Origin of the sequence: Burkholderia sp. BCC0419 (assembly GCF_902830285.1) — a bacterium.
In the GTDB taxonomy this organism is placed as follows: domain Bacteria; phylum Pseudomonadota; class Gammaproteobacteria; order Burkholderiales; family Burkholderiaceae; genus Burkholderia.
This window is the reverse complement of record NZ_CADESR010000010.1, coordinates 546-56,240: the sequence shown is the minus strand read 5'-3', so window position 1 is coordinate 56,240 and position 55,695 is coordinate 546. Positions and strand designations below refer to the sequence as shown.

Below are 55,695 nucleotides of genomic sequence, written 5' to 3'. Positions count from 1 at the left end.
CCGGCCGCCGAAGTCGTGCAGGCTGCGCGCGATCAGCTCCTTGCCGGTGCCGGTCTCGCCGGTGATCAGCACCGACACCGACGTATCGGCGAGGCGCAGGATCTTCTTGCGCACGTCGGCCATCGCGGGCGACTTGCCGAGCACGAACGCCTCGATGCCCTGCCAGTTGTTCAGCGCCGCGCGCAGCCCCTGCACCTCGAGCGTCAGGCGGCGCTTCTCGACCGCGCGCGCCACGCGGCCGGCGATCAGGTCCGACGAGAACGGCTTCTCGATGAAGTCGTACGCGCCGACCTGCATCGCGCCGACGGCCGTCGAGATGTCCGCGTGGCCGCTGATCAGCACGACCGGGATCTGCGCATCGATGGCCATCACGCGGTCGAGCAGCTGCAGCCCGTCGATGCCCGGCATCCGCACGTCCGACACGATCACCACCGGCGCGCCGGGCGCGACGTGGGCGAGCGCATCGGCGGCCGACGCGAACGCGTCGACCGGGAACCCGGCGAGCGCGACGGCCTGCTCGACGCCGATCCGGACGTTTTCATCGTCCTCGACGACCAGCACCCGAATCTCATCTTCCATGCTCTGTCCTTTGTTGCGGCGTCGCCGCCGCGAATTCGATGGTGAACTGCGCGCCGCCTTCATCGCGGTTCGTCGCGGTGATCCTCGCGCCGAACGCCTCGACGATGCGCGACGTGATCGCGAGGCCGAGCCCGAGGCCCTGGCCGCGCGGCTTGGTCGTGACGAACGGCTCGAACAGGTGCGGCAGCACGTCGGGCGCGATGCCGGCGCCGCTGTCGGCCACCGTGAAGCGCACGCGGCCGGCGTCGTCCACGTCGTCCACTTCGGCCGTCTCGATGACGATGCGGCGCACCGGCGCGTCGTGCACCGCGTCGAGCGCGTTGCCGAGCAGGTTCACGATCACCTGCTGCAACTGGCTCGATTCCGCCGATACCGTCGTGCCGGGCGCGATGTTCACGTCGAGCCGCACGCCTTCGTCGCGAATGCGCGCATCGTAGATGAGCCGCGCATGCGCGACGGCCTCGTTCAGCGACACCGCGACGCGCTCGACGTCGGGCTTGCGCGCGAAGGTCTTCAACTCGCCGGTGAGCACGGCCATGCCGTCGACCAGCTTGCCGACCCGTTCGAGATTCGCGAGCGCCGGCGCCGGCTGGCCGCGCTCGAAGAACGTGCGCGCGTTGTCGCACAGCGTGCGGATCGCGACGAGCGGCTGGTTCAGCTCGTGCGTGAGGCCGGCGGCCATCTGCCCGAGCACCGCGAGCTTGCCCGCGTGCACGACTTCCTGCTGCGACGCGCGCAGCCGCTGTTCGGTGCGTTCGCGCTCGACGATCTCGCGCTGCATCCGCTCGTTCGCGGCCGTCAGCGCGGCCGTGCGCTGCGCGACCGTCAGTTCGAGCCGGTCGTTCGCGCGGCGCAGCGCGTCCTGCGCGCTCAGCCGCGCGAGGATCGCCCGGCGGCGCTGGATCGCATAGCCGACCAGCAGCGCGACGATCAGGAACGCGCCGGTGACGAACACGAACGCCGTCTGCTGCTGGCGCCGCGCGCCCGCGATGTCGAGCAGCACCATCAGCGAATCGCCGGCTTGCGGCGCGGGGCGCGACATCACGAGATAGCGCGTGGTGCGGCCGGCGTGGCGCGGATCGGGGAAGGTGCTGAACCAGGCGGCCGAACTGCGGTCGCCGATGCGGCGATAGGTCAGCGCGTCGACGGTGCGGCCCGCGTACTGGCGCGACGCCTGGATGTCGCGTTGCTGCTGCGCGGTGATCGGGCGCAGCGCGGTGAATTTCCACGCGGGCTCGGTCGAGATCACCACCACGCCGTTGCTGTCGACGACCAGCGCGGCGACGCCCGGCGCACGCCACGCCGATTCGAGCGGGTCGACGCTGATCTTCACGGCGGCGACGCCGACCGGCGCGCCGTCGCTGCGCACCGCGCTCGCGAAGTAGACGCCCGGCACGCCGGTGTTGGTGCCGATGCCGAAGAAGCGGCCGCTGCCGCGCGCGAGCGCGTCCTTGAAGTACGGCCGGTACGACACGTTGGTGCCGACGAAGCTGATCGTCTCGTTCCAGTTGCTCGCGGCGATCACGTCGCCTTGCAGATCGATCACGTCGACCGCGCCGCTGCCCGCGTCGCGATTCACGGCTTCGAGGTAGGTGTTCACCGCATGCACGAGCTCGGGCGCATCGTTCGGCGCGGCTTTCAGCATCGCACGCACGCCGTCCTGCCGCGCGACCAGGCCGGGCAGGATCTCGAAGCGGCCGAGTTCGCTTTTCAGGCTCGACGCATACAGGTCGAGCCGGTGCGCGCCGGCTTCCTCGAGCGCGTCGATCGCGCGTTCCCACGCGAAATCGACGGCCGCGCCGGCCACGCCGACATACAGCACCGCGGCCGATGCCCAGCCCCACCACGGGATTCCCTTGAAGCTCTTCTGCACGTTCGCCCTCATCGAAGCCCGCAACCGCCGGCCGTCCGCAACCGGCTCTCCGCAACGACGCGCGCCGCGCGCCGGCAGGGCCGGCGGCGGCGCGTGCGAAGCAGCCGGCGCGACGGTGCGCGCGACCGCGCGTTATCCGAAGTGCGCGACCAGGATCAGCGTGACCGTGACGACGATCGCGCCGCCGATGCGCGTGGCGATCTGCGCGAACGGCATCAGCTGCATCCGGTTCGCGGCGGTCAGGATCGCGACGTCGCCGGTGCCGCCTTGCCCACTGTGGCAGGCGTTCACGATTGCGGTGTCGATAGGGTACATCTTCAGCAGGCGGCCGACCACGAAACCGGTGCCCATCAGTGTCGCGACGGTCGACACGATCGTGACGACGTTGACGATCGTGAACGCGGCGGTCAGCTTGTCCCACGGCGTCATCGCGACGCCGATCGCGAACAGCAGCGGATACGTGACGGCGGTCGAGAAGAACTTGTAGACCACGAACGCGCCTTCCTGCAGCGGCGGCGACACCGCGCGCGCGAGCTTCACCAGCACCGCGAGGAACAGCATCGCGACCGGCGCGGGCAGGCCGAACAGCTTGTGCGCCATCAGGCCGACGAGGTACAGCGTGATCGCGGTGATGCCGGCGCCCGCGATGTGCGTGACGTCGACGTGGCCGCGGATTTCCTCGTTTTCAGGCGTCATGTCGCCGCTTTCGCCGACTTGCAGGCGACCGTTGCCGGTCAGGTGCGGCAGGCGCTTGCCGAGCATGTCGAGCGCGCCCGACAGGATGATCGCGGTCAGGCTGCCGAGCATCACCGACGGCAGCACCATCGCGAACATCTCGCCCTGCGGCAGGTGCATCAGTTCCGAATAGCCGATCGACAGCGGAATCGCGCCTTCGCCGACGCCGCCCGCCATGATCGGCACGACGATGTACAGCAGCGTGTGGCGCGCGCCGAGACCGAGCGCGGTGCCGACCGCCGTGCCGACGATCGCGGCCGCGATCGAACCGACGGCGAGCGGGACGAAGATCTTCACGAAGCCCTGGATCAGCACGCGGCGATCCATGCTCAGGATGCTGCCGACGATGATCGACGCGATGAACAGGTACAGGAAGTTGGTCGACTTCGTGAATTCGACCGTCAGGTTCAGCACCGGCTTCGGCAGCACGTGGTAGTACGTGAGCGCCGACGGCACGAAGGTCGCGAAGATCGCGGCCGCGCCGATGTTGCGCAAGAGCGGCAGGCGCTTGCCGAGTTCCGCGCAGGTGAAGCCGAAGAACGCGAGCACGGCGATCGCCATCGAGATTTCGCCGGGCACCTTGCCCGTCACGACGAAGCCGACGATCAGCCCGAACAGGATCACGTAGACCGGCAGCGGGATGATGCCGATGCGGATTTCCATCAGCTTCCACCAGCCTGCCGGCCAGAAGCGTTCGCGCGTGGCGGGACCGGCTGCGGCAATCGGCTCCGGATGGGACGGGGTTTGGATAGAGGTCTGCAAGACGTGTCTCCTGATGTTTGGAATGCCTGCATTGCTTCGCGGCATCGTGTGCCGTCTATTACGCAACCCCCGTGCCAGAATTCCAGCCCGCCGGAATATTTTCAATGCATTGATTCATAAGGGATTTGTTTCGTCTGCGGAAAGAGTTTTCCAGGTGTGATGGCCGAGATTTCGGAATCGGCGCGGCGGCCAGGCCGAGATTTCGGCCTGATGGCGGCCCGGGCAGCCGGCCGGGCCCGACGCCCGCCATATCGCCGCGCGCGATTTTCTTCGCACAATCGCTTCGTAGACCGCCCTCCCGCCGCTCTCTATCATCGGCTGATCCTTTTCCGATGCGATGACGACCGTCCGGAGAACGCCCGCGCGTTCGCCGCGGCGCCGCTCATCCGTCGATACCGTCTTTGGACAGGAGAGTGGTTTCCATGCTGCATCCCGTTTTTTCCGCCCGCTTTTCCGCCGGCCGTGTGGCCCGCCTGGCCCGCCTGCTGACGGCCGCGCTGCTCGGCGTCGTGCTGCTGAACGGCGCACGCGCCGACACCGCGCCGCTGAAGGTCGGCATCTCGACCAGCCCGCAGATCGAGGCGCTGAAGATCGCCGCGAAGGAGGCCAAGGAGCAGGGCCTCGACGTGAAGATCGTCGAATTCACCGACTGGAATACGCCGAACGCGGCGCTCGCGAACAAGGACATCGACGTCAACTACTTCCAGCACATCCCGTTTCTCGAGAACGCGAAGAAGCAGGGCGGCTACAACTTCATCTCGATCGCGCCCGGCACGATCATGAAGATCGGCCTCTATTCGAAGAAGGTGAAAAGCTTCGCCGAGCTGAAGGACGGCGCGCGCGTCGCGATCGCGAACGATCCGGTGAACGGCGGGCGCGGGCTGTTGCTGCTGCAGCGCGCGGGACTCATCACGCTGAAGCCGGGCACCGACTACCGAGCGACGACGCATGACATCGTCGCCAACCCGAAGCACCTGAAGATCATCCCGCTCGAAGCGTCGCAACTCGCGCGTTCGCTCGACGACGTCGATCTCGCGCAGGGCTACCCGAGCTTCATCAAGCTCGCCGGCACGACCGATCCGAACAGCGCGCTGCTGTTCGACGGCACCGAGAACAAGAACTTCGCGATCCAGTGGGTCGTGCGGCCCGAGAGCGCGAACGATCCGCGCATCCGCAAGTTCATCTCGATCTACCAGCACTCGCCGGCCGTGCGTAAAGCGCTCGACAACGCGTTCGGCTCGCTGTACGCGATCGCATGGTGACGGAGCCAGACATGACGACGGCGAACCGCAAGAAAATCCTGCTCAACGCGTTCAACATGAACTGCGTCGGGCACATCAACCACGGGCTGTGGACGCATCCGCGCGACCGCTCCGCGCACTACACCGATCTCGACTACTGGGCCGATCTCGCCAGGACGCTCGAACGCGGCAAGTTCGACGGGATCTTTCTCGCGGACATCGTCGGCGTGTACGACGTGTTCGGCGGCGGGCCTGACGCCGCGCTGCGCGAATCGGTGCAGGTGCCCGTCAACGACCCGCTGCTGCTCGTGCCGGCGATGGCGCAGGTCACGCGGCATCTCGGCTTCGGCGTGACCGCGAACCTGACCTACGAGCCGCCGTACCTGTTCGCGCGCCGCATGTCGACGCTCGATCATCTGACGAAAGGGCGGGTGGGCTGGAACATCGTCACCGGCTACCTCGACAGTGCCGCGCGCGGGATGGGCCTCGCGCAGCAGATCGGCCACGACGACCGCTACGAGCGCGCGGACGACTACATGGACGTCGTCTACAAGCTGTGGGAACAGAGCTGGGACGACGATGCGGTGATCCGCGACGCGCAGGCGCGCGTGTTCGCACAGCCGGGCAAGGTGCGGCGCGTGAAGCACGACGGGCCGTTCTATTCGATCGATGCGATTCATCTGAGCGAACCGTCGCTGCAACGCACGCCGGTGCTGTACCAGGCCGGCTCGTCCGCGCGCGGCGTCGAGTTCGCGGGTCGTCACGCGGAATGCGTGTTCGTGAACGGGCAGAGCAAGGCCGCGGCGCGCGCGGCGGTGCTCGACATCCGCGCGGCCGCCGCGCGGCAGGGCCGCGACCCCGCGTCGATCAAGATCTTTGCCGGCGTGAGCGTCGTGACCGCCGAGACCGAATTGCTCGCCCGCGAAAAGTTCGACGAATACCGGCGCTATGCGAGCCCGGAAGCCGGCCTTGCGCATTTCGCGAGCTCGACCGGCATCGACTTCGCGAAGTACGGCCTCGACGAGCCGATCTCGTACGTGAAGACCGATTCGATCCAGTCGGCCGTCGACGCGATCTCGCGCAAGAGCACGACCGGCACGTGGACCGTGCGCCGCATGCTCGAACAGATGTCGCTCGGCGGACGCTATGCGCCGATCGTCGGTTCGCCGTCGCAGGTCGCGGACGAACTGCAGTCGTGGATCGACGAGACCGGCATCGACGGCTTCAACCTGACGCGCACCGTGATGCCCGAGTCGTTCGAGGATTTCGTCGACTGGGTCGTGCCCGAGCTGCAGAACCGCGGCGTCTACAAGGAAGACTACGATCCCGCGCCGACGCTGCGCGAGAAGCTGTTCGGTGCAGGCCCGCGCCTGCCCGTCTGGCACACCGGCGCGCAGCACCGGCCGGCTGCCGTATCCGAACCCGCGCATCCCGCGCATGCCTGAACGTGACGGAGCGAAGCGATGACGCAATTGTTCGATACGCTGGGTTTCATCGAGACATCGGCCGTGCGTGCCGGCGCCGGGGTCGGTGCCGCGGCGCATGAGGAAGCCGTGACGCCGGCCGACGGCGCGGCCGTGTCGCTGGAGCAGGTCGGCAAGGTGTTCGCGACGCCGCGCGGCCACGCCGCCGCGCTGCGCGACGTGACGCTCGACGTGCGGCGCGGCGAGGTGTTCGGGATCATCGGCCGCAGCGGCGCCGGGAAGTCGACGCTGCTGCGGCTCGTGAACGGCCTCGAACGGCCGAGCTCGGGCCGCGTGCGCGTGCAGGGCGTCGACGTCGGCGCGCTCGACGAGGAAGGCCTCGTCGCGTTGCGGCGCCGCACCGGCATGGTGTTCCAGCATTTCAACCTGCTGTCCGCGAAGACGGTGTTCGAGAACGTCGCGCTGCCGCTGAAGATCGCCGGCGTGCCGAAGGCCGAGCGCGTGCGCAAGGTCGAGGCGCTGCTCGACCTCGTCGGGCTCGCCGCGAAGCGCGATGCGTATCCGGCGAGCCTGTCGGGCGGGCAGAAGCAGCGCGTCGGCATTGCGCGGGCGCTGGTGCACGATCCCGAGGTGCTGCTGTGCGACGAAGCGACGTCGGCGCTCGATCCGGAGACCACGCAATCGATCCTCGCGCTGCTCGCCGACATCAACCACCGCCTCGGACTGACGATCGTGCTGATCACGCACGAGATGGAAGTGATCCGCGCGGTGTGCGACACGGTCGCGGTGATCGAACAGGGCGAAGTCGTCGAAACGGGCCCCGTGTGGCGCGTGTTCGGCGATCCGCGTCATGGCGCGACGCGCGCGCTGTTGAGCACGCTTCAGCACGACCTGCCGGCCGAGCTGGCCGCGCGCGTGCGGCCGCTGCCCGAGCAGGCCGCGCTGCCCGTCGGCGCACAGATCGTGCTCGACGTCCGTTATACGGGCGAGAGCGGCGGCGAGCCGGACGTCGGCGCGCTCGCGGCGGCGCTCGGCGGCTCGGTGCGGTTTCTGCACGGCGGCATCGAAAGCATCCAGGGGCATGCGCAGGGGCGGCTCGTGATCGCCGCGACGCCGCGTGCGGATGACGCCGGCCCGTCGGCGGCGCGCGGCGGTGCGGTCGCCGCGCTGCTCGAACGCGCGCGCCGCCATGCGAATCATGCGGAGGTGCTCGGCTATGTTTGAGCTCTGGTGGCCCGAACTGCTCGACGCGATCCGCGACACGCTGTCGATGGTCGCCGCGTCGGCCGCGATCGCCGCGCTGATCGGCATCCCGCTCGCGGTGATCCTCGTGACCACCGCGCCCGGCGGCATCTACGCGCGGCGCGGCGTGAACGCGGTGCTCGGCGCGCTCGTCAACGTGTTCCGCTCGACGCCGTTCATCATCCTGCTCGTTGCGCTGCTGCCGTTCACGCGCGTGCTGATCGGCACGACGATCGGCGTGTGGGCGGCCGTCGTGCCGCTGTCGATCGCCGCGATCCCGTTTTTCGCGCGGATCGCCGAAGTGAGCCTGCGCGAAGTCGACCGCGGGCTGATCGAGGCCGCGCTCGCGATGGGCGCGAAGCGCCGCCACATCGTGTGGCACGTGCTGCTGCCGGAAGCGCTGCCCGGCATGCTCGGCGGCTTCACGATCACCGTCGTCGCGCTGATCGGCTCGACCGCGATGGCGGGCGCCGTCGGCGCGGGCGGCCTCGGCGATCTCGCGATCCGCTACGGCTACCAGCGTTTCGATACCACTGTGATGGCGACCGTGATCGTGATCCTGATCGCCCTCGTTTCAGCCGTGCAAATCACCGGCGACCGCCTGGTCCGACACGTGACCCGGCGTACTTGAGCGGCGCCACAAGCGTCCGCTTGTTTCATTCCTGATCCTGAGAGAAAAACCCATGACCTTGCCCATCGGCGCGCCGCGCGAATGGAACGGACAATTCGAGGAAGCGCTGTTTCTCGACGTGGCGCGACGCCATCGTCCGGACTTCCCGGACAAACTGGCGACGCCGCCGCGCGAGCCGCGCAACGGCGACGAGCTTGCCGCCATCGCGGACTACTACACGAAGATGGCGTCGCACGACCTGTTCATCGTGCAGGTCGTCGCGAAGGCGATCGATACGCTGTTCCGCGACGATCCGCATTTCCAGTTGATCCTGTCGCGCCAGCTCGGTGACGACGGCGCGCACGCGGTGATCGGCCGTGAGCGCGTGACCGCACTCACCGGGCGCGATCCGCTGCCGGAAGTCGACCGGCTCGTCGCCGCGCACTGGGCGCGCATCGGCGACATCGCGGTGCGCGACGTCGCGGGCTTTCTCGCGTTCGAATGGCATTACGAGCTGCACATCCTCGCGAAGCTGTGGATCCAGCGCAAGACCGGCCGCATCGGCGACAGTGCGATGCGCGAGCACGGCGAGAACCGGATCCGGCCGGACGAGGAGTGGCATCGCGTGCAGATCGTCCAGTGGTGGTTCGACACGCTGCAGGCGCTGCCGGACGCCGAGCGCGACGCGCTGATCGATCGCGTGATCGCGGCCGACGAGGAAACCCAGGCGCGGCTCGACGGCTACCTGCACGACGAGTACGCGCACACCGCGCTGGTGTTCGGCGCGGATATCGCCGAATATCGTGCGATCTACGACGACTGGCGGCGCGAGATCCTGTCGCGGCTGACCGGCCGCCGGCTCGGCGCGCTCGTCCCGCTGTCGGGCGAAACCGTTGAACAGGAAGCTGTCGCATGAACGATCCACGCGGCCCGGCGACCCTCGCGCCGGATACCGATACGCCGGCCGTCGACCGCGCTGCGCTGGCACGCGCGATCGACGCGCTGCGCGTGAGCGCCGCCGAGCGCGACCGCGCGGGCGGTCATGCGGCGCAGGAGAAGCAGTGGCTCGCCGAGGCGGGCTTGCTGACGCTCGCGGTGCCGCGCGCGTTCGGCGGGCAGGAAGCGGCGTGGCCCGCGATCTACGACGCGATCCGGCAGGTCGCACGGGTCGACAGCGCGCTCGCGCATCTGGTCGGGTTTCAGTGCCTGCAAGTGGTGAGCGTCGACGTGTGGGGCAGCGCCGCGCAGCGCGAGCGCTACCTGCGCGGCACGGTCGACGGGCGCTGGTGGTGGGGCAACGCGGTCAATCCGCTCGACACGCGGCTCGTGGCCACGGCGACGCCCGACGGCGGCTACCGGCTCGACGGCGTGAAGGGCTTCTGTTCCGGCACGCGCGGCTCGCAGCGGATGACGGTGTCCGCGCACGATCCGGCCACCGGCCGCACCGTGTTCGGCGTGGTGCCGACCGATCGTGAAGGAATTACCGTCAACGAGGATTGGGACCCGATCGGCCAGCGTCAGACCGACAGCGGCAGCGTGCGCTTCGACGGTGTGACGCTCGCGGCGGACGAGGTGCTGCATCGTTCCGAAACCCCGCCGACGCCGCGCGCGACACTGCGCACGCTCGTGTCGCAACTCGTGCTGACGAACCTGTTCGTCGGCCTGGCGGAGGGTGCGCTGGCCGAGGCGCGCGACTACGTGCGGCAGCATGGCCGCCCGTGGATTCACTCGGACGTCGAGCGGGCCGAAGACGATCCGTACACGCTTCAGCGCTTCGGCGACATGCGCGTGCGCGCGATTGCCGCGGCGGCGCTGGCCGATCGCGCGGCAATCGCGTTGCAGCACGCGTGGGCGCGGCAGGATGCGCTGACGGCCGACGAACGCGCCGAAGTCGCGCTTGCGGTCTCGGAAGCGAAGATCGTCGCGCAGCGCGCGGCGCTCGACAACGGCGAGGCGCTGTTCGACGCATGCGGCGCGCGCGCGACGGCCGCGTCGCTCGGCCTCGACCGCTTCTGGCGGAACGCGCGCACGCATACGCTGCACGATCCGCTCGACTACCGGCTGCGCGACGTGGGCCGGTTCGCGCTCACCGCGGAATTGCCGCCGGCGTCGCTCTATACGTAATACGCAGCGGGGCGGTACCGGCACGGCGCCGCGTACTGCTGCCTTCGCTGTCGCCACATCGATGAGCCGGCCTGCTGGACGTCCGGAATGATATGTTATATCGTATCGATACAATATATCATTTCATCCTCAACGTCCTGTTCCGGAATCGCCCGATGAGCCCCGCCCTTCATCCGTCCCCGCGGCTTCCCGTGACCGTCCTGTCCGGCTTTCTCGGCGCCGGCAAGACGACGCTGCTCAACCACATCCTCAACAATCGCGAGGGCCGGCGCGTCGCGGTCATCGTCAACGACATGTCCGAGGTCAACATCGATGCGGCGCTCGTGCGCGACGGCGGCGCGGGGCTGTCGCGCACCGACGAGAAGCTGGTCGAGATGAGCAACGGCTGCATCTGCTGCACACTGCGCGAGGACTTGCTGATCGAGGTCGACCGGCTCGCGCGCGAAGGGCGCTTCGATCAGCTCGTGATCGAATCGACCGGCATCTCGGAGCCGCTGCCGGTGGCCGAGACGTTCACGTTCGAAGGCGAGGACGGCCGCAGCCTCGGCGAAGTCGCGCGGCTCGACACGATGGTGACGGTGGTCGACGCGTTCAATTTCCTGCGCGACTACGCGTCGCGCGACAGCCTGCAATCGCGCGGCGAATCGATGGGCGACGAGGACGCACGCACGGTCGTCGATCTGCTGATCGACCAGATCGAGTTCTGCGACGTGCTCGTGATCAACAAGATCGACCTGATCGACGGCAGCGCGCGCGAGCGGCTGGTCGCGCTGCTGCGCGGCCTGAACCCGCGTGCGCGGATCGAGATCGCCGAATTCGGCAAGGTGCCGCTCGAGCGCGTGCTCGACACCGGCCTGTTCGACTTCGATGAGGCGTCGCGCGCGCCGGGCTGGCTGCAGGAGCTGCGCGGCACGCACACGCCGGAGACCGACGAATACGGGATCCGCAGCTTCGTCTATCGCGCGCGTCGGCCGTTCCATCCGCGGCGTTTCTTCGATCTCGTCGAAAGCGAATGGCCGGGCGTCGTCCGCTCGAAGGGGTTCTTCTGGCTGGCCACGCATCCGACCGTCGCCGGTTCGTGGTCGCAGGCCGGCGCGGTTGCACGGCACGGGCCGGCCGGCCACTGGTGGGCGGCCGTGCCGCCCGAGCGCTGGCCGCAGGACGCGGACGCCGTCGCGCAGATCCGCGCACGCTGGGACGAGCACGTCGGCGATGCACGGCAGGAACTCGTGCTGATCGGCATGGACATGGACGAGCCGGCACTGCGCGCGCGCTTCGACGCGTGTCTGCTGACCGATGCCGAGATGGCGACCGGCCCCGAACACTGGACCACGTGGGACAACCCGTTTCGCGACTGGCCCTGACCTGAACGCGCGCTGCCTGCATCGATCCGGATGGAGCAGGCGCTCCACCGGATTTCAAGCATGAATGCAGCGCTTCCCGATATTTCCCTGACCGATGCCGCGCCGGGCCACCGCCCGCTCGAATGGGTCGGCATGCAGGGCATCGACCTGCCCGTCGTCGTGGCGGAGTCCGGTTGCCGGCGCGACGTGCATGCGCGTGCCGACATCCAGGTCGATCTGCCTGCGCCGCGGGTGAAAGGTATCCACATGTCGCGGCTGTACGGGCTGCTCGACTGGCTGGCCGATGGCGAAGCGCTGTCGCCGGCCGGCTTGCAGCGCATGCTGCGCGCGATGGTCGACAGCCACCGTGACTGCGATACGCGCAGCGCACGCGTGCGGCTGCGCTTCGACCTGCTGGCCCGCCGCACCGCGCTCGTGACCGAGGGGCTGGCCGGCTGGAAGGCCTATCCGGTGCGGATCGACGCGACGCTGGCCGGCGACGCGTTCGCGCTGCGCGCGCAGGCGACGGTCGTTTATTCGTCGACGTGCCCGTGCTCGGCCGCGCTGTCGCGGCACTGGGTCGAACAGGCGTTCCTGACGGCGTTCGGCCGCGAGGATCGCGTGGAGCCGGCGGCGGTCGCCGCCTGGCTGAACCGGCATGCGACGGCCGCCACGCCGCACAGTCAGCGCAGCGAAGCCGTCGTCAGCGTGGCGCTGCCCGCCGATGGCGCGACGCTGGGGCTGATCGACCTGATCGATCGCGTCGAGCGTGCGCTCGGCACGCCGGTGCAGACGGCGGTCAAGCGTGCGGACGAGCAGGCGTTCGCGGTGCTGAACGGCGGGAACCTGATGTTCGTCGAGGATGCCGCGCGCCGCGTGCAGGCCGCGCTGGAAGGTCATCATGCGAGCCCGCGCGTGCGCGTGCGCCATCTCGAAAGCCTGCATCCGCACGATGCGGTGGCGTGGGCCGCACCGGTGCGCGAAGGGGCCGACGCATGCTGATCCGCAAGCTGTTCCGGTTCGAGAATGCACACGTTGTGCGCGGCTGCAGCACGCGACGCTGCTCGCATTCGATCCACGGCCATTCGTACCGTGTCGAGCTGCTGCTCGAAGCGCATGCGCTGGATCACGGGCAGATGATCTACGACTTCGGATTGCTCAAGGGCGACGTGCGCGACCTGATCGATGCATTCGACCATGCGGTGACGCTGTGGTCGGACGACGATCCGTGCTACGTCGAAAGCATGCGCCGGCATTCGGAGCGCTGGGTGCGGCTGCCGGTTTCGCCGAGCGCCGAGCAGTTCTCGCGTGTGTTCTTTCGCCTCGTCGACGCGGCGCTGTGCTGTACGCGCATGTCGAACGGCGAAGCCGACGTGCGGCTGCATTCGGTGATCGTTCACGAGACCGAGACAGGCTACGCGCAGTGCTTCCGCGACGACGCATTCAACCCGCGCATGGGCCGCATCGAGCTCGACGCGATCGTGTTCGCGCCGGCCATCGTCGCGCAGTGGCGCGACCCGGGCCTGTTCGAGCGGCTCAAGCGCGGCCATGTCCTTTCCCGGCAGGCATCCTCATGATCAGAAAGAACCCGCGCGGCGACCTGCCGCAGATTCATCCGAACGCGTTCGTCGACCCGACCGCCATCCTGTGCGGGCGCGTGATCGTCGAGGAGAACGTGTTCATCGGCCCGTACGCGGTGATCCGCGCCGACGAAACGGATGCGGACGGCCGGATCGCGCCGATCGTGATCGGTGCGCATTCGAACATCCAGGACGGCGTCGTGATCCATTCGAAATCGGGCGCGAGCGTGACGATCGGCCGGCACACGTCGATCGCGCATCGCGCGATCGTCCACGGGCCGTGCAAGGTCGGCGACGGCGTGTTCGTCGGGTTCAACAGCGTGCTGTTCAACTGCACGATCGACGACGGCTGCGTGGTGCGCTACAACGCGGTCGTCGACGGCTGCCACCTGCCGCCGGGCTTCTACGTGCGCTCGACCGAACGCATCGGGCCGGAAACCGACCTCGCCGCGTTGCCGCAGGTGACGGCCGATGCGAGCGATTTCTCCGAGGACGTCGCGCGGACGAACAATGCGCTGGTGCTCGGTTACAAGCACATCCAGAACGAGTTCTGAGTCGTGGGCGAGCCGATGCGACGCGAAGGGGCCGACCGGCCGGAACGACGCCACGTCGATCTGCTGGTGCACGGCGGCACGGTGATGACGCCCAACGGCGCCGAGCGGATCGACGTCGCGTGCACGGATGGCCGCGTCGTTGCGCTGGGCGCGTTGCACGGTACGTGGAGCGCCGACGTACTGCTCGATGCGCGCGGATTGCACGTGCTGCCGGGCGTGGTCGACAGCCAGGTGCATTTCCGCGAACCGGGGCTCACGCACAAGGAGACCATCGAGGCCGGCACGCGCGGCGCGGTGCTCGGCGGCGTCACGACGATCTTCGAGATGCCCAATACGCATCCGCTGACGCTGGGCGAGCAGGATCTGCAGGCGAAGCGGGATCTTGCATACGGCCGTGCGTGGTGCGACTACGCGTTCTACGTCGGCGGCTCGGCCGTGAATGCCGAACGGCTGCCGGTGCTCGAGCGGTTGCCCGGCTGCGCAGGGGTGAAGGTCTTCATGGGCAGTTCGTTCGGCGATCTGCTGGCCGACGACGAAACCGTGTTGCGCCGGATCCTGCGCAACGGGCGCCGGCGCATGGCCGTGCATGCGGAGGACGAAGCGCGGCTGCGCGAACGCAAGGCGATCGCGGAAGCGAGCGGCGACGTGCGCGATCATTCGCGCTGGCGCGACGCGGAAAGCGCATTGATTGCGACGCGGCGCATCGTCGGGCTGGCCGTGGAAGCGGGGCGCCGGCTGCATGTGCTGCACGTGTCCACGGCGGATGAAATGGCGTTTCTCGCGCGGCACCGGCGGCGCGTGACGGTCGAAGTCACGCCGCATCACCTGAGCCTGCACGCGCCGGATTGCTACGAGCGGCTCGGCACGTTCGCGCAGATGAATCCGCCCGTGCGCGAACGGCATCATCGGGACGCGCTGTGGCAGGCCGTCCGCGACGGCGTGGTCGACGTGATCGGCAGCGATCATGCGCCGCATACGCGCGACGAAAAGCGCCGCCCGTATCCGCAGTCGCCGAGCGGGATGACCGGCGTGCAGACGCTGCTGCCGCTGATGCTCGACCACGTGCATGCCGGCCGCCTGAGCCTGGAGCGGCTGGTCGACCTGACCAGCGCCGGGCCGGTGTGCATTTTCGGCATCGAAGGGAAGGGACGCATTGCGGTGGGCTACGACGCCGATTTCAGCATCGTCGACCTGCGCGCGCGGCGGATCATCCGCGACGAATGGATCGCGAGCGTGAGCGGCTGGACGCCGTACGACGGATGCGCGGTCACGGGGTGGCCGGTGCATACGGTCGTGCGCGGGCAGGTTGCCGTGCGCGACGGCGAGTTAAGCGGGCAGCCGGCGGGGCGGCCCGTCGCGTTTCTGGATGTGGCGGCTTGATTCGAACGGTGTGCGGCCCGGCGCAGCGTCCGCTCAGTAGGCCGCATCCCGCACGAGCGCGTAGGCCTTTCCCGACGGTGCCTGGACGATCGACATGCCATCGGCGATCGGCCCGTCGTTTTTGCTGACCGCCGGCTGACCGCGCGCAGGCGTGAAGACCCAGGCGCCGGGATACTTCTCGCGGAGCCCGCGCAACGCGGAGGAGACCGCGGTTCCGACGGGGTAGTGGATGTCGCCGACGTCGACCGCGCGTACCAGCGTGGCGGACGTGAACGCGACGATACGATGCTGTCGGTCGAGGCGCAGCCTCGCGCCGTGCAGCGCCAGCCCCGCCAGTTGAAATACGCTACCTTGGGCAACATCGATACGCCAATAGTCGTTGTCGCGCAGGCCGTCGCCATAGGTGGTCGTGTCGCGGATCAAATCCGACCCGGCCGGAACGACGGAGTCGGCTACCCGATTGCCGTTGGCCAGACGGCACCACCACAGCGACTTGGTTCGGGCGTCTTTGCGCAAGACGATCTCCATCGGTTGGCCGGCATCGCACTCCCACCCGTCGAGCGAGCGGGGGCCGGTGACGGTCAGCCCCAGCGCAGTGAGTCTGACGGGGGCCTGGTCGTTCCACGGCGCTTCGTCGTCGAATTCCGACCGGACCTCCACTGCCATGGCGGGAATGCCATAGACATCGACTTCGTGCGGAAACGTGGCTGCGTCGAGCGAATTCATGTCACCGCCGGTCGCGAGCGACAGTTGGGTGCCGGGCGGCATGTCGATGCCCATCAGCCGGGTGGTCTTTTCCAGCGTGGGATGCTCCGCGGCGTCTTTCCTTTGTGCCGCCAGGTCGATCTTCAGATAGGCAATGGCCAATATGACAAAGAAACTGCTCATCCAGCAGAGCACGCCGAGCAGGACGGACTTGCGTATCCAGCGCGCGCCAAACGATCGCCGGGCATGGGGAGACAACGCCAGCGTGCCGGCCCAAAGCAGCACGGCGACGGTCGCCAGAAACGAAATGCCGAGCGTGACGAAGAAGGCGCCGGAGAAAATCGGGGCAGGGATCATGGGGTAGGCGAACGCCCGAGCGTCATCATTGCTGGAATCGCCCCGACAGGTCGGAGCAGGTCGGTATCGTCAAGTGACGTTGCCGCCGCGTGAGTGGCCCGGATGGCGGACGGTATTGCGGAACCTTGTACGAACGGGCGTCATTGTAGTGTTCAAACGCAATGGTCCGACGAAAGCGGCGCGCGGCCCTAGATCGGCAGCCGCACCGTCTGCTTGATGCGCTTCAGCGGAATCTCGGTTTCGACGTTGCGTACGCCTTCGATCTGCGTGAGCGTTTCCATCTGAAAGCGCTGATAGTCGTCGAGATCCTTCGCGATCACGCGCAGCAGATAGTCGTAGCTGCCGGCCATCAGATGGCATTCGAGCACTTCGGGCGCCTGCTCCATCTCGCGTGCGAAGCGTTCGACCGTCGTCTTGTCCTGGCGCTCCAGCGTGACGCGCACGAATGCCGTGAAACGCAGCTCGACGGCCGCCGGGTTCAGCAACGCGACGTAGGCGTCGATCACGCCCTGTTCCTCGAGCAGGTGAACGCGGCGCAGGCACGGCGTGGGCGACAGTCCGGCCTGTTGCGCGATGTCGGCGTTCGTCTGGTTCGAATTCTGCTGCAACGCACGCAGAATGCGTCGATCGATCGCATCCAGTTTGATTGGCATTTTTGGCTACCGGTGAAATATATATTGGAGAATAACTCCAAATGGAACGACAAAAGTAGCCGAGTTTGCACCCAATCTCCACGTGAACTTGCCGATAATCTGACGACTGCGCGGCCCCAAGCGGGCGATCCCCGTCCGCCGCGGCGCCCGCTTTCAGGAGATTCCCGATGTCGCACGTCGCCTGGTTGCCGTTCATGGCCACCTCCCTTCTGATCATTCTGACGCCGGGCCAGGACATGGTTCTGGTGATGTCGCGCACGCTGTCCGGCGGCACGCGCGCGGGCCTCGTGACCGCCGCGGGCGTCAGCGTCGGGCTGCTCGTCCATACGATGCTCGCGACGCTCGGGCTGGGCGCCCTTCTTCAGGCATCCGAATGGCTGTTCACCGCGCTGAAGGTGATCGGCGCGCTGTACCTGCTGTACCTCGGCATCGCGCTGTTGCGTTCGTCGGGCGAATTGACGCTCGCCGGCAGCGGCGCTGCACCGGCATCGCGGTTCCGGACGTTCGCGCAAGGCGCGCTGTCCAACGTGTCGAATCCGAAGGTCGCGCTTTTCTATCTGGCGTTCCTGCCGCAATTCGTTCCTGCGGGCGCCCCGCATCCGATGCTGTCGCTGTTCGTGCTCGGCGCGACGTTTGCCGGGCTGACGTTTCTCGTCAAGGGGCCGGTCGCGTTGTTCGCGGGCCTGCTGTCGGCATCGATCCGCCGCAACCCGCGCATCCTGACGCGCATGCATCGCGTCAGCGGGGTGGTCCTGCTGGCGCTGGGCGTGAAGCTGGCGCTCGAGCGCCGCTGATCGCGGCCGCGGCGCCGGCACGCCTTCCGGCGTTACTGCGCCGCCAACGCGTCCGCCAGTGCCCGCATCGCCTCCACCGTTTCCGGATTCGCCGGAAAGAACGCCTCGATCGCAAGTTCCGACAGCGTCACGTCGACAGGCGTGCCGAACACCGTCGTCGTACTGAAGAACGTCAGCTCGCCGGCCGTCGTGCGGAGCCGCAGCGGCACGGCGATATCCGCGAAATCGGTGCGCGCGTGCGTGTCGTCGGGCTGGCCGGCCGGCGCCGGATACGCGGCGAGCTCGTCGCGCAGCGCATGCAGCGTGCGGTCGCCGCTCGCATCGATCTGCCGCTGCAACCGATGCAGGATGTGCGCGCGCCACTCATGCCAGTTGACGATCTGCGATGCGAGACCGTCCGGATGCAGGCTCAGCCGCAGCACGTTGACGGGCGGCTGCAGCAGCGCCGGATCGGCCTGCGCGACCAGCGCGCCGAGCATCCGGTTCGCCGCGAGCAGCGTCCAGTGGCGGTCCACCGCGAGCGCCGGATAGGGCTCGTGCCCGCGCAGCACGGCTTCGACCGCATGACGCGCGGCATCCAGTTGCGGGTCCGAAAACGGCCGTTCGCGAAACAGCGGCGCGAAGCCGGCCGCGACGAGCAGCGCATTGCGTTCGCGCAACGGCACGTCGAGCCGTTCGGCGAGATGCAGCACCATCTCGCGGCTCGGCTGCGCGCGGCCCGATTCGACGAAGCTCAGGTGGCGCGCGGACACGTCCGCGTCGAGCGCGAGCGCCATCTGGCTCAGGCGCCGGCGTTGCCGCCACGTGCGCAGCAGCGGGCCGATGCCGGACGCGCGGCCGGCGGACGGAGGGAGCGATTGGAGGGCGGCGGTCGGGTTCATGGCGACGATGATAGGCAATCCTGCGCGTGCCGGGCATTACCTGTGAGGTAAGCATTCCGGAACGGCATACAGCGCCGGTTGCGCGTGCCGCTGCCCGTGGTTCGCATCCCACCCCCCCCATTTCGTCCCGGATGCTCCCCGACGCTGCGTTACCATACCCTCCGTGCCACCTGAGAGGCGGCGCCGGACCCGCGACGACAACGTATGGGCCGGTCGCCGCGCACATTCACGACAAGGCATTCCAGGGGAATCCAACAATGAAAAAACTTGCCGTCCGGCTCGCCTGCGTGGCGACGCTCGCACTCGCCGCCACCAGCGGCCACGCGCAGACCGAAGCTGCGCAGGTGGAAATGAGGGCCGCCGCCGCGGCCGCCAACGAAGCGGTCGTGAAGGGGCCGACCGACATCGACGTGAAACACGAAGCCGTGCTGAAGCTGAAGGCCGGCGAATCGTTCGTGCCGGCCGCCGAAGCCGGCCGCTACCTGCGCTCGATGGGCAACGCGATCGACGAATCGAAGCTGGTCGGCCTCGTGCTGCCCGACGATCCCGACGCCGACTGGATCTCGGTCGTGTCGTTCGAGCCGAGCGGCTACATCCGCGACGACGATGCGAAGGACTGGAAGCCCGACGAGCTGCTGAAAAACCTGCAGGCCGGCACCGAGGAAAACAACCCGGCGCGCAAGGAGCGCGGCCTGCCCGAAACCGAGGTGGTCGGCTGGGCGAAGGCGCCCGCCTACGACGCGGCCACGCACCGGCTCGTGTGGTCGGCGATCATCCGCGACAAGGGCGCGGCGCCGAATGCCGGGGGCGACGGCGTGAACTACCGGACGCTCGTGCTCGGCCGCGACGGCTACCTGTCGCTGACGATGGCGTCGACGCTCGCCGACCTGCCGAAGTACAAGCCATCGGCCGACGCGCTGCTGTCGAACATCCGCTTCAACGACGGCAAGCGCTACGCCGATTTCAACAAGTCGACCGACCACGTCGCCGAGTACGGGCTCGCGGCGCTGATCGTCGGCGTCGGCGCGAAGAAGCTCGGCCTGCTCGCGCTGATCGGCGCGTTCGCGGTGAAGTTCTTCAAGATCGGCGCGCTCGCGCTGCTGGCCGGCGGCGCGGCGCTCAAGCGCTTCTTCGGGCGCAAGCCGAAGGCGGCCGCGGTGCCGGCCGTCGCCGATGCATCCGACGCCGCCGCCACGGAGCGCAAGGAATGACGAAGCTGCTGCTGCTGATCTTCGGCGGCCTGAAGCTCGGCAAGGTGCTCTTGTCGGCCGGCACGATGCTCGCGTCGATCGCGGTCTATGCCGTGTTCTACGGCTGGCGCTTCGCGGCCGGTTTCGTCGCGCTGCTGCTGGTGCACGAAGCCGGCCACTACGTCGCCGCGCAACGGCGCGGGCTCGACGTCGGCCTGCCGACCTTCATCCCGTTCGTCGGCGCGTGGATCCAGTTGAAGGAAATGCCGCACGATGCGGAAACGGAGGCGTACGTCGGGCTCGCCGGACCGTTCGTCGGCACGCTCGGCGCGCTGGCCTGCTACGCGGCCGCGCGCCACTACGACAGCAACCTGCTGCTCGCGCTGTCGTACACGGGTTTCTTCCTGAACTTGTTCAACATGATTCCGCTGTCGCCGTTCGACGGCGGGCGGATCACCGCGGTGCTGTCGCCGCGCATCTGGTTCGCGGGCGTGCCGGTGCTGATCGCGCTGTTCGTGTATCGGCCGAGCCCGCTGCTGATCGTGATGGCGATCCTCGCGCTGCCGCAGTTGAAGCGGGCATGGCGCTACGATCCCGACGCGCCGGAGAACCGCGTGTACTACGCGACGTCGATCGAGACGAAGACGGCGTACGCGCTCTGCTACGTCGGCCTGCTCGCGTTCCTCGCGCTGATGACGTCCGGCGTGCACGACATGCTGCGCGTCGTGCATTCGTCGACCTGACGTCGATCCGATGCAAAAAACGGCGGCCGCGTAAAAAGCGGCCACCGTTTTCAATGGTCGAACTTCACGCGTCGCGATGACGCAGTTCGACGCGCTTGATGTCCTTCACGATCACGAGATAGCTGAACACGGTGACGAGCGCGTTCAGCCCGACGAACACCAGTGCGCCGTTGAACGAGCCGCTCGCGCCGACCAGGTAGCCGATCGCGATCGGCGCGACGATGCCCGCTGTATTGCCGAACATGTTGAACAGGCTGCCCGACAGGCCGATCGCTTCCTTCGGCGCGGTATCCGCGACGACGGCCCAGCCGAGCGAGCCGATCCCCTTGCCGAAGAACGACACGGCCATCAGCATGATCACCAGCGCTTCGCTGTCGACGTAGTTGCAGCCGATGATGACCATCGACAGCAGCATCCCGCCGACGATCGGAATCTTGCGCGCGAGCGTCAGCGACACGCCGCGCCGGATCAGCATGTCCGACAGCATCCCGCCGAGCACGCCGCCGAGGAACCCGCAGATCGCCGGCAGCGACGTCATGAAGCCGGCCTTCAGCAGCGACATCCCGCGCGCCTGCACGAGATAGATCGGGAACCACGTGAGGAAGAAGTACGTCAGCACGTTCACGCAGTACTGGCCGAGGTACACGCCGAGCAGCATCCGGTTCGACAGTAGCTGGCGCACGTAGTACCAACCGGCCACGCGGCTGCCTTCGGAAGCGCCGCCGTTAGCGCGCGCGCCGGTCGGCCGGCCCGTCGACCGCACCAGGCCGCCGCCCTGTTCGATATGCTCGAGCTCCGCGCGGTTCACACGCGGATGGTCGACCGGATCCTTCATCACGCGCAGCCACAGGAATGCAAGTGCGATGCCGGCGAGACCGAGCCACAGATACACGTGGTGCCAGCCGTACGCATGCGTGAGCCACGCCATCAGCGGCGAGAACACCACCGCCGCGAAATACTGCGCGGCGTTGAAGATCGCCGACGCGGTGCCGCGCTCGGCGGTCGGGAACCAGCTCGCGACGACCTTCGCGTTCGCCGGGAACGCGGGCGCCTCCGCGATGCCGACCGCGAAGCGCATCGCGAACAGCGCGGCGACCGCGAACGCGGCGCTGCCGCCGAGGCCGATCGTGCTTTGCAGCAGCGTGAACGCCGACCACAGGAAGATGCTCGCCGCATACACGCGCCGCGCGCCGAAGCGGTCGAGCAGCCAGCCGCTCGGCAGTTGCGCGAGCACGTACGCCCAGCTGAACGCCGAGAAGATGTAGCCCATCGTCACCGGATCGATGCCGAACGCCTGGCGGATCGGCGTGCCGGTGATCGACAGCGTCGCGCGATCCGCATAGTTGAGTGTCGTGACGACGAACAGCATCGCCAGGATCCAGTAGCGCACGGCGGTTCGGCGCGCGGTGCGCGCGAGGTCGAGCGGAAGATCGCGGGGGGAGGTCTGATTGCTCACTTTAAATGTACGTCGTCGTATGACAAGGCGAAAGTTTATTGAGATTGTTCGAATTCAGAAACCTCGGGTTTTCCCTTTGGAGACCCGCGTCACAGTGTGGGAAAGTCGGGATTTTCTGGCCGGACAAGGTTTTCGCATGTATCGTCGACGCCCTCGCAGGCGGCGCAAATCACGCGATACCGTCGGCAGACATCGTATCTGTTGAGCTACAATGAGCAATCCATTCCCGAACCACGGAGCACACCCCATGCAACTGACAGGAGAGATGCTGATCGGCGCCGAAACGGTGGCCGGCTCGGCCGGAATCTTGCACGCGTTCGATCCGACGAAGGGCGCGCCGATCGACGTCCCGGCGTTCGGCGTCGCGACGCAGGCCGACGTCGACCGCGCGTGCGAACTCGCACGCGACGCGTTCGATGCGTACCGTACGCAGCCGCTCGCGGCTCGCGCGGCGTTTCTCGAAGCGATTGCCGATGAAATCGTCGCGCTCGGCGACGCGCTGATCGAGCGCGCGCATGCCGAAACGGGCCTGCCGGTCGCGCGGCTGCAGGGCGAGCGCGGCCGCACCGTCGGCCAGCTCCGGCTGTTCGCGCGCGTCGTGCGCGACGGGCGTTTCCTCGCCGCGTCGATCGATCCGGCACAGCCGGCACGCACGCCGCTGCCGCGTTCGGACCTGCGGCTGCAGAAAGTCGCGCTCGGGCCCGTCGTCGTGTTCGGCGCGAGCAATTTCCCGCTCGCGTTCTCGGTGGCCGGCGGTGACACCGCGTCGGCACTGGCGGCCGGCTGCCCGGTGATCGTGAAGGCGCACGAGGCGCACCTCGGCACGTCCGAACTGGTCGGCCGTGCGATCCGCGCGGCGGTCGCGAAATGCGGGATGCCGGCCGGCGTGTTCTCGCTGCTGGTCGGCCCCGGCCGTGTGATCGGCGCGGCGCTCGTCGGCCATCCGGCGATCCAGGCCGTCGGCTTCACCGGGTCGCGGCAGGGCGGCATGGCGCTCGTGCAGCACGCGAACGCGCGCCCGCAACCGATTCCCGTCTACGCGGAAATGAGCAGCATCAACCCGGTCGTGCTGTTCCCGGCCGCGCTGGCCGCGCGCGGCGACGCGATCGCGACCGGCTTCGTCGATTCGCTGACGCTCGGCGTCGGCCAGTTCTGTACCAATCCGGGCCTCGTGCTCGCGATCGACGGTCCCGATCTCGACCGCTTCGAGACGGTCGCCGCGCAGGCGCTCGCGAAGAAGCCGGCCGGCGTGATGCTGACGCACGGCATCGCCGACGCGTATCGCAACGGTCGCGGCAAGCTCGCCGAATTGCCGGGCGTGCGCGAAATCGGCGCGGGCGAAGCCGCGCAAACGGAATGCCAGGCGGGCGGCGCGCTGTACGAAGTCGGCGCGCAGGCGTTCCTGGCCGAGCCGGCGTTCAGCCACGAGGTGTTCGGGCCGGCGTCGCTGATCGTGCGCTGCCGCGATCTCGACGAAGTCGCCCGCGTGCTCGACGCACTCGAGGGCCAGTTGACGGCCACGCTGCAGATGGATGCCGACGACAAGCCGCTCGCGCGCCGCCTGCTGCCGATTCTCGAACGCAAGGCCGGCCGCCTGCTCGTCAACGGCTACCCGACCGGCGTCGAGGTGTGCGATGCGATGGTGCACGGCGGGCCGTTCCCCGCGACGTCGAACCCGGCCGTCACGTCGGTCGGCGCGACCGCGATCGAGCGTTTCCTGCGGCCCGTGTGCTATCAGGACTTCCCGGACGACCTGCTGCCCGAAGGGTTGCAGGAGCGCAATCCGCTCGATATTCCGCGGCTGCGGGACGGCAAGGCGGAGTGATGGGGCGGGACGGCTGAACGTATCGTTTCGGCGGCTGAAAGGGCGGCCGCCACGCCGTCCCCGCTACGCCTTTTTCGCATAGGCGCTGCACCAGCCTTTTGCATTGACCTGCTTGCCGCTGAAAATGGTGCACGGTGCCATCGCGGCGCCGGGCTTGCCCTGGAAGAACTGGCAGTTCGCACAGGCCTGGCCCGCCTGAAATTGCGGGAACTTCGCATGGTCGACCCGGCTTGCGTCCGTCTTGTAACCGAGGGCCTGGGCGTTTGCATCGGATTCCTGAACGGCACCGGCCTCTGCCGACGCCGCGCGGCGTCCCAGGGACAGCGCGGATGCCAGCACGGTGGTGGTCGCAATGAAACGTCGGCGTGAAAACTTCATGGCGTTCTCCTTCATGGTTGCGTGAACGGATTGCCCGACGTCATCCGGCCCATCGTGATGCGACGCCTTCGTCGCCGGAGGAAGCGGGCGGCGAAGGGATCAGTGGAAGAAGAGCGTTCGCATGCCGAAGGTATGATGCGCTTCAGCGGCCATCAGCACCATGAGCACCAGCAGGCACAGAGGCGGTATCAGGATCGCGTACACCAGCGCCAGCCGCTCCCACATCATGTGCATGAAAATCGACACGATCAGCCCGGCCTTGGCGATCATGAACACGACGATCAGCGTCCAGCGCAGCAGGCCGTGCACATGGAAGTAATCCACCAGGTACGACATCGTGCTCAGCACGAACAGCAGCCCCCAGATCTTCAGGTAGAGGCCGATCGGATGCTGCTGGCCGTGCGCGGCGTCGGGTCGAGGGGCGGAATCGGTGTGGTCCATGATCTGCCTCACCACAAGTAGAACAGCGCAAAGATGAACACCCACACCAGGTCGACGAAGTGCCAGTACAAGCCGGCAATCTCGACGATCTGGAAGTTGCCGTGCTCGATGAACCCCGGCCGAAGGATCTTGCGCGCGATCAGCAGCAGGTAGATCACGCCGCAGGTCACGTGAAAGCCGTGGAACCCGGTGATCATGAAGAAGCACGCGCCGAACTGCGCGGCACCGAGCGGGTTGCCCCACGGGCGGATGCCTTCATGGGCGATCAGCTTGGTCCATTCGAAGGCCTGCATCGACACGAAGGTCGCGCCCAGCAGCGCGGTCGCCAGCAACAGGGCGGCTGCGCGCCTGGCGTCGCGCCGGTAGCCGAAATTGACGGCCATCGCCATGGTGCCGCTGCTGGTGATCAGCGTGAAGGTCATGATCGCGATCAGCAGCAGCGGCACTTCCACGCCGCCCACGGTGAGCCCGAACACCCTGGAAGGATCGGGCCACGGCACCGTGGTCGACATGCGCACCGTCATGTAGCCGATCAGGAAGCTGCTGAAGACGAAGGTGTCCGACAGCAGGAAGATCCACATCATCGCCTTGCCCCACGGCACCTTGAAGGCGGCGCGGTCGGCCGACCAGTCGGTGACGATGCCGCGCCAGCCGTCGGGTCCGGCATCGGCGGCCGCGGGCGCGGCGGACTCGGGGGGGAGCGTGGGCGAGGTCATGGCGCGGCTCCATACAACGGCCCGCAGATGGCGGCGACGATCCCGGGGGTGAGCCACGACATCGCCGCCAGCAGTACGAGCCAGACAGCCAGCAGGAAATGCCAGTACATCGCGCACAGCGCGATGGCGCGCTGGGCCCGGAACGGGTCCGCGCGCCGGAGCTGCGCGATCGTCAACGCCCAGGCCGCGAGCCCGCCCAGCACGTGCACGCCGTGCAGGCCGGTGAGCAGGTAGAGGAAGCTGTTGGAAGGATTGACGGCGACGGTCTGCCCGGCCGCCGCCAGCATGCGCCACGCGATCAGCTGCCCGATCACGAACACGGCCGCCAGCACGCCGCCGGACACCAGCCACGCCGCGCGGTGCAAGGTCATCTGCCGCGCACGCTGCATGGCGATGCTTGCCAGCACCAGCGCGCCGGTGTTCCACCACAGCAGCGCCGGATGCGGGATCGGCTGCCAGTCGGGCTCGCGCATGCGCATGCCATAGGCGAGCAGCAGCAATGAAAACAACGCCGTCGCCACCGCCATGAAGACGAACAGGCCGATGCGGCTCGCATTCGGCAAGACCGGGCGCGGGTCGGGAACGAAGGGGCGTGGCAGCGTGGTCATTCGCGCACCTCGCCGGGTTGCAGCGTCGGGTGGGCCGGTTCAGGCGCCGTCTCGGGCGGCTCGTTTTGCGGGACGAAGTCTTCCTTGCGCCCCGGCGGGCTGTATTCGTATGCCCAGCGATAGACGACGGGCAGCTCGGCGCCCCAGTTGCCGTGCGCGGGCGGCGTTAGCGGCGTCTGCCATTCCAGCGTGGTGGCCCGCCACGGGTTGCCGTCGGCACGCTTGCCGCGCACGAGACTCCACGCCAGGTTGTACAGGAACAGCAACTGCGCCACCGCGACGATCAGCGCAACGACGGTGATGAACGCGTTGAGGGTTTGCGCCGAATGCGGAATGAAGCTGTAGCCCTCATACGCGTAATACCGCCGCGGCATGCCCATGAGGCCGAGATAGTGCATCGGGAAGTAGATCGCATAGGTGCCGACGAAGGTGGCCCAGAAGTGCGCGCGTCCGAGCCTGTCGTCGAGCATCCGGCCCGTTACCTTCGGATACCAGTGGTAGATGCCGCCGAACACCACCAGGATCGGCGAGACGGCCATCACCATATGGAAGTGCGCCACCACGAAGTACGTATTCGACAGCGGAATGTCCACGCTCACGTTGCCGAGGTAGAGGCCGGTCAGCCCGCCCAGCACGAAGGTGCTGATGAAGCCGATCGCGAACAGCATCGGCACGGTCAGGTGGATATCGCCGCGCCACAGCGTCAGCACCCAGTTGTAGACCTTGAGGGCGGTCGGCACGGCGATGACGAGCGTGGTGGTGGCGAAGAAAAAGCCGAAGTACGGATTCATGCCGGAGATGAACATGTGGTGCGCCCAGACCACGAAGCTCAGTACGCCGATGATGACGATGGCCCATACCATCATCCTGTAGCCGAAGATGTTCTTGCGCGCGTGCGTGCTGATGAGATCCGACACGATGCCGAAGGCCGGCAGCGCGACGATGTAGACCTCCGGATGCCCGAAGAACCAGAACAGGTGCTGGAACAGCAGCGGGCTGCCGCCGGCATGCTTGAGCGTCTGCCCCATCGACACCACGGCCGGCATGAAGAAGCTGGTGCCGAGCGTCCTGTCGAGCAGCATCATCACCGCCGACACGAACAGCGCCGGAAACGCCAGCAGCGCCAGGATGGTCGCGACGAAGATGCCCCACACCGTGAGCGGCATGCGCATCAGCGTCATGCCGCGCGTGCGCGCCTGCAGCGTGGTGGTGACGTAATTCAGGCCGCCCATCGTGGCCGCGACGATGAAGATCGCCAGCGACACCAGCATCAGCACGATGCCCCATTCCACGCCCGGCGTGCCCGGCAGGATGGCCTGCGGCGGATACAGCGTCCAGCCTGCGCCGGTCGGCCCGCCCGGCACGAAGAAGCTCGCCACCAGCACCAGCACGGCCAGCAGGTAGACCCAGAAGCTCAGCATGTTGAGAAACGGGAACACCATGTCGCGCGCGCCCAGCATCAGCGGGATCAGGTAGTTGCCGAAGCCGCCCAGAAACAGCGCCGTCAGCAGGTAGATCACCATGATCATCCCGTGCATGGTGACGAACTGGTAGTAATGGTTGGCGTCGATGAAACTGAACTTGCCGGGAAAGCCGAGCTGCAATCGCATCAGGTCGGACAATACGAGGCCGACCAGGCCGATGGCGATGGCCGTCAGCGAATACTGCACGGCGATGACCTTGTGGTCCTGGCTCCAGACATAGCGGGTCCAGAAGCTGTGCGGGGCGTGATCGGTGTGCGCGTAGGTCATGGCGTCTGCTCCGCTAGGGCTGGCGGTTGGCCGCGCTGCTGGCAGCCGGGCCGCCTTGCGATTCGATGTAGGTCACCAGCGCGGTCAGCTCCTGCTCGCTCAGGTCGAAACGCGGCATGATGGGTGAATAGCCCTTCACGACGCGGGCCGTCGGGTTGCGGATGAAGGCGCGCAGATAGGCTTCGTCCACCTTTGCGGTGCTGCCGTCGGCCATCGTTTCGGTCTTGCCGTACAGGCCTTTCCAGGTCGGGCCGACGCGAGGACTGCCGTCCACGGTATGGCAGGCGAAACAGCCCTTGGCCGCCGCGAGCGCCTTGCCCTGGTCAGCCAGCGCCTGCGCGCTGCCGCCTGCCGTGGCCGCCGCGGCCTGCACCCTGGCCTGCTGCCGCTGCGCGAACGTGCTCTGCTGCGCCAGCCAGCGCGAGAACGATGCCTCGTCTTCCACCACCACCACGCCGCGCATGCTGGCGTGCCCGATACCGCAAAGCTGCGCGCACAGGATGTCGTAACGCCCCGCCTTGGTCGGCGTGAACCAGAAGGTGGTCACCATGCCGGGCACCATGTTCATGCGCGCACGGAACGGCGGTACGTAGAAGTCGTGCAGCACGTCGCGCGAGCGTGCCAGGACCTGGATCGGCCGGTTGAGCGGCAGGTGTACCTCGGGCGTCTCGATCAGGTAATTGTCGCGGCCGTTGGGGTCGGCGGGGTTCAGGCCGAAGGGGTTGTCGTTGCTGATGTAGCGCACGTCGGTCGTGCCCAGCTTGCCGCCGGGGCCGGCGAAGCGGAAGCGCCATTGCCATTGCTGGCCGACCACCTCCATCCGCAGCACGTTGCGCGGCGGCTGGATGTAGTCCGCATAGACGAAGAGGCCCGGTGCCAGCAACGCCGCCACGCCGACGGCGGTCAGGCCGATCAGCCACCATTCCAGCCGCCTGTTGTGGGGCTCGTAGGCCGCGCGATGCCCGCCGCGGTGGCGGTAGCGCACCAGTGCGAGCACGACGAACAGGTTGATCACGATGAAGAGCGCGCCGGTAATGACGATCGTGATCGTCAGCATGTCGTCCATGCGTACCCAGTTCGACGCGATCGGCGTGATCCACCAGGGACTGGCAAAGTGGAACCCCACCGCCACTATGACGATCAGGACCAGGGCAATCGCAAGCGCCATAAGCCGCCTCGCCGCATGTCACTCGCCGGGGTCGCCGACAAGCGCTCCTGGCGTCTTTGTGCCGCCGTGCCGTACTTCGTCTTGTTTTTTTGCCGGCAGTCTGCCAGGACCGATTGGCCGAGCGTCGCGAGCGGCTCTTAAGAAAAGGTAGTCCTCTCCTCTGCATCGTGCAAGGCAGTGAGGGGAAGCACCCCCCTATGCGCATCGCTCGAATGGACGCGTCGCTTGCCGCGATGAAAATGCAAAACAGCCGCCTCCGGCATGGTTGTCGAGGCGGCCGTCTCGCGCGGCGGGAAGAAGCGGCGTGTCAGTGCATCTCGCTCTGCTTGCGTCGTTCAAGGATGCCGTAGACGACGGCGGTGACCACACCGAACAGCAGGTTTGCCAGCAAGGGTCCGGAACCCCGCTCCGAGACGAACCATGGGAACACGGCCGTCATCACATGGAAGTTCCACACATACGCGACGATCCCGAAGGCCAGCCCGATGACGGCCTCCATGCCCACACTCGAATCGAAGCGGAACGGGGCCATGATCGCAGCGAGAATCATCCCCATGATGGTGCCGAACACGTAGTGCAATACCAGCGCCGTTCCCACGATGCCAAAGCTGAAAACCGACATGTGTTCGAGTGCACTGCGGCCCATCACCATTGCCGCGATCTTGTGGGTCGGTTGCCACGGACTTTCATCGAGCACCATGGTCGACCAGAAGAATTCGAGCACGATCACCAGGGCGCCACCCGCGAGACCGGCCACGGCGGCAGCGAGCCAGTCCGGCGTGCGCCGCTGCCAATGGTGTGATTGAATGTGCAGTTCCATACGACCTCCTCTCCTGCGTGGACGGGTGCCAATTTCACACTGGCCCGACGCAGCACGCTCGATGTAGAGACAGCCTCAGGTGCCGTGCATGCCGGTTTTAGAGTGTCAGGGGAAGGCCGGTGTCGTAGGATCGGCGCCTTCCAGATCCGCCTTCGGAAAATGCTCGGCGATCATCTGCTCGATTTCCTGCTCTCGTAATGCCGGCACATCGGCCATGATCAGAATCTGGCCTTCCCGTATCGCTTCTCGAAATCGCTGGAGTCGCGCGTTCGGCTCGGAGATGCCGATCATCCCGGCCGTCCACGCTCCGAAGCCGGCTCCCGCCACCGTCAATGCGACGACGGCGCCGCCCGCAATCACGAGCTCCGCAGGGGGGAATACAAGCGCGACGAGGCCGATAAGCGCGCCCGTCGCACCACCGAGTGCAACGCCGCGCTCGAGCGCGTGCACGACATCGCTGCTTTGCAGCAATGACGCTTCGGGCAACTGATCAAGTGTGACGCTGTGATCGGCGAGGACGTGGATGTGGCGCCAGATGATGCGTGCGCGCAGCAAGTCATCGACGATCGCCTTCGCCATCTGAGTATCGGGTACGAGGAAATAAAGGCGTCTCATGCCAGCCTCCTTTTTGCCGTCAACTCATTCTGACGGAAGTATTTTTTATTCTATGTCAGCATCGGCCGCGCGGTACGTGCATGCATGCGTAGGTGCTTTTACCGTCCCGGTGCAGTCGTTCGACACGCGTGGCATGCGTGTTTGAAGAGCGGCGGTAGGCGACGTGCACTGAATCGTGTGAAGAACTTTTGTGGCAAGACGACGGCGTGAAGTCGTCCAGTGCGTCTAGCCTTTGCGCCACGCTCCAGGTCCGCCGGTGTCCGATGCAAACGGAAGCACCGACAAGAGCCATCCCGCCTCGAATCGAGCGCGCGGAACGGTCCCGATACCGGGTTCAGTGGCGTCGAGCCGGCGAGTCGCCGCACACTTTCGCGCGCAATCGGCGCACGCAGCACCTCTCTGGCCTGTGCCGATGTTTGCGACGCGCATCGTCGCCCGTGCCTTCCCGGCGACCCGATTTTCTCCTACAGTAGCGAAGCCTCGGGCCGTCCGGCCCGCAGGCGAGCCTGAGAGACGCACAAGACCAACAAGGAACCATCCGATGAATATCAGCAAGCGTGGCGACCACCTGTTCGCGGCCGGGTTGTGGAAAGCGATCGGCGACGTCGCGAAATCGGTCCGTACCCAGATCGGCGAATACAGCGAAGGGCGCGTGCTGGCCGACGCGCTGTTCGAACTGCAGCGCGAGCTGGGCGGCGGCGAATTCGACGTGACGATCAACCAGGGGCGGCCCGTCGCGGGCGCCGATGCGCATTCGGTGATCTTCGGCTCGGCCGTCCGGCGCTTCAAGCTCGACATGGAGGCGGTGGTGTTCGCGCTGAAGCACCGCCGCAGCATCGACGCGCCCGACGGCGCGCAGCGCGCCGAAGCGCTCACGCAGGCCAACACGCATCTCGCGACCGCGAAGCAGTACGCAATATTCACGGTCGGGCGGTTCTTCGATGCGGTGGTCGACCGCGATGTGCTGGAACAGATCGTGGGCGCCGAGTCGCCGACGCGCGGCCGGCCGGTCGCGGCACGCAAGGGGATCGACGAGACGCAGCGCACGCTCACCGGTGTGCGCCAGCGGATCATCGGCGCGATCGCACAGATGTGACGGCCGCGCCGCGCGGCCATCGCGTGATGCGGATACGGAGTGGGGGGGCGGCGCGGCGCCGATGAAGGCCCGCGCCGCCGGCGAACCCGCTTGCTGCTTACTGCGGGCCCATTTTCTTGATCAGCACGTCGAGCTCGGCCGCTTCGGCTTCAGTGAGATCGACGAGCGGTGCGCGCACCGGGCCCGCGTCGTGGCCGACGAGCTTCGCGCCCGCCTTCACGATGCTGACCGCGTAGCCGGCGCGGCGATTGCGGATATTCAGGTACGGCAGGAAGAACTCGTCGATCAGGCGGCCGACCGTCGCGTGGTCGTCCTTCGCGATCGCTTCGTAGAACTCCATCGCCGTCTTCGGGATGAAGTTGAACACGGCCGACGAGTACACCGGCACGCCGAGCGCCTTGTACGCGGCTGCATAGACTTCAGCCGTCGGCAGGCCGCCGAGGTACGCGAACCGATCGCCGAGGCGGCGGCGGATCGTGACCATGCTCTCGATTTCGCCGACGCCGTCCTTGAAGCCGATCAGGTTCGGGCAACGGTCGGCGAGACGTTCGAGCATGTCCGCATTCAGCTTCGAATTCGCACGGTTGTACACCACGACGCCGATCTTCAGCGCGCGGCACACTTGCTCGACGTGGTCGGCGATCCCTTCCTGGCTCGCTTCGGTCAGGTAGTGCGGCATCAGCAGCACGCCGCTCGCGCCGAGGCGCTCGGCTTCCTGCGCATATTCGATCGCGACGCGCGTCGCGCCGCCCGCGCCGGCGAGGATCGGCACCTTGCCCTTGCAGGTTTCCGTCGCGACGCGGATCACGTCCGAATACTCGCGCTGCGTGAGCGAGAAGAATTCGCCGGTGCCGCCGGCCGCGAACAGCGCGCTCGCGCCATACGGCGCCAGCCATTCGAGGCGCTCGGCATAGGTGGTCGGGCGGAAGCTGCCGTCGGCGTCGAAATCCGTCAGCGGAAACGACAGCAGGCCGTGGGAGATGATCTGTTTGAGTTCTTGCGGTGAAGTCATGGTTGGGTCGTCCGTCTAGCGCGAGTGCGGGGTTCGTCGGTACGGCATCCGAGCCATAGTGGCGATGTCGTTGTATGTCATCGTACAACGCAAGAAAGAGCGGCGCAAGCGGTTTGCTGGCGGGCCAAGGGTAGGGTCTTTCCGGATAAGGGTTTACGCAGCATCGTCGATTGAGGTTGAATGTCGTATGATGACTAACGATATCGCAGCGTGCTTCCAGGAATTCCGATGACTGCTTCCCCTCTCTACATCCGCGTGCATCCGGACGACAACGTCGCGATCGTCGTCAATGACGGCGGTTTGCCCGAAGGCGCGACGTTCGCCGACGGGCTGACGCTGTGCGAAGGCGTGCCGCAGGGACACAAGGTCGCGCTCGTCGACCTCGCGGCTGGCGACCCGGTTATTCGCTACAACGTGGTGATCGGCTATGCGCTGACCGACCTGCGCCGCGGCAGCTGGGTCAACGAGCGCACGATGCGCATGCCCGAGCCGCCGGGCCTCGACGATCTGCCGCTCGCCACGCGTGCCGCGCCGCCGCTCGAGCCGCTCGAAGGCTATACGTTCGAGGGCTTCCGCAATGCCGACGGCTCGGTCGGCACGCGCAACATCCTCGCGATCACGACGACCGTGCAGTGCGTGTCGGGCGTCGTCGAGCATGCGGTGAAGCGGATCAAGGACGAACTGCTGCCGCGCTACCCGAACGTCGACGACGTGGTCGGGCTCGAGCACACGTACGGCTGCGGCGTCGCGATCGATGCGCCTGACGCCGACATCCCGATCCGCACGCTGCGCAACATCAGCCTGAATCCGAACTTCGGCGGCGAAGTGATGACGGTGAGCCTCGGCTGCGAGAAGCTGCAGCCGGAGCGGCTGCTGCCGCCCGGCGCGATTCCGGTGGCGGCCGACGGCGCCACCGACAACGGCGGCGTCGTATGCCTGCAGGACGCCGCGCACGTCGGCTTCAACTCGATGATCGACTCGATCATGAAGATGGCCGAATCGCATCTCGAGCGGCTGAACCGCCGCCGTCGCGAAACCTGCCCCGCGTCGGATCTCGTCGTCGGCGTGCAGTGCGGCGGCAGCGACGCGTTCTCGGGGCTCACCGCGAACCCGGCGGTCGGCTTCGCGGCCGACCTGCTGGTGCGGGCGGGCGCGACGATCATGTTCTCGGAAGTGACCGAAGTGCGCGACGGCGTCGCGCAGCTCACGTCGCGCGCGGCGAACGAGGACGTTGCCCGCGAGATCATCCGCGAGATGGACTGGTACGACCGCTACCTGGAGCGCGGCCGCGTCGACCGCAGCGCGAACACGACGCCCGGCAACAAGAAGGGCGGGCTGTCGAACATCGTCGAGAAGGCGATGGGTTCGATCGTGAAGTCGGGCAGCGCGCCGATCGCCGGCGTCGTGCGCCCCGGCGATCGCGCGCGGCAGAAGGGGCTGCTGTATGCGGCCACGCCCGCGAGCGATTTCATCTGCGGCACGCTGCAGCTCGCGGCGGGGATGAACCTGCATATTTTCACGACCGGCCGCGGCACGCCGTACGGGCTCGCGCAGGTGCCGGTGATCAAGGTCGCGACGCGCAGCGATCTCGCGCGCCGCTGGCACGACCTGATGGATCTCGACGCGGGGCAGATCGCGACCGGCGCGGCGACGATCGAGGACACGGGCTGGGCACTGTTCCGGCTGATGCTCGACGTCGCCAGCGGCAAGCGCCGCACGTGGGCCGAGCAATGGAAGCTTGCGAATGCGCTGACGCTGTTCAATCCGGCGCCGGTGACCTGACGCGCGCGCGGTGGTTGCGGCAAGACGATGCGGGCGCCTCGGGCGTCCGTTTTCTTTTTGGGCGGCGCACGCGCGATTTCCTTACCTCCCGCGTAATCGACCGCCCGCGCGAGCCCGGCGACGATAGCGGCACGCGGATCCGAAACGTCCGCGACATCGTCCGTCACCGACACAAGGAGCCTCGCCATGAACACCGCTCAATCCGCCTCGTCCGTTCACGCCGACCTGATCGACCGCTACTTCGCCGCCTGGAACGAGCCCGACGTCGCGCGCCGCCGCGCGCTGATCGACGCGACGTACGCGAGCGACGCGGCCTATCGCGATCCGCTGATGGCCGGCGACGGCCACGCGGGCATCGACACGATGATCGCGGCCGTGCAGCAACGTTTCCCCGCGTACCGCTTTCGCCGTACGACCGACGTCGACGCGTTCGGCCAGCACCTGCGATTCTCGTGGGCGCTCGTGTCGCCCGACGGGGCGGCGATCGTGAAGGGCTCGGACTTCGGCACCGTCGACGCATCGGGCCGCCTCGCATCGGTCACGGGTTTCATCGACGAAATGCCGGCCGCGGCGTCGTGACGCGAACGGCACATGCGCAGCGGCCGCCGGGATCGGGTAACGTTATGCGATTCGTTCCTGAACCCGGAGACTTGCCCACATGTTGAAGAATCTCGACCCGCTGCTGCACGCCGACATCCTGCACACGCTGCGCGCGATGGGCCACGGTGACGAAATCGCGATCTGCGATGCGAATTTCCCGGCGGAATCCGTCGCGGAGCACACGGTGGTCGGCCGCGCGCTGCGGATCGACGGCGCCGATTCGGCGCGCGTCGTGCGCGCGGTGCTGTCCGTGCTGCCGCTCGATACGTTCGTCGACACGCCCGCGTGGCGGATGGAAGTCGTCGGCGACGCGGCCGCGGTGCCGCCCGTGCAGCGCGAAGTGCAGGCCGAGATCGACCGCGCGGAAGGGCGCACGGTGCCGCTGACCGGCGTCGAACGTTTCGCGTTCTACGAGCGTGCGCAGCAGGCGTATGCGGTGATCGTCACCGGCGAAACGCGCGGCTACGGCTGCTTCATCTTCAAGAAGGGCGTGCTGTTGAGCGACGCGGGCTAAACGCGTCTTTCTGCGCGTCGGGCCGCCGCAGTGTAAAGATTTGCTACAACCTTTTTCTTGGACACGGCGAAAAGACCCTCTATGCTGGCCCATTTGCCGCGCGCCCTCCCGGGCCGCGCGGCGCCGAACCGCACGGGCGCGCCCGCAGCGGGCGGCCGAATTGCATACGAGGAGAGAGGCATGACGCGTACCGTCGATTCCGGCGTCATTTTTTTCGCACGCCTGGCGCTGGCGGCGTTGTTCTTGTGGGGCGGCATCATGAAGCTGCTCGGCTACGGCGACTTCGTCGCGTATCTGCACACGATGAACGTGCCCTATCAACAGGTCGTCGCGCCGATCGTCGTCGCGATCGAGGGGCTGGGCGGCCTGCTGTTGATCGTCGGCTACAAGGTACGGCCGCTCGCGTTGCTGATGGCGGTCTACACGATCGCGACCGCGATGGTCGGGCACAATTTCTGGGACGCGACCAACGCCGCCGTCCAGCACGACATGGTGATTCACTTCTGGAAGAACGTCGCGATCGCCGGCGGGTTCCTGCTGCTGTTCGTCACCGGCGCCGGCGGCGCGAGCATCGACGCGCTGCGCCGGCCGAGTTCGTCGTACGGCGTGCTGCGCTGAACTGAACGCCACCGCGCCGGGGCAAAACAAAAGGGCCGAATCCCGCACGCCGCGGGATTTGGCCCTTCGTTCATCCGGCCGGCGCGTGCGCGCCGACGTTCAGCGTGCGTCTTTCACGTCCTTCGCATCCTTCGAGAACTGCACGGCGATCGCGCCGAGCACGCAGATCGCCGCGACGTACACGACCGGCGCGAGCGGATTCGACTTCATCATCAGCGACACGATCACCGGCGTGAGGCCGCCGAAGATCGCATACGCGACGTTGTACGAGAACGAGATGCCCGAGAAGCGCACGACGGCCGGGAAGCTCCTGACCATCACGAACGGCACCGCGCCGATCGTGCCGACCATGAAGCCAGCGATCCCGTAGTAGAGCGGCAGCGTCGACGCATCGGCCGCGACCTGCACGAACAGCAGGTAGTAGCACGCGGCCAGCCCGATGCCGCCGATGCCGAGCACGCGCTTCGCGCCGATGCGGCCCGCGAGCGAACCCGCGGTGATGCAACCGGCCGTCAGGCACAGCGTCGCAATGCTGTTCGCGAACAGCGTGGTTGCGGGCGCCAGGTGGAACTGCTTCTGCAGCAGCGCGGGCGTCATCAGGATCACGACGACGATCGCGGCCGACAGCATCCACGTGAGCAGCATCGACACGATCACCGCGCGGCCGTGGTCGCGCAACACCGCCTTCAGCGGAATCTCGGCCGCGAGCGCCTTCTTCGCCTTCATCTCGGCGAACACCGGCGTTTCATGCAGCCAGCGGCGCAAGTACACGGAGAACAGCCCGAACACGCCGCCGAGCAGGAACGGGATGCGCCACGCGAACGCGCCGACTTCGGCCGTCGAGTAGCGGCTGTTGATGCCAGCCGCGACGAGCGACCCGAGCAGGATGCCGGCCGTCAGGCCCGCGGTCAGCGTGCCGCATGCGTAGCCGATATGGCGCGACGGCACGTGCTCGGACACGAACACCCACGCGCCCGGCACTTCGCCGCCGACCGCCGCGCCCTGCAGCACGCGGAACAGCAGCAGCAACACCGGCGCGAGGATGCCGATCGTGTCGTAGGTCGGCAGCATGCCCATCAGCAGCGTCGGCACCGACATCATCAGCACGCTCAGCGTGAACATCCGCTTGCGGCCGAACAGGTCGCCGAAGTGCGCCATGATCACGCCGCCGAGCGGGCGCGCGAGATAGCCGGCCGCGAAGATGCCGAACGTCTGCAACTGGCGCAGCCAGTCGGGAATGTCGTGCGGGAAGAACAGTTGTCCTATCGCCGGTGCGAAGAACACGAAGATGATGAAGTCGTAGAACTCGAGGGCGCCGCCGAGTGCGGCAAGGCCAAGGGTCTTGTAGTCGCTGCGCGTGAGCGCGCGTTCGGCGGCGCGAGGCACGCCGCTCAATTCGGAAGCTTGCATGGTCAGGACGATCGGTTTTCGAATGTAGTTGTCGGTGCTGCGTCTCCAGGGCCCGCTATCGGCATGGACTGACAAGGCGCGGCTTGCGTCGTCGAAGCGTGCCGCGTGCCGGGTGAGGCACGAAACACGCGCCGCCGCACCGGGATGGGGCACGGCGGAGACGAAGCGTCAAAGCGGGTGGGGGGATTCTACAGGAGCGCGAAATGCCTGCACGCGGGCGCGCGCCGAGAACGGCTTCGGACCATGCAGTCGAAGCATGCGCGGCGCGGGCGGCCGGTGAGCCGCCGGCGCGCCGCGCGAGGCAGCGGCCCGCGTATCAGTTGCCGGCGATCGTGTCGACCGGCTTGAACGCGCCGCGCTCGACCTTGTAGATCGTCACCGGCGCATCCTTCAGGTCGCCCTTCGCGTCGTACGTGATGCTGGGCGCTGACACGCCTTTGATCGACACCTTGCCGAGATACGGCGTGTACACCTTCGGATCGGTCGAGTTCGCGTCCTTCATCGCGGTGAGCAGCGCGATCGTGCCGTCGTACGCGTACGGCGAGTAGGTGATCACGTCTTCGTTGAAGCGCGCCTTGTAGCGGGCCGCGTAGCCGGAGAAGCCCGGCATCTTTTCCTTCGGCAGCCCGCCCATGTAGACGATCGCGCCTTCGGCCGCGTCGCCGCCGACCTTCAGGAACGTCGGCGAGCGCGACATCTCGCCCGTCACGAACGCCGACTTCATCCCGAGCTGGCGCATCTTGCGGATCATCGGCGACGATTGCGCGTCGCCGCCTCCGTAGAAGACCGCGTCCGGATTCACGCCCTTCAGGTTGGTCAGGATCGCCGAAAAATCGAGCGCCTTGTCGTTCGTGAAGTCGCGCTTGACGATCGTGCCGCCCGCCGCTTCCACGGCCTTCGCGAATTCGTCGGCGATGCCCTGGCCGTAGGCCGTGCGGTCGTCGATGATCGCGATGCGCTTGAAGCGCAGCGTCTTCACCGCATACGTGCCGACGATGCGGCCGGCCTGCGCGTCGCTCGTCAGCAGCCGGTAGGTCGTCTTGTAGCCGCGTGCCGTGTATTGCGGCGACGTCGCCATCGAGATCTGCGGCAGCCCCGCGCGATCGTACAGGTCGGACGCGGGAATGCTGGTGCCCGAGTTGAAGTGGCCGATGATCCCGCGGACGTTGTCGTCGATCAGACGCTGCGCGACGGTCGTGCCGGTGCGCGGGTCGGCCTGGTCGTCCTGCGCGTCGAGCTGGAACGTGACGGGCTTGCCGCCGATCGTCGGATGCGTCGCGTTGAAATCGGCGATTGCGAGCTGCACGCCCTTCTGCATGTCCGTGCCGTAATTCGACTGCGGGCCGGTCAGCGGTGCGGCGAAACCGATCTTGACGACGTCGGCGGCGACGGCGTGCGCGCCCGACAGTGCGCAGGCGGCGGCCAGCGCGACGTGCGATACCTTCAGCTTCACTTTCACTTCCCCTTGATGGCGTGGTTGGGCCGCCGCCGGCATGCGGGCCGGCGCCGGTAAACCGGGCGAGACGTATCGGTCCGCAGGCCGATCCGCAGGCCATGCGTGCTGCGCGCGCTGTGCCGGAATCGGCGTGCGCGACGGCGGATGCGGCGGGCCGTGCGTGCCGATTCCGGCAGCGGCGGGATGTCGTCTCGTGACCGTGAAGCGAAGTCTAGGTAGCGAAAATGCGTGCGTCTTGCGCGTTCGATGCGTGGCCGGCGACGATATCGGCATATCGTCGATAACCCTGATATATGCCGAAATCGTCATGACGAATGCGCAAACCCGCCAAGACGCGGGTCGTCGGCATTTCTAGGATGACGGATGCGGATGCGGATGCGGATGCGGATGCGGATGCGGATGCGGGGTGCCGGCGTGTCGATGCGCTGCGCCGGCAGCGGAAGCGGAACGGCCGCTGGCCACGCACGTGCCGCGTAGTGGTTGCGTGCGCAACCTGTCCCGTCGACTGATGGAACCGGCCGGGACGCGCGATGCAACCGGCCGCCACCTTGCCCGCCCCACGCTCGGCGCGACGCGATCGAAGGGGCGCTCCTATAATCGACGCCATCTGCCACTCGCTTCGCGGTTGCCGGGATGACGACCTTGCTTGCCGTACCGCCCATGAGCCTGCCCGACACGTTGCGCTACCAGCCCGACAACGCCGATTTCGGCGCGATGCTCGCGCATTTCCGCCTGCTCGAACCGGTGCTGGATGCGCTGCCGGACGTCGCGTTCTTCGTGAAGGATGCGAGCGGCCGCTACGCGATCGTCAACCGCACGCTGGCGATGCGCTGCGGCTACAAGGACAAGCGCGACCTGCTCGGCAAGACGGCCGACGAGGTGTTTCCGCGCCGCTTCGGCCGCAGTTACTTCGAACAGGACATGGCGACGATCAACGCCGGCCAGCAGTTGATGGACCAGCTCGAGCTGCACCTGTATCCGGGCCGCCAGCCGGGCTGGTGCCTGACCTGCAAGGAGCCGCTGCGCGACGCCGCGGGCCGGGTGGTCGGCCTCGCGGGCATCTCGCGTGACCTGAAGGCGCACGAGGGATCGCACCCGGCGTACAGCCGGCTCGCCGACGTAGTCCAGCACATCCAGGATCACTACGTGCAGCCGCTGAACCTGAAGCAGCTCGCGCAGATGGCCGGGATGTCGGTCGCGCAGCTCGAACGCTACTTCCACAAGGTGTTCCACCTGACGCCGCGCCAGGTGCTGCTGAAGACGCGGCTCGACGCGGCCACCGCGCTGCTCGTCACGCACGACAAGGTGACCGACGTCGCCGCGCTATGCGGCTACACGGATCACAGCGCGTTCACGCGCCAGTTCAAGGCGACGGTCGGCGTGACGCCGACGGAATACCGGTTGATGCTGCAGGAGCGGGCAGGGTGACGCCACTCGCCGGCGTGGCCGGCGCGTCGCAGCGATCGGGGTCGGGCGGGGAAGCGGGAAAGGGTAAAGCGGGTGAAAGCGGCGGCTCAGCGGTAGCCGAGCCCTTTCAGGATGGCCGTGCCGTCTTCGGTCAGCCGGAAGCTCGGGGCCGTATCGGGGTCGAGCTTGACCATTTCGACGAGGCCGGCTTCCTGCAGCGCGGGCAATTCGGGTTTGGCGTTCGCGCCGATCGGTGCATGCAGCAGCACGAGCAACGTCGCGATTTCATGATGACTGAGCAGGCGGCGCAGCATCGTCTTCTTTGCAGGGGGCGCGGCCGGGCGGCCCGCGGGTGCTTCTACGGCGCTCATCGCTTTCCTCCTTTTCGAGATAACCATCGGGTACTGGTTGCGGATGGTGCCGTCGAAGACTTAAGCGATTCTTAAAACCGGGGCCGGCAGCGCAATGCTGCACTGCACTACGAGTTACGGGATGTAACGCAGGGCCATACTCAGAGGCCGCCTCCTGGCGTTTCCACGCCTTAAACACCCAGCTCGACGGCTTGTTGCTATACACACAACTACACAAAAATATTTGCATTCCCCTGGGTCGTGTGTATAGTTACACACAAGCACCGCGGAGGAGCCATGAGTTCAACAGAGCTTATCCGGATGCTCGAAGAGGACGGCTGGTTTTTGGTAAGAACGAAAGGCAGCCACCACCACTTCAAACACCCCACGAAGCCGGGGCTTGCGACGGTTCCACACCCGAACAAGGACCTGCCAATGGGGACAACAAAGAGCATCCTGAAAACCGCTGGTCTGAAGTGACCGGCGGTTTTTTACCGACCCAACAGGATGCAGGGGAAGGACGCAGTACTTTTAAAATTGATGCAACCAAGGTCGCTTCACATAAGACGAATGTCATTAAGCGGTACATAAGAGAAGCTTGTGCTACCACGGAAGCAGGACAACAAAGGAATGGCAAACATGGAATTTCCCATCGCAATCCATAAGGACGATGGGACCGTCTACGGAGTGATTGTTCCGGATATACCGGGCGTTCATTCCTGGGGCGAGACCATCGATGATGCAATCAGGAAAACAAAAGAAGCAATCGTCTCTCATGTCGAGACCTTAATCGAGCTGGGCGAGGACGTCGCCTTTAATTGCTCGACCATCGAAAATTTGGCAAGCAACCCGGACTACGCAGGGGCTGTGTGGGCTTTCGTGAGTGTTGACTTATCTCAGCTTGACTCGAAGCCTGAGCGTATTAACGTAAGTTTGCCAAGATTTGTACTTCATAAGATTGACGCGTATGTGGCATCCCGTCACGAAACCAGGAGTGGTTTCCTGGCGCGCGCGGCATTGGAAGCCTTACAGGAAGAGCATGCCAAGCATGCGTAAAGATGCGCCGTTAATCTTACAAGCCCGCAGAAAGCCCGCAGAGATGCGGGCTTTTTTATGAGTGTCCCGGGCCGATCGCGGTGAGCCGCGCGGGCTGATCCGCGGCCGTCTGGTTCGCCACGATGGTGCGCGCGGGACGTGCCTCCTTGCTTCAACCGCAGACCACGTCCACGGTCGATGCCCACGATGCCCGATTCGCATCCCTTCCTTATTTCCTGCGCTGCGCCTGCGCGGCGAGCCGCACGGCCGCATTCGCCGCGCCGTAGCCGTCGTACCCGCCGCGCCGCTCGACGATCTCGAGCGAGAAGCGGTTGTCGACCAGTTCCGTATACGCATGCAGGAATTCGCCGCCGTGCTCGTCGCGGTCGTAGAGCAGGTGGTGCGCGCTCAGCGTGTCGATCAGTTCGTCCGGCAGCGCGTAGCGCGCGGCGAGATCGTCGTAGTAGTTGGCCGGAATGCGCAGGAACGGCACGCCGTCGGCCGCGAACGCGGCGACCGTCTTCACGATGTCGTCCGTGCGGAACGCGACGTGGTTCAGCCCGGTGCCGTGGTAGCGGTCGAGCGATTCGGCGACGGCCGTGTGACGGTCGACCGATGCGTTCAGCGCGATCCGCACCGAGCCGTCGGCGCTGCGCACCGCGCGGCTGCGCATCAGCCCGTACGGATCGGGCACGAGCCAGCTGCGCTCGGCCTCGAAGCCGAACGCCGTCTTGAAGAACAGGATCCACGTGTCGAGCGCGTCGGCCGGCAGCGCGAGGCACACATGGTCGATGCCCGTCAGCGGGCCGACTTCGGTCGGGCCGTCGATGTCGGTCAGCACGAAGTCCGATTCATACAGCGTCGGCGCATCCGGCGCTTCGTCGACGAAATATTCGAGGCTGCCGTCCGGCGCCTTCACGCTCGGCAGCACGCGCTCGTTCGGCCCGACCCGGCCGGAGAACGGTGCGTAGCCGAAGCCGGCCGCGCGTTCGAACGCCACTTTGGCGTCGTCGACGCGGAACGCGGACGCGCACAGCGACAGCCCGTGCTGCTGGAAGAACGCGTCGGCGAACGAGTCGCGCTCGGCGTTCAGCACGATCGATGCGGCGCCGTGCTGGAACAGCGTCACGTCCTTCGAGCGATGCCGGCCGGCGAGCCGGAAGCGCATCCGGCCGAGCCATTCGCCGACGGTCGCTGCCGCCTGCGCGTCGACCGCGAATTCGATGAACTGGAACCCGACGTGCGCGGGCGGCGCGGGCGGTGCGAACAGCGGCTGGCCGGCGGCCGGCGCGCGGCCGTCCTGGGCGAGCCGCGCGCGCGTCAGGTCTTCCAGATAGAGCAGCGAGCGATGGCCGTCGGCGGCCGTGAGCGCGGTCGGCGCCGCGCGGAAGCCGTCGTTGAAGATCTCGAGCGACAGCGGTCCCGTATAGCCCGACTCGATCACGCGCGCGGTGAAGCGCGCCAGGTCGAAGTCGCCCTGGCCCGGGAACGAGCGGTAGTGGCGGCTCCATTCGAGCACGTCCATCACGAGCTTCGGCGCGTCGGCGATCTGCACGAAGGCGATCCGGTCGCCGGGGATGTCGGCGATCGCATCCGGCGAATCGTCGAGCGACAGCGTGTGGAAGCTGTCGAGCGCGAGGCCGAGGTGCGGGCTGTTCACCGCGTTCACGAGCTTCCACGCGTGGCCGTACCGCTTCACGACGCGGCCCCACGCGAGCGCTTCGTACGCGGCCACCACGCCGGCCTGCCGCGCGGCCTCGGCGAGCGCGCCGAGCTGGTCGACGAGCAGCCCGTCATCGGCGATCGTATCGGCCGACACGCTGCTGCAGACGAGGATGCGGTCGGTGCCGAGCGCATGCATCACGTCGAACTTGCGCTTGATCCGGTCGAGATTGCGCGCGAGCTGGGCCGCGCTCACGCCCTCGAAGTCGCGAAACGGCTGGAACAGCACGATGTCGAGGCCGAGATCGGCGGCCATGCGCCGGACGTCGGCCGGCGATCCGTCGAAGTAGACGAGGTCGTTTTCGAAGATTTCGACGCCGTCGAAGCCCGCGGCCTGGACGGCGGCGAGCTTCTCGGCGAGCGTGCCGGACAGGGATACGGTGGCGATCGAGCGCTGCATGGGCGATTCCTGCGGATGAGCGGGGCATGGCGCAGGGCGAACCGACCCTGAATGAACCAGTCGTTGAGTTCGGCGCGCGCGCCATATCCCGAATTTACTGGGCTAGTGATGCGTATTGTACAAACTAACTAGGTGGTACAAATTAGCGAAAACCCGAAAAGACAGCCCGCTTGCACGGGCGCACACTAGCGCCAAATTCCGATGTCTTCGGGGCGGCGCCGATCGTGGTCCGCCCCTGTTTCAGGAGCAGAAACGCGATGAGCAAGCACAAGGTGCTGGTGTTGAACGGCCCGAACCTGAATCTTTTGGGCACCCGCGAGCCCCATATCTACGGCGCGGAAACGCTCGCCGATCTCGAGCAGCGCTGCCGCACGGCGGCGGAAGGGCTCGGGTTGGAAATGGAGTTCCGCCAGTCGAACGCCGAGCATCAGCTGATCGACTGGCTGCATGCCGCGCGTCACGACACGCACGGCATCGTGATCAACCCGGCCGCCTATACGCATACGTCGGTGGCGCTGGCCGACGCGCTTTCCGCGATCGCGAAGCCGGTGATCGAAGTGCATATCTCGAACGTCCATCGCCGCGAGGCGTTTCGCCACCATTCGTATATATCGGCGATCGCCGAAGCCGTGATCTGCGGCTGCGGCACCGAAGGCTACGTGTTCGCGCTGCAGCGCCTGGCGACGCTGTTCGCGCAGGGAGCCGCACGATGAGCCGCCCGTCGTTTCTGATCGGCCTGATCGGCCAGGGCATCGGCGGTTCGCTGTCGCCCGCGATGCACGAGGAAGAAGGGTTCCACCAGGGCTTCGGCTACGTGTACCGGCGCATCGATCTCGACGCGCTCGGCCTGAGCGTCGACGCGCTGCCGCAACTGCTCGAGGCCGCGCAGCAGATGGGCTTCAATGGGCTGAACATCACGCACCCGTGCAAGCAGCGCGTGATCGAGCACCTCGACGCGCTGTCGGACGACGCGCGTGCGCTCGGCGCGGTGAACACCGTGCTGTTCCAGGACGGCAAGCGGATCGGCCACAACACCGACTGGTCGGGCTTCGCGAAATCGTTTAGCCGCGGGCTGCCCGGCGCGTCGCTCGAACGCGTCGTCCAGCTCGGCGCGGGCGGCGCGGGCGCGGCTGTCGCGCATGCGGCGCTGCAGATGGGCGCGGCCGAACTGACGATTTTCGACGTCGACGGCACGCGCGCCACCGCGCTGGCGGGTGAATTGCAGCAACGCTTCCCCGCAGCCCGGGTCACGCCGGGCAGTGATCTGGCGGCCGCGATGCGCGCCGCGACCGGCCTGATCCACTGCACGCCGACCGGCATGGCCAAGCATCCGGGCCTGCCGCTGCCGGCCGAGCTGCTGCATGCGGGCATGTGGGTGGCCGACATCGTGTATTTCCCGCTCGAAACCGAGCTGATCCACGCCGCGCGCGCGGCCGGTTGCGCAACGCTGCCGGGCGGCGGGATGGCCGTGTACCAGGCTGTCGACGCGTTCGAGATCTTCACCGGGCGCACGCCCGACGCCGAGCGAATGCTCAGTCATTTTCAGTCGCTCGTCGCGCGCTGACCCCCTTACAGACACAGAAAGAGACCAGGAGACGACCATGCAGCACACCACCCACACGAGCGCCGCGCCGGCGCAGGCGGCCGGCACGGTCCGGCGTACGTCGGCGCGCTACAAGATCCTCGCACTGCTCGCGATCGGCACGATGATCAACTATCTCGACCGCACCGTGCTGGGCGTGGCTGCGCCGCAGCTCACCAAGGAGCTCGGCATCAATGCGGCCGTGATGGGCATCATGTTCTCCGCGTTTTCGTGGACGTACGTGGCGATGCAGGTGCCCGGCGGCCTGTTCCTCGACCGCTTCGGCAGCAAGATCACCTATTACTGGTCGATGACGCTGTGGTCGCTGTGCACGCTGCTGCAAGGCTTCGTGCCGGGCGTCGCGACGCTGCTCGCGTGCCGCCTCGGCCTCGGCATCACCGAGGCGCCGTGTTTCCCGACCAACAGCCGCGTCGTCGCGACGTGGTTCCCGCAGAACGAACGCGCGATGGCGACGGGTACCTATACCGTCGGCGAGTACATCGGCCTCGCATTCTTCAGCCCCGTGCTGTTCGCGCTGATGGGCGCCTTCGGCTGGCGCTCGCTGTTCTGGGTCGTGGGCGCGGTCGGCATTGCGTTCGGCTTCGTCTGGTGGAAGTTCTATCACGAGCCGCGCAACCATCCGGGCGCGAACGCGGCGGAACTGGCCTATATCGAGGCGGGCGGCGGCCTCGTGCACGCCGTGCGCAAGACTGACGACAAGAGCGGCAAGGCCGCGCAGCCGAAGTTCAGCTGGGCGATGGCCGGCAAACTGCTGAAGAAGCGCCAGCTCGCGGGCATCTGCCTCGGCCAGTTCGCCGGCAACTCGACGCTCGTGTTCTTCCTGACCTGGTTCCCGACCTATCTGGCAACCGAGCGCCACATGGGCTGGCTGAAGATCGGCTTCTTCGCGGTGATGCCGTTCATCGCCGCGTCGGTCGGCGTGATGTTCGGCGGGATCTTCTCCGACTGGTTGCTGCGCCGCGGCAAGTCCGCGAACCTTGCGCGCAAGCTGCCGATCATCGCGGGCCTGCTGCTCGCGTCGACGATCATTCTCGCGAACTACGTGCAGAGCAACGAAGCCGTGATCGCGATCATGTCGGTTGCGTTCTTCGCGCAGGGGATGGCCGCGCTCGGCTGGACGCTCGTGTCGGATATCGCGCCGGACGGCCTGCTCGGCGTGACGGGCGGCATCTTCAACTTCGCGGCGAACCTCGCGGGCATCATCACGCCGCTCGTCGTCGGCTTCATCGTGGCGTCGACCGGCTCGTTCGTCGGTGCGCTCGTGTTCATCGGCGTGATCGCGCTGGTCGGCGCGCTGTCGTACATCTTCGTCGTCGGCGACATCAAGCGGATCGAGCTGTAAGCACCGGTTCCCCGCACACTCGGTGCGTTCGCCCGGCGGCCAATCGGCCGCCGGGCTTTTTTATTTGCGCGTGCCGGCCGGCGGGTCGGCATGTACGCAACGTCATGCGTGCTGCATCGCGATGCCGAGCGATTCGACCGCGGCCGCGATCGCGGCGACCGCGCGCCGGATATCGCCCGCATCGATCGCGCCGATGCAGCCGACGCGGAACGTCTCGAGCCGCGTGAGCTTGCCCGGATACAGGATGAAGCCCGCGTCGCGCACCGCGTCGTAGAAGCGGCGGAAATCGTAGGCCGGATGGTCGGGCGCGTGGAACGTGACGATCACCGGCGCCTGCACGCTCGCGTCGAGGAACGGCACGAAGCCGAGCGCGCGCATCGATTCGACCAGCGTCCGGCAGTTGTCCGCATAGCGTGCGCCGCGCGCCGGCTGGCCGCCTTCGGCGAGGTACTGGTCGAGCGCGGCGCGCAGCGCGGCAATCACGTGCGTCGGCGGCGTGAAGCGCCATTGCCCCGTCTTGCGCAGGTACGCGTACTGATCGTGGAGATCGAGCGCGAGCGACGGCGAGTTGCCTTCGCTCGCGTCGAGCGTGTCGCGCCGCACGATCGCGAATCCCATGCCCGGCACGCCTTCGAGGCATTTGCCGCTGGCCGAGATCAGCGCGTCGATGCCGCTGTCCGCCAGCTCGATCGGCAACGCGCCGAACGAACTCATCGCATCGACGATCAGCCGCTTGCCGTGCCGTCGGCACGCGGCCGCGATCGCATCGAGCGGATTCAGGATCCCGGCGCTCGTTTCCAGGTGTACGAGCGCGACGTGCGTGATGCGCGGCTCGCGCGCGAACGCGGCCTCGATGGCCGCCGCGTCGACGGCCGCGTCTTCGCCGAACGGCAACGCGATCGCGTCGATGCCGAGCCGGCCGAGAATCTTCAGGATGCGCGCGCAATACGCGCCGTTGTCGGGCACCAGCACGACGCCGTCGCGCGGCACCAGCGTGCCGAGCGCAGCTTCGACCGAGAACGTGCCGCTGCCCTGCATCGGCACGCACACGTACGCGTCGCCGCCGCCCGCGATGGCGACGAGGTCGGCGCAGACGCTGGCCGTCATTTGATTGAAAGCGGCGTCCCACGACCCCCAGTCATGTTGCATTGCGTGGCGTGTTGTGGCGGACGTGGTGAGCGGGCCAGGCGTAAGCAGGATCGGGTCGGGCATGGTTTTTATCTCCGGCAAAGGGCGAACGAAACACCGGGCGGCATTTCTGCAATGACTTGCATGATAGTGGCAAAATGTGTCATTTTTTGGAAATTGTGGCATTCGTCACGGCTTTGTCATCGAACGCTGTGATCCTTCGGTTGCCGCGCGACACCCAGCCTGAGCGCGGTAGCGCGGCGGGCCGTCCAGCGGCCAGCCCGGAGATAACAGGAGAGCCGGATCGTGCCCCGGCCGTTTGGTGTTCCGCCTACGGAGAAGTGAGATGACACTGCAGAAACCCTCGCGCGCCGCTGCCGGCGCGTTCCGCAAGCTCGCGCTGGCCGCCTGCGCCGCCGGTCTGCTGCAAGGCGCCGCGATGCCCGCGCATGCGGCAAATGCGGTCGTGCTGTACACGGCGGACGGTCTCGAGAATCTCTATCGCGATGTGCTGCCGGCTTTCGAGAAGAAGGAAGGCGTGAAGGTCGCGATCGTGACGGCGGGCAGCGGCGAGGTGGTGAACCGCGCGAACATCGAGAAGAATTCCCCGAAGGCCGACGTGATCGTTACGTTGCCGCCGTTCATCCAGCAAGCCGGCCAGATGGGCCTGCTGCAGCCGTACCAGAGCGTGAACTACAAGAACGTGCCGGCGATCGCGAAGGCCGAGGACGGCACGTGGGCGACGTTCGTGAACAACTACTTCTCGTTCGCGATCAACCCGGACGTTGTGAAGAACCAGCCGAAGACGTTTGCCGACCTGCTCGCGCCGACCTACGCCGGCAAGGTCGCGTACTCGAACCCGGCCACGGCCGGCGACGGGATGGCCGTGCTGATCCTGACGACGTCGCTGATGGGCGAGGACAAGGCGTTCGACTACCTCGCGAAGCTGTCGCAGAGCGTGAAGTTCCACACGAAGGGCACCGGCTACCTGAACGTGCTGCTGTCGCGTAACGAGATCAGCGTCGCGAACGGCGACCTGCAGATGGACCTCGACGACGCCGAACACGGCGCGCTGTCCGTCAAGCCGATCTTCCTGGCCGCGAAGGACGGCGACCAGCCGACCACGTTCCAGCTCCCGTACGGCATCGGCCTGATCAAGAGCGGCCCGAACCAGGACGTCGGCAAGAAGCTGATCGACTACCTGATGTCGACGGAAGTGCAGTCGAAGGTGCCGGACATGTACGGCATCCCGGGCCGCACCGACGTGCCGCTGGCCGGCAAGAACGGCGAAGCGGTCAAGAAGGCGATCGCGGGCGTGAAGCTGATTCCGGTCGACTGGACCCAGGTGATGGCGAAGAAGCCGGTGTGGATCGAGCGCTGGAAGAAGGACGTGATCGGCAGCTCGGGCAAGCAGCTCGACGTCGTCAAGCCGAAGTGATCGGCGCACGCCGCCTGTATCAGCGAGCAAGAGGATGAACCCGGTGGAAACCACCCTGACCCATCCCGGCGCATTCGGCGCCGCCGAACCGCACGCGACGCTGCGGTCCGGCGCGCCGGGCGGCGTGCAGATCGAACACCTGAGCGTGCGCTACGGCGCACGCACGGTGCTCGAAGATCTGTCGCTGTCGATCGGCGCCGGTGAATTTCTGACCGTGCTCGGCAAGAGCGGCTGCGGCAAGACCACGCTGCTGCGCTTCATCGCCGGGTTCGTGAAGGCCGACGGCCTGACCGGCACGCTGACCGTGGCCGGACGCGACCTGACCTATGCGCCGCCGCACAAGCGCAACCTCGGTCTGCTGTTCCAGAATTACGCGCTGTTCCCGCACCTGTCGGTGTTCGAGAACGTCGCATTCGGGCTGCGCGCACGCGGCATGGCGTCGTCGGAAGTGACGCGCCGCGTCGCCGATGCGCTCAAGCTCGTGCAGCTCGGCGATGCAGGCCACCATCTGCCCGCGCAACTGTCGGGCGGGATGCAGCAGCGCGTCGCGCTGGCCCGCGCGCTGGTGATCGAGCCCGACGTGCTGCTGCTCGACGAGCCGCTGTCGGCGCTCGACGCCAACCTGCGCGCGTCGGTGCGCAGCGAACTGAAGGCGCTGCACGAGCGCCTGCCGAACCTGACCGTCGTCTGCGTGACGCACGACCGCGACGACGCGCTCGTGCTGTCCGACCGCGCGCTGCTGCTGCGCGACGGCCACATCGCGCAGCTCGGCACGCCGCAGCAGTTGTACGACGCGCCGCGCGACGGCTACGTCGCGCGCTATCTCGGCCCGGCGAACCTGCTGCCTCCGCGCGTGATCTTCCCGCTCGGCGATCCGCGCCACGAGGTGCGCGACAAGGTCGCGTGCGTGCGCCCCGAGCGCCTGACCGTGATGCCGCTCGCGGCGGGCGGCCTGCACGGTACGGTGTCGTCGGTCGAATGGCAAGGCGCGGACCTGTCGATCGCGGTCGTGATCGACGCGGCGCCCGACGAGCCCGTGCGCGTCACGATGCAACGCGGCCGCGGCGCGGCTCCCGAGCGCGGTGCGCGCGTGTCCCTGCATTGCGAGGCAGACGATGTCGTCCTTATCGAGCCCTGAAGCCGGCCTGCCGCCGCACGTGCTCGCGTCGGCCGCCGCGCATGCCGCCGCCGCGCGGCGCCGCAGGCGCTTGGGCGACCTGCACCTGGCCGCGCTCGCGATCGTCGTGCTCGGTCCGCTCGTCGTCTATCCGCTGGTGCGGCTCGTGCTGCTGAGCGTGTCGGGCGATCACGGGCTGAGTTTCGCCGCGTACCGGACCTTCTTCGGCAATCCCGACACGCGCAACGTGCTGTTGACCACGCTCGGCGTACTGTTCGCGAGCGCCGGCACCGCGTCGGTGCTCGGCGTGCTGCTGGCTGCGCTGCTGTTCTTCAGGCCGTTCCCGGGCGCGTCGCTCGTCACGCGCTTCCTGGAGCTGTACGTCGCGTTTCCGTCGTTCCTCGTCGCGTTCACGCTGATCTTCCTGTACGGCTCGCAAGGCTCGATCAGCATCGCGCTGCAGCACCTGTTCCATCTCGATAACCCGCCGCTCGACTTCCTGTTCGGGATCGGCGGCGTGATCCTCGCGCAGACCGTGTTCTACACGCCGTTCGTCGTCCGGCCGACGCTCGCGTCGTTCGCGACGCTCGACCTGCGGCTGATCGAAGCCGCGCGCAGCCTCGGCGCGCCCGGCTGGATGCTCGCGCGCCGCGTCGTGCTGCCGATCGCGTGGCCGGGCATCGCCGCCGGCACCGTGCTGTGCTTCCTGCTGACGCTGAACGAGTTCGGCATCCTGCTCGTGCTCGGCAGCGCGCGGCTCGTGACGCTGCCGGTCGCGATCTACAGCAGCGCGACCGTCGATCTCGACCTGCCGACCGCGTCGGCCGGCGCGGTCGTGATGCTCGCGCTGTCGCTGGCGCTGTATGCGGTTTATCGCCGGGTGAACCGGCGTGCGACGGGAGGAAACGATGTCCGCTGAATTCCGTATCGGGCAGGCCGTGCCGCGCCACCAGATCGGCTGGACCGACACGCTGCTCAAGCATGCGTCGCGCCTCGCGCTCGCGCTGGCCGCGTTCGCGTGCTTCTGGCTGTTCGTGCTGCCGGTGATCGTCGTCGCGCTGTCGAGCGTGTCGACGCAATGGTCGGGCACGATTTTGCCGGCCGGCTACAGCCTGCGCTGGTTCGGGCGGCTCGGCTCGCCGGAATACGACGCGCTGCTGACGAGCCTCGAAATCGGCTTCGGCGTCTCGGCGCTCGGCACGATCCTCGGGCTGTGGCTGGCGCTCGCGCTCGAAGGGCGCGACCGGCGCGGCCTCGGCGCGGTCGTCGACGCGCTCGTGATGGTGCCGAACGGCGTACCGAGCGTCGTGCTCGGGCTCGCGGTGCTGATCGCGTATCACCAGAAGCCGCTCGACTTGTCGAGTTCGGCGGCGATCGTCGTGCTCGTGCAACTCGCGCTGATTCTGCCGTTCTGCTATCGCTGCGCGGCCGCCGCGCTGCGTCCGGAGCTGACCGTGCTGCGCGAAGCCGCGGCGAGCCTCGGTGCGCCGCCCGCGATGGTGCTGCGCCGTGTGCTGCTGCCGCAGCTCGTGCCGGCGCTGCGCGCGAGCCTCGCGCTCGGCTTTGCGCTGTCGCTCGGCGAGCTCGGTGCGACGCTCACGGTGTATCCGCCCGGCTTCGCGACCGTGCCGATCGTCGTGATCGGGCAGGTGGAGCGCGGCTATTACCTGCCGGCATCGGCGCTGTCGCTGCTGATGCTCGGCGCGTCGCTCGCGGCGCTGCTGCTGATCGCCGCGCGCGTGCCGCGCGGCAAGCGGGCGGCATCATGAACGCCGCGTTCGCGTTGCGCCATCCCGGTGATGCGTCGCCCGCCGGCGCGTCGACCGGTCTCGCCGGCCGCTCGATCGACGTCAACGGCCGGCGCTACCGGCTGCCGGTCGAGCCGACCGTCGTCGTCTGTGTCGACGGCTGCGAGTACGACTATCTCGAACGGGCGGTGGAAGCGGGCGTCGCGCCGTTCATCGGCCGGATGATCGCGGAAGGCACCGCGTGGCGCGCCGATTGCGTCGTGCCGACCTTCACCAACCCGAACAACCTGTCGATCGTCTGCGGCGTGCCGCCGTCGGTCCACGGCATCTGCGGCAACTATTTCTGGGACCCGGCCGCCGACGGCGGGCGCGGCGCCGAAGTCATGATGAACGACCCGGCCTACCTGCGGGCCGGCACGCTGCTCGCGGCGGCGTCCGACGCCGGCGCGCGGGTGGCCGTCGTGACCGCGAAGGACAAGCTGCGCCGGCTGCTCGGCTGGCGGCTGAACGGCATCTGCTTTTCGGCCGAGAAGGCTGCACAGGCCAATCTCGCGGAAAACGGGATCGTCGACGTGCTCGACTGGGTTGGTCTGCCGTCGCCCGACGTGTACAGCGCGGCGCTGTCCGAATTCGTGTTCGCGGCCGGCGTGCGGCTCGCGCAGACGCGGCAGGTCGACCTGATGTACCTGTCGACCACCGACTACGTGCAGCACAAGTGCGAGCCGGGCAGTGCCGGCGCGAACGCGTTCTACGCGATGATGGACGGCTATCTCGCGCAGCTCGATGCGCTCGGCTGGGCGATCGGCCTCACGGCCGACCACGGGATGAACGCGAAGCATGATCCGGCAACGGGCCGCCCGAACGTGATCTATCTGCAGGATGCCTTCGACGGCTGGTACGGCACGCAGGCTGCGCGCGTGATCCTGCCGATTACCGATCCGTACGTTGTGCACCACGGTGCGCTCGGTTCGTTTGCGACGATCTACCTGGCGCCGGGCGTCGACCGGGCCGACGCGATGTGGCGCGTCGGCGGCCTCGACGGCGTCGAACTCGTGCTCGACAACGCGGAAGCCGCCGCCCGCTTCGAGCTGCCGGCCGACCGGATCGGCGATCTCGTCGTGATCGGCCGCCGCGACATGACGCTCGGCACCCGCGAGCGCGAACACGACCTGTCGGGTCTCACGGTGCCGTTGCGTTCGCATGGCGGCGTGTCCGAGCAGGAAGTGCCGCTGCTGTTCAATCGCCGTATCGAGCGGGACGATCCCGCACGTCGCCCGCGCAACTTCGACGTGTTCGATTTCGTGTTGAACCGGATCGCGACATGATGGCTCATCCGCGGCAAGATCATCCGTCGTTTCGTGCCGAAGCGTTGCGCTGGTGCGGCACGCGCGCGATGCGCGAACGCACGCTCGACGTCACGGATCCGTACACGGGCACACGCGTCGGCACCGCGCCGCTTGCCAGCGTCGACGACGTGCGCGCGGCGTTCGATTACGCGATGGCCTACCGGCCGACGCTCACGCGCTACGAGCGTTCGCAGATTATCGAGCGTGCGGCCGCATTGTTGCGCGAGCGCACCGAGGAAGCGTCCGACCTGATCTCGCTCGAGTCGGGGCTGTCGAAACAGGATTCACGCTACGAGATCGGCCGGGTGGCCGACGTGCTGAAGTTCGCGGCGGTCGAGGCGCTGCGCGACGACGCGCAGAGTTTCTCGTGCGACCTGACGCCTCACGGCAAGGCGCGGCGCGTGTTCTCTCAGCGCCAGCCGCTCGACGGCGTGATCGTCGCGATCACGCCGTTCAATCATCCGATGAACCAGGTCGCGCACAAGATCGCGCCGGCGATCGCGACCAACAACCGCGTGATCGTGAAGCCGTCGGAGAAGGTGCCGCTGTCGGCGTTCTATCTGGCCGACCTGCTGTATGAGGCCGGGTTGCCGGAGCCGATGCTGCAGGTGCTGACCGGCGACCCTGCCGAGATCGCGGACGAACTCGTCACGCATCCGCATGCATCGCTGATTACATTCACGGGCGGCGTCGCGATCGGCAAGGCGATTGCCGCGCGGGCCGGCTACCGGCGCATCGTACTGGAGCTGGGCGGCAACGATCCGCTGATCGTCCTCGCCGATGCCGATCTCGACCGCGCGGCGTCGCTGGCGGTGCTCGGCTCGTACCGGAATTCGGGCCAGCGCTGTACGGCCGTCAAGCGGATGCTGGTGCAGCGCTCGATCGCGCCCGCGTTCACCGAATTGCTCGTCGAGAAGACGCGCGCATGGAAATACGGCGATCCGTTCGATCCCGCGAACGAAATGGGCACGGTGATCGACGAAGCGGCGGCGCGGCTGTTCGAGGCGCGCGTGAACGAAGCGGTCGCGCAGGGCGCGCGTCTGCTGACCGGCAATGTGCGGCGCGGTGCGCTGTATGCACCGACCGTGCTCGACAATGTCGATCCGTCGATGACGATCGTGCGCGACGAGACGTTCGGCCCCGTCTCGCCGGTCATCGCGTTCGACACGATCGACGACGCGATCCGGATCAGCAACGGCACGGCATTCGGGTTGTCGTCGGGCGTCTGTACGGACAGCACCGCGGCGGTCGTGCGGTTCGTGAACGAGCTGAACGTCGGCACGGTGAACGTGTGGGAAGTGCCGGGATACCGGCTCGAACTGTCGCCGTTCGGCGGGATCAAGGATTCGGGGCTCGGTTACAAGGAAGGCGTCCAGGAGGCGATGAAGAGCTTCACGAACCTGAAGACGTTTTCGCTGCCTTGGGAGTAAACGAATGGCGCTGACGGTGGAAGATATCCACGGGTTGTATCGTGAGCATGGCCATGTGGCCTATAGCGGCGAACCGGTCACGCAGCTCGAGCATGCGTTGCAGAGCGGATTGCTGGCCGAGGAATCGGGGGCGGACGAAGCGCTGGTCGCGGCGGCGTTCCTGCACGACCTCGGCCATCTGCTGAATCGCCAGGGCGAGACGCCAAGCGCGCGCGGGATCGACGATCTGCATCAGTATTACGTGCTGCCGTTCCTGCGGCCGCTGTTTTCCGAAGCGGTGCTGGAGCCGATCCGGCTGCACGTCGACGCGAAGCGCTGCCTGTGCCGCACGGACGCCGGCTACTTCGAGAGTCTGTCGCCGGATTCAGTGCGCAGTCTGGCGTTGCAGGGCGGCATTTTCAGTGAAGAGGAGAAGGCAGCGTTCCTGCAGCGCCCGTTCGCGGAGGACGCGCTGCGCCTGCGCCGCTGGGACGACACGGCGAAGGAGGAGGGCAAGGTGACGCCGGATCTCGATCACTATATGGAGATCGTCGCGCGCCAGGTGCGCGCGGCTTCCTGACGGTTCGGCTGCTTCTATATAAGGCGCCGCACGC

The 55,695-nt window shown here is 67.2% G+C and carries 54 protein-coding genes (1 of these 54 cut by a window edge); 33 read left to right on the top strand and 21 right to left on the bottom strand.

Going from position 1 to position 55,695, the window contains the following annotated elements:
• From HWW87_RS31025 to HWW87_RS31015, 3 genes are all read right to left on the bottom strand, one after another.
• Positions 1–579: the 5' end (the start) of a sigma-54 dependent transcriptional regulator gene (locus HWW87_RS31025; protein WP_175823496.1), read on the bottom strand. Its footprint begins 783 nt before the window's first position; 579 of the gene's 1,362 nt are visible here — the first part of the coding sequence; its start codon is at positions 577–579; its stop codon lies beyond the left edge, outside the window.
• Complete coding sequence (locus HWW87_RS31020; RefSeq protein ID WP_175823495.1) at positions 569–2,464, bottom strand: ATP-binding protein; 1,896 nt, start codon at positions 2,462–2,464, stop codon at positions 569–571. Before HWW87_RS31020 ends, HWW87_RS31025 begins: the two co-directional genes overlap by 11 nt.
• Before the next feature lie 120 nt (positions 2,465–2,584).
• The gene (locus HWW87_RS31015; protein ID WP_175823494.1) at positions 2,585–3,949 is read right to left on the bottom strand and encodes a 2-hydroxycarboxylate transporter family protein; all 1,365 of its coding nucleotides are present in this window, start codon (positions 3,947–3,949) and stop codon (positions 2,585–2,587) included.
• A 422-nt stretch (positions 3,950–4,371) separates the two neighbouring features.
• Here HWW87_RS31015 and HWW87_RS31010 point away from each other — a divergent pair, with 422 nt between their 5' ends.
• The 11 genes from HWW87_RS31010 (at position 4,372) to HWW87_RS30960 (ending at position 15,447) form a co-directional block, all read left to right on the top strand.
• A complete protein-coding gene (locus HWW87_RS31010; protein WP_175823493.1) occupies positions 4,372–5,211 on the top strand; it encodes a MetQ/NlpA family ABC transporter substrate-binding protein in 840 nt (279 codons plus the stop codon).
• 11 nt (positions 5,212–5,222) lie between these two features.
• On the top strand, positions 5,223–6,635 hold the full coding sequence (locus tag HWW87_RS31005; RefSeq protein ID WP_175823492.1) for an LLM class flavin-dependent oxidoreductase: 1,413 nt from the start codon (positions 5,223–5,225) through the stop codon (positions 6,633–6,635).
• 18 nt (positions 6,636–6,653) lie between these two features.
• Positions 6,654–7,838, top strand: a complete 1,185-nt coding sequence (locus tag HWW87_RS31000) for an ATP-binding cassette domain-containing protein (RefSeq protein WP_175823491.1) — start codon at positions 6,654–6,656, stop codon at positions 7,836–7,838.
• Positions 7,831–8,487, top strand: a complete 657-nt coding sequence (locus HWW87_RS30995; protein WP_175823490.1) for a methionine ABC transporter permease — start codon at positions 7,831–7,833, stop codon at positions 8,485–8,487. The genes HWW87_RS31000 and HWW87_RS30995 overlap by 8 nt, the downstream gene beginning before the upstream one ends.
• Before the next feature lie 52 nt (positions 8,488–8,539).
• Positions 8,540–9,382, top strand: a complete 843-nt coding sequence (locus tag HWW87_RS30990) for a hypothetical protein (protein WP_175823489.1) — start codon at positions 8,540–8,542, stop codon at positions 9,380–9,382.
• Positions 9,379–10,590, top strand: coding sequence for an acyl-CoA dehydrogenase family protein (locus tag HWW87_RS30985; protein ID WP_175823488.1), 1,212 nt, complete (start codon positions 9,379–9,381; stop codon positions 10,588–10,590). Before HWW87_RS30990 ends, HWW87_RS30985 begins: the two co-directional genes overlap by 4 nt.
• A gap of 155 nt (positions 10,591–10,745) precedes the next feature.
• Positions 10,746–11,954 carry a zinc metallochaperone GTPase ZigA gene (zigA, locus tag HWW87_RS30980; RefSeq protein ID WP_175823487.1) on the top strand — a complete coding sequence of 403 codons (1,209 nt, stop codon included), beginning with the start codon at positions 10,746–10,748 and terminating at the stop codon, positions 11,952–11,954.
• A 60-nt stretch (positions 11,955–12,014) separates the two neighbouring features.
• Positions 12,015–12,935, top strand: coding sequence for a GTP cyclohydrolase FolE2 (gene folE2, locus HWW87_RS30975; protein ID WP_244107369.1), 921 nt, complete (start codon positions 12,015–12,017; stop codon positions 12,933–12,935).
• A complete protein-coding gene (locus HWW87_RS30970) occupies positions 12,929–13,510 on the top strand; it encodes a 6-carboxytetrahydropterin synthase (RefSeq protein ID WP_175823485.1) in 582 nt (193 codons plus the stop codon). Before folE2 ends, HWW87_RS30970 begins: the two co-directional genes overlap by 7 nt.
• Positions 13,507–14,067, top strand: a complete 561-nt coding sequence (locus HWW87_RS30965) for a carbonate dehydratase (RefSeq protein WP_174433137.1) — start codon at positions 13,507–13,509, stop codon at positions 14,065–14,067. Before HWW87_RS30970 ends, HWW87_RS30965 begins: the two co-directional genes overlap by 4 nt.
• 3 nt (positions 14,068–14,070) lie before the next feature.
• Complete coding sequence (locus tag HWW87_RS30960) at positions 14,071–15,447, top strand: dihydroorotase (protein WP_175823484.1); 1,377 nt, start codon at positions 14,071–14,073, stop codon at positions 15,445–15,447.
• A gap of 33 nt (positions 15,448–15,480) precedes the next feature.
• Here the strand turns inward: HWW87_RS30960 and HWW87_RS30955 are convergent, their stop codons facing one another.
• Positions 15,481–16,509, bottom strand: coding sequence for a hypothetical protein (locus HWW87_RS30955; protein WP_175823483.1), 1,029 nt, complete (start codon positions 16,507–16,509; stop codon positions 15,481–15,483).
• Positions 16,510–16,697: 188 nt separating this feature from the next.
• A complete protein-coding gene (locus HWW87_RS30950; protein ID WP_006494255.1) occupies positions 16,698–17,162 on the bottom strand; it encodes an Lrp/AsnC family transcriptional regulator in 465 nt (154 codons plus the stop codon).
• A gap of 167 nt (positions 17,163–17,329) precedes the next feature.
• Between HWW87_RS30950 and HWW87_RS30945 the strand changes: the two genes are divergently transcribed.
• Positions 17,330–17,956 carry a LysE family translocator gene (locus HWW87_RS30945; RefSeq protein WP_175823482.1) on the top strand — a complete coding sequence of 209 codons (627 nt, stop codon included), beginning with the start codon at positions 17,330–17,332 and terminating at the stop codon, positions 17,954–17,956.
• Between the two features lie 32 nt (positions 17,957–17,988).
• Here the strand turns inward: HWW87_RS30945 and HWW87_RS30940 are convergent, their stop codons facing one another.
• Positions 17,989–18,837 carry a helix-turn-helix transcriptional regulator gene (locus HWW87_RS30940; protein ID WP_175823481.1) on the bottom strand — a complete coding sequence of 283 codons (849 nt, stop codon included), beginning with the start codon at positions 18,835–18,837 and terminating at the stop codon, positions 17,989–17,991.
• A gap of 257 nt (positions 18,838–19,094) precedes the next feature.
• On the opposite strand from HWW87_RS30940, the gene HWW87_RS30935 reads away from it, so the two are divergent.
• Together HWW87_RS30935 and HWW87_RS30930 are read left to right on the top strand one after the other, a co-directional pair.
• The gene (locus HWW87_RS30935) at positions 19,095–20,048 is read left to right on the top strand and encodes a DUF2167 domain-containing protein (protein ID WP_175823480.1); all 954 of its coding nucleotides are present in this window, start codon (positions 19,095–19,097) and stop codon (positions 20,046–20,048) included.
• Entirely contained in the window at positions 20,045–20,770 is a 726-nt protein-coding gene (locus HWW87_RS30930) for a site-2 protease family protein (RefSeq protein WP_175823479.1), read from the top strand. Before HWW87_RS30935 ends, HWW87_RS30930 begins: the two co-directional genes overlap by 4 nt.
• A 64-nt stretch (positions 20,771–20,834) precedes the next feature.
• On the opposite strand, the gene HWW87_RS30925 is transcribed toward HWW87_RS30930, so the two are convergent.
• On the bottom strand, positions 20,835–22,226 hold the full coding sequence (locus HWW87_RS30925; protein WP_175823478.1) for an MFS transporter: 1,392 nt from the start codon (positions 22,224–22,226) through the stop codon (positions 20,835–20,837).
• Positions 22,227–22,473: 247 nt separating this feature from the next.
• On the opposite strand from HWW87_RS30925, the gene HWW87_RS30920 reads away from it, so the two are divergent.
• Entirely contained in the window at positions 22,474–24,051 is a 1,578-nt protein-coding gene (locus HWW87_RS30920) for an aldehyde dehydrogenase (NADP(+)) (protein WP_175823477.1), read from the top strand.
• A 63-nt stretch (positions 24,052–24,114) separates the two neighbouring features.
• Here the strand turns inward: HWW87_RS30920 and HWW87_RS30915 are convergent, their stop codons facing one another.
• From HWW87_RS30915 to HWW87_RS30880, 8 genes are all read right to left on the bottom strand, one after another.
• Positions 24,115–24,429, bottom strand: a complete 315-nt coding sequence (locus HWW87_RS30915) for a high-potential iron-sulfur protein (protein ID WP_175823476.1) — start codon at positions 24,427–24,429, stop codon at positions 24,115–24,117.
• Positions 24,430–24,528: 99 nt separating this feature from the next.
• Positions 24,529–24,870 carry a cytochrome C oxidase subunit IV family protein gene (locus tag HWW87_RS30910; protein WP_121861385.1) on the bottom strand — a complete coding sequence of 114 codons (342 nt, stop codon included), beginning with the start codon at positions 24,868–24,870 and terminating at the stop codon, positions 24,529–24,531.
• A gap of 8 nt (positions 24,871–24,878) precedes the next feature.
• Positions 24,879–25,586, bottom strand: a complete 708-nt coding sequence (locus HWW87_RS30905) for a heme-copper oxidase subunit III family protein (RefSeq protein ID WP_175823475.1) — start codon at positions 25,584–25,586, stop codon at positions 24,879–24,881.
• The gene (locus HWW87_RS30900) at positions 25,583–26,194 is read right to left on the bottom strand and encodes a cytochrome c oxidase subunit 3 (protein WP_175823474.1); all 612 of its coding nucleotides are present in this window, start codon (positions 26,192–26,194) and stop codon (positions 25,583–25,585) included. The genes HWW87_RS30905 and HWW87_RS30900 overlap by 4 nt, the downstream gene beginning before the upstream one ends.
• Positions 26,191–27,945, bottom strand: a complete 1,755-nt coding sequence (ctaD, locus tag HWW87_RS30895) for a cytochrome c oxidase subunit I (protein WP_175823473.1) — start codon at positions 27,943–27,945, stop codon at positions 26,191–26,193. The genes HWW87_RS30900 and ctaD overlap by 4 nt, the downstream gene beginning before the upstream one ends.
• Positions 27,946–27,958: 13 nt before the next feature.
• Positions 27,959–29,113: a c-type cytochrome gene (locus HWW87_RS30890; RefSeq protein ID WP_175823472.1), complete on the bottom strand. Its 1,155-nt coding sequence runs from the start codon at positions 29,111–29,113 to the stop codon at positions 27,959–27,961.
• A gap of 307 nt (positions 29,114–29,420) precedes the next feature.
• Complete coding sequence (locus HWW87_RS30885) at positions 29,421–29,933, bottom strand: hypothetical protein (protein WP_175823471.1); 513 nt, start codon at positions 29,931–29,933, stop codon at positions 29,421–29,423.
• Between the two features lie 105 nt (positions 29,934–30,038).
• Positions 30,039–30,548, bottom strand: coding sequence for a DUF1269 domain-containing protein (locus HWW87_RS30880; protein ID WP_174391129.1), 510 nt, complete (start codon positions 30,546–30,548; stop codon positions 30,039–30,041).
• 541 nt (positions 30,549–31,089) lie between these two features.
• Here HWW87_RS30880 and HWW87_RS30875 point away from each other — a divergent pair.
• Positions 31,090–31,644: a hypothetical protein gene (locus HWW87_RS30875; RefSeq protein ID WP_175823470.1), complete on the top strand. Its 555-nt coding sequence runs from the start codon at positions 31,090–31,092 to the stop codon at positions 31,642–31,644.
• 97 nt (positions 31,645–31,741) lie between these two features.
• Here the strand turns inward: HWW87_RS30875 and kdgD are convergent, their stop codons facing one another.
• Positions 31,742–32,656 (bottom strand): 5-dehydro-4-deoxyglucarate dehydratase, encoded by a 915-nt coding sequence (kdgD, locus tag HWW87_RS30870; protein ID WP_175823469.1) that lies wholly within the window; start codon positions 32,654–32,656, stop codon positions 31,742–31,744.
• 228 nt (positions 32,657–32,884) lie between these two features.
• Here kdgD and garD point away from each other — a divergent pair, with 228 nt between their 5' ends.
• The 4 genes from garD (at position 32,885) to HWW87_RS30850 (ending at position 36,170) form a co-directional block, all read left to right on the top strand.
• Entirely contained in the window at positions 32,885–34,438 is a 1,554-nt protein-coding gene (garD, locus tag HWW87_RS30865; protein WP_175823468.1) for a galactarate dehydratase, read from the top strand.
• Positions 34,439–34,624: 186 nt separating this feature from the next.
• On the top strand, positions 34,625–35,017 hold the full coding sequence (locus HWW87_RS30860; RefSeq protein ID WP_175823467.1) for a nuclear transport factor 2 family protein: 393 nt from the start codon (positions 34,625–34,627) through the stop codon (positions 35,015–35,017).
• Positions 35,018–35,096: 79 nt separating this feature from the next.
• Positions 35,097–35,552 carry an RbsD/FucU family protein gene (locus HWW87_RS30855; RefSeq protein ID WP_174434526.1) on the top strand — a complete coding sequence of 152 codons (456 nt, stop codon included), beginning with the start codon at positions 35,097–35,099 and terminating at the stop codon, positions 35,550–35,552.
• Positions 35,553–35,732: 180 nt separating this feature from the next.
• On the top strand, positions 35,733–36,170 hold the full coding sequence (locus HWW87_RS30850; RefSeq protein WP_175823466.1) for a DoxX family protein: 438 nt from the start codon (positions 35,733–35,735) through the stop codon (positions 36,168–36,170).
• A 99-nt stretch (positions 36,171–36,269) separates the two neighbouring features.
• Here HWW87_RS30850 and HWW87_RS30845 read toward each other — a convergent pair whose 3' ends face one another.
• Complete coding sequence (locus HWW87_RS30845; RefSeq protein WP_175823465.1) at positions 36,270–37,580, bottom strand: MFS transporter; 1,311 nt, start codon at positions 37,578–37,580, stop codon at positions 36,270–36,272.
• Between the two features lie 316 nt (positions 37,581–37,896).
• The gene (locus HWW87_RS30840; RefSeq protein ID WP_175823464.1) at positions 37,897–39,033 is read right to left on the bottom strand and encodes a branched-chain amino acid ABC transporter substrate-binding protein; all 1,137 of its coding nucleotides are present in this window, start codon (positions 39,031–39,033) and stop codon (positions 37,897–37,899) included.
• A gap of 636 nt (positions 39,034–39,669) precedes the next feature.
• Here HWW87_RS30840 and HWW87_RS30835 point away from each other — a divergent pair.
• The gene (locus HWW87_RS30835; protein ID WP_175823463.1) at positions 39,670–40,464 is read left to right on the top strand and encodes an AraC family transcriptional regulator; all 795 of its coding nucleotides are present in this window, start codon (positions 39,670–39,672) and stop codon (positions 40,462–40,464) included.
• 86 nt (positions 40,465–40,550) lie between these two features.
• Here HWW87_RS30835 and HWW87_RS30830 read toward each other — a convergent pair whose 3' ends face one another.
• Positions 40,551–40,814 (bottom strand): hypothetical protein, encoded by a 264-nt coding sequence (locus tag HWW87_RS30830; RefSeq protein ID WP_089470656.1) that lies wholly within the window; start codon positions 40,812–40,814, stop codon positions 40,551–40,553.
• Positions 40,815–41,090: 276 nt separating this feature from the next.
• Between HWW87_RS30830 and HWW87_RS30825 the strand changes: the two genes are divergently transcribed.
• A complete protein-coding gene (locus tag HWW87_RS30825; protein ID WP_081059224.1) occupies positions 41,091–41,273 on the top strand; it encodes a type II toxin-antitoxin system HicA family toxin in 183 nt (60 codons plus the stop codon).
• A 159-nt stretch (positions 41,274–41,432) separates the two neighbouring features.
• Positions 41,433–41,849, top strand: a complete 417-nt coding sequence (locus tag HWW87_RS30820; RefSeq protein WP_175823462.1) for a type II toxin-antitoxin system HicB family antitoxin — start codon at positions 41,433–41,435, stop codon at positions 41,847–41,849.
• 208 nt (positions 41,850–42,057) lie between these two features.
• Here the strand turns inward: HWW87_RS30820 and HWW87_RS30815 are convergent, their stop codons facing one another.
• On the bottom strand, positions 42,058–43,950 hold the full coding sequence (locus HWW87_RS30815; protein ID WP_175823461.1) for a sugar phosphate isomerase/epimerase and 4-hydroxyphenylpyruvate domain-containing protein: 1,893 nt from the start codon (positions 43,948–43,950) through the stop codon (positions 42,058–42,060).
• 257 nt (positions 43,951–44,207) lie between these two features.
• Here HWW87_RS30815 and aroQ point away from each other — a divergent pair, with 257 nt between their 5' ends.
• From aroQ to HWW87_RS30800, 3 genes are read left to right on the top strand one after another with little or no spacing between them, the layout of a single operon-like run.
• The gene (aroQ, locus tag HWW87_RS30810; protein ID WP_175823460.1) at positions 44,208–44,663 is read left to right on the top strand and encodes a type II 3-dehydroquinate dehydratase; all 456 of its coding nucleotides are present in this window, start codon (positions 44,208–44,210) and stop codon (positions 44,661–44,663) included.
• Positions 44,660–45,514 carry a shikimate dehydrogenase gene (locus tag HWW87_RS30805; RefSeq protein WP_175823459.1) on the top strand — a complete coding sequence of 285 codons (855 nt, stop codon included), beginning with the start codon at positions 44,660–44,662 and terminating at the stop codon, positions 45,512–45,514. Before aroQ ends, HWW87_RS30805 begins: the two co-directional genes overlap by 4 nt.
• Positions 45,515–45,551: 37 nt before the next feature.
• Positions 45,552–46,895: an MFS transporter gene (locus HWW87_RS30800; protein ID WP_175823458.1), complete on the top strand. Its 1,344-nt coding sequence runs from the start codon at positions 45,552–45,554 to the stop codon at positions 46,893–46,895.
• Between the two features lie 102 nt (positions 46,896–46,997).
• On the opposite strand, the gene HWW87_RS30795 is transcribed toward HWW87_RS30800, so the two are convergent.
• Positions 46,998–48,107, bottom strand: a complete 1,110-nt coding sequence (locus HWW87_RS30795; protein ID WP_175823457.1) for a 2-aminoethylphosphonate--pyruvate transaminase — start codon at positions 48,105–48,107, stop codon at positions 46,998–47,000.
• A 262-nt stretch (positions 48,108–48,369) separates the two neighbouring features.
• Here HWW87_RS30795 and phnS point away from each other — a divergent pair, with 262 nt between their 5' ends.
• The 7 genes from phnS to HWW87_RS30760 are packed head-to-tail and all read left to right on the top strand — an operon-like array spanning position 48,370 to position 55,661.
• The gene (gene phnS / locus HWW87_RS30790) at positions 48,370–49,461 is read left to right on the top strand and encodes a 2-aminoethylphosphonate ABC transporter substrate-binding protein (RefSeq protein ID WP_175823456.1); all 1,092 of its coding nucleotides are present in this window, start codon (positions 48,370–48,372) and stop codon (positions 49,459–49,461) included.
• A gap of 34 nt (positions 49,462–49,495) precedes the next feature.
• Positions 49,496–50,599 carry a 2-aminoethylphosphonate ABC transport system ATP-binding subunit PhnT gene (phnT, locus tag HWW87_RS30785; RefSeq protein WP_174390955.1) on the top strand — a complete coding sequence of 368 codons (1,104 nt, stop codon included), beginning with the start codon at positions 49,496–49,498 and terminating at the stop codon, positions 50,597–50,599.
• Positions 50,577–51,497, top strand: a complete 921-nt coding sequence (gene phnU / locus HWW87_RS30780; protein WP_175823455.1) for a 2-aminoethylphosphonate ABC transporter permease subunit — start codon at positions 50,577–50,579, stop codon at positions 51,495–51,497. The genes phnT and phnU overlap by 23 nt, the downstream gene beginning before the upstream one ends.
• On the top strand, positions 51,487–52,347 hold the full coding sequence (gene phnV, locus HWW87_RS30775; RefSeq protein ID WP_175823454.1) for a 2-aminoethylphosphonate ABC transport system, membrane component PhnV: 861 nt from the start codon (positions 51,487–51,489) through the stop codon (positions 52,345–52,347). Before phnU ends, phnV begins: the two co-directional genes overlap by 11 nt.
• Positions 52,344–53,651 carry a phosphonoacetate hydrolase gene (gene phnA / locus HWW87_RS30770; RefSeq protein ID WP_175823453.1) on the top strand — a complete coding sequence of 436 codons (1,308 nt, stop codon included), beginning with the start codon at positions 52,344–52,346 and terminating at the stop codon, positions 53,649–53,651. Before phnV ends, phnA begins: the two co-directional genes overlap by 4 nt.
• The gene (gene phnY, locus HWW87_RS30765; protein WP_175823452.1) at positions 53,648–55,102 is read left to right on the top strand and encodes a phosphonoacetaldehyde dehydrogenase; all 1,455 of its coding nucleotides are present in this window, start codon (positions 53,648–53,650) and stop codon (positions 55,100–55,102) included. The genes phnA and phnY overlap by 4 nt, the downstream gene beginning before the upstream one ends.
• 4 nt (positions 55,103–55,106) lie before the next feature.
• Complete coding sequence (locus HWW87_RS30760; protein WP_175823451.1) at positions 55,107–55,661, top strand: phosphonate degradation HD-domain oxygenase; 555 nt, start codon at positions 55,107–55,109, stop codon at positions 55,659–55,661.
• Positions 55,662–55,695 lie beyond the last annotated feature (34 nt).

What these genes read in the sequence shown, in the direction of transcription:
- phnU (WP_175823455.1), top strand. Translation starts at nt 50,577, where the DNA reads ATGTCGTCCTTATCGAGCCCTGAAGCCGGCCTGCCGCCGCACGTGCTC.
- HWW87_RS30900 (WP_175823474.1), bottom strand. Translation starts at nt 26,194, where the DNA reads ATGACCACGCTGCCACGCCCCTTCGTTCCCGACCCGCGCCCGGTCTTG.
- HWW87_RS30795 (WP_175823457.1), bottom strand. Translation starts at nt 48,107, where the DNA reads ATGCCCGACCCGATCCTGCTTACGCCTGGCCCGCTCACCACGTCCGCC.
- HWW87_RS30950 (WP_006494255.1), bottom strand. Translation starts at nt 17,162, where the DNA reads ATGCCAATCAAACTGGATGCGATCGATCGACGCATTCTGCGTGCGTTG.
- HWW87_RS31020 (WP_175823495.1), bottom strand. Translation starts at nt 2,464, where the DNA reads ATGAGGGCGAACGTGCAGAAGAGCTTCAAGGGAATCCCGTGGTGGGGC.
- HWW87_RS30885 (WP_175823471.1), bottom strand. Translation starts at nt 29,933, where the DNA reads ATGGAACTGCACATTCAATCACACCATTGGCAGCGGCGCACGCCGGAC.
- HWW87_RS30940 (WP_175823481.1), bottom strand. Translation starts at nt 18,837, where the DNA reads ATGAACCCGACCGCCGCCCTCCAATCGCTCCCTCCGTCCGCCGGCCGC.
- phnT (WP_174390955.1), top strand. Translation starts at nt 49,496, where the DNA reads ATGAACCCGGTGGAAACCACCCTGACCCATCCCGGCGCATTCGGCGCC.
- HWW87_RS30945 (WP_175823482.1), top strand. Translation starts at nt 17,330, where the DNA reads ATGTCGCACGTCGCCTGGTTGCCGTTCATGGCCACCTCCCTTCTGATC.
- HWW87_RS30910 (WP_121861385.1), bottom strand. Translation starts at nt 24,870, where the DNA reads ATGGACCACACCGATTCCGCCCCTCGACCCGACGCCGCGCACGGCCAG.
- HWW87_RS30855 (WP_174434526.1), top strand. Translation starts at nt 35,097, where the DNA reads ATGTTGAAGAATCTCGACCCGCTGCTGCACGCCGACATCCTGCACACG.
- zigA (WP_175823487.1), top strand. Translation starts at nt 10,746, where the DNA reads ATGAGCCCCGCCCTTCATCCGTCCCCGCGGCTTCCCGTGACCGTCCTG.
- HWW87_RS30970 (WP_175823485.1), top strand. Translation starts at nt 12,929, where the DNA reads ATGCTGATCCGCAAGCTGTTCCGGTTCGAGAATGCACACGTTGTGCGC.
- HWW87_RS30955 (WP_175823483.1), bottom strand. Translation starts at nt 16,509, where the DNA reads ATGATCCCTGCCCCGATTTTCTCCGGCGCCTTCTTCGTCACGCTCGGC.
- HWW87_RS30850 (WP_175823466.1), top strand. Translation starts at nt 35,733, where the DNA reads ATGACGCGTACCGTCGATTCCGGCGTCATTTTTTTCGCACGCCTGGCG.
- garD (WP_175823468.1), top strand. Translation starts at nt 32,885, where the DNA reads ATGACTGCTTCCCCTCTCTACATCCGCGTGCATCCGGACGACAACGTC.
- HWW87_RS30860 (WP_175823467.1), top strand. Translation starts at nt 34,625, where the DNA reads ATGAACACCGCTCAATCCGCCTCGTCCGTTCACGCCGACCTGATCGAC.
- HWW87_RS30845 (WP_175823465.1), bottom strand. Translation starts at nt 37,580, where the DNA reads ATGCAAGCTTCCGAATTGAGCGGCGTGCCTCGCGCCGCCGAACGCGCG.
- phnV (WP_175823454.1), top strand. Translation starts at nt 51,487, where the DNA reads ATGTCCGCTGAATTCCGTATCGGGCAGGCCGTGCCGCGCCACCAGATC.
- HWW87_RS30990 (WP_175823489.1), top strand. Translation starts at nt 8,540, where the DNA reads ATGACCTTGCCCATCGGCGCGCCGCGCGAATGGAACGGACAATTCGAG.
- HWW87_RS31000 (WP_175823491.1), top strand. Translation starts at nt 6,654, where the DNA reads ATGACGCAATTGTTCGATACGCTGGGTTTCATCGAGACATCGGCCGTG.
- HWW87_RS30820 (WP_175823462.1), top strand. Translation starts at nt 41,433, where the DNA reads ATGGAATTTCCCATCGCAATCCATAAGGACGATGGGACCGTCTACGGA.
- HWW87_RS31010 (WP_175823493.1), top strand. Translation starts at nt 4,372, where the DNA reads ATGCTGCATCCCGTTTTTTCCGCCCGCTTTTCCGCCGGCCGTGTGGCC.
- ctaD (WP_175823473.1), bottom strand. Translation starts at nt 27,945, where the DNA reads ATGACCTACGCGCACACCGATCACGCCCCGCACAGCTTCTGGACCCGC.
- HWW87_RS30805 (WP_175823459.1), top strand. Translation starts at nt 44,660, where the DNA reads ATGAGCCGCCCGTCGTTTCTGATCGGCCTGATCGGCCAGGGCATCGGC.
- HWW87_RS30930 (WP_175823479.1), top strand. Translation starts at nt 20,045, where the DNA reads ATGACGAAGCTGCTGCTGCTGATCTTCGGCGGCCTGAAGCTCGGCAAG.
- HWW87_RS30800 (WP_175823458.1), top strand. Translation starts at nt 45,552, where the DNA reads ATGCAGCACACCACCCACACGAGCGCCGCGCCGGCGCAGGCGGCCGGC.
- HWW87_RS31005 (WP_175823492.1), top strand. Translation starts at nt 5,223, where the DNA reads ATGACGACGGCGAACCGCAAGAAAATCCTGCTCAACGCGTTCAACATG.
- aroQ (WP_175823460.1), top strand. Translation starts at nt 44,208, where the DNA reads ATGAGCAAGCACAAGGTGCTGGTGTTGAACGGCCCGAACCTGAATCTT.
- HWW87_RS30995 (WP_175823490.1), top strand. Translation starts at nt 7,831, where the DNA reads ATGTTTGAGCTCTGGTGGCCCGAACTGCTCGACGCGATCCGCGACACG.
- HWW87_RS30830 (WP_089470656.1), bottom strand. Translation starts at nt 40,814, where the DNA reads ATGAGCGCCGTAGAAGCACCCGCGGGCCGCCCGGCCGCGCCCCCTGCA.
- HWW87_RS30875 (WP_175823470.1), top strand. Translation starts at nt 31,090, where the DNA reads ATGAATATCAGCAAGCGTGGCGACCACCTGTTCGCGGCCGGGTTGTGG.
- HWW87_RS30815 (WP_175823461.1), bottom strand. Translation starts at nt 43,950, where the DNA reads ATGCAGCGCTCGATCGCCACCGTATCCCTGTCCGGCACGCTCGCCGAG.
- HWW87_RS30880 (WP_174391129.1), bottom strand. Translation starts at nt 30,548, where the DNA reads ATGAGACGCCTTTATTTCCTCGTACCCGATACTCAGATGGCGAAGGCG.
- HWW87_RS30985 (WP_175823488.1), top strand. Translation starts at nt 9,379, where the DNA reads ATGAACGATCCACGCGGCCCGGCGACCCTCGCGCCGGATACCGATACG.
- HWW87_RS30760 (WP_175823451.1), top strand. Translation starts at nt 55,107, where the DNA reads ATGGCGCTGACGGTGGAAGATATCCACGGGTTGTATCGTGAGCATGGC.
- HWW87_RS30825 (WP_081059224.1), top strand. Translation starts at nt 41,091, where the DNA reads ATGAGTTCAACAGAGCTTATCCGGATGCTCGAAGAGGACGGCTGGTTT.
- HWW87_RS30905 (WP_175823475.1), bottom strand. Translation starts at nt 25,586, where the DNA reads ATGACCTCGCCCACGCTCCCCCCCGAGTCCGCCGCGCCCGCGGCCGCC.
- phnA (WP_175823453.1), top strand. Translation starts at nt 52,344, where the DNA reads ATGAACGCCGCGTTCGCGTTGCGCCATCCCGGTGATGCGTCGCCCGCC.
- folE2 (WP_244107369.1), top strand. Translation starts at nt 12,015, where the DNA reads ATGAATGCAGCGCTTCCCGATATTTCCCTGACCGATGCCGCGCCGGGC.
- phnY (WP_175823452.1), top strand. Translation starts at nt 53,648, where the DNA reads ATGATGGCTCATCCGCGGCAAGATCATCCGTCGTTTCGTGCCGAAGCG.
- HWW87_RS30890 (WP_175823472.1), bottom strand. Translation starts at nt 29,113, where the DNA reads ATGGCGCTTGCGATTGCCCTGGTCCTGATCGTCATAGTGGCGGTGGGG.
- HWW87_RS30920 (WP_175823477.1), top strand. Translation starts at nt 22,474, where the DNA reads ATGCAACTGACAGGAGAGATGCTGATCGGCGCCGAAACGGTGGCCGGC.
- HWW87_RS30965 (WP_174433137.1), top strand. Translation starts at nt 13,507, where the DNA reads ATGATCAGAAAGAACCCGCGCGGCGACCTGCCGCAGATTCATCCGAAC.
- HWW87_RS30935 (WP_175823480.1), top strand. Translation starts at nt 19,095, where the DNA reads ATGAAAAAACTTGCCGTCCGGCTCGCCTGCGTGGCGACGCTCGCACTC.
- phnS (WP_175823456.1), top strand. Translation starts at nt 48,370, where the DNA reads ATGACACTGCAGAAACCCTCGCGCGCCGCTGCCGGCGCGTTCCGCAAG.
- HWW87_RS30915 (WP_175823476.1), bottom strand. Translation starts at nt 24,429, where the DNA reads ATGAAGTTTTCACGCCGACGTTTCATTGCGACCACCACCGTGCTGGCA.
- HWW87_RS30835 (WP_175823463.1), top strand. Translation starts at nt 39,670, where the DNA reads ATGACGACCTTGCTTGCCGTACCGCCCATGAGCCTGCCCGACACGTTG.
- kdgD (WP_175823469.1), bottom strand. Translation starts at nt 32,656, where the DNA reads ATGACTTCACCGCAAGAACTCAAACAGATCATCTCCCACGGCCTGCTG.